This is a genomic window from Bradyrhizobium sp. SZCCHNS1022 (genome assembly GCF_032484835.1).
Lineage (GTDB): Bacteria > Pseudomonadota > Alphaproteobacteria > Rhizobiales > Xanthobacteraceae > Bradyrhizobium.
On record NZ_JAUETT010000001.1, the window covers coordinates 56,935 to 114,605 of the forward strand.

A 57,671-nucleotide genomic window follows, 5' to 3' on the forward strand; every position below is an offset into this window, starting at 1 on the left:
CGCCGGTGAAGCGATTGCCTTCGAATCCCTGGTCCGGCTGGCCAAGCGTGCGCGGAATGTCGGCCGCGGTCATGCCGATGCGCAGAACGGATTCCGCGCCAGCCCGCGCCGGCAACATGGCAAGCGAAACCGTCGCCAGCATCGCGGCCGCAAAGGCTGCACGACCGTTCGGGGAATTCACTAAGCGCAACAGCACGATATCAATCTCCAATTTGGCTGGCTAATTGTTGAGCACTGTATGCAACGCCTGTGCCAAGGAGGACATTTTCGGGGCAGCTGCGGCGTTTGATCACACTCGTTTGTACTCAAACGAATTCGGCCACCGCTTGGCATCGGGCTTGCAGCTTTGGGCCGGTCAAATTCGAGCGTTTCTCGCTGATATCACCCCATTCCGATCGGAGTTTCCTGCATGCGTCACCGACTCTCGCTGCTTGCCGCCGCATTGGCGATCAGCCTATCCCCGCTTTCAGCAAGCGCCGAGACCGTCGTGCGCTACGGCATGTCGATGGCCGACATTCCCCTGACCACCGGCCAGCCCGACCGTGGCGCCGGGGCCTATCAGTTTACCGGCTATACGATCTACGATCCGCTGGTGGCGTGGGACATGAGCACCGGCGACAAGCCCGGCAAGCTGATTCCCGGACTCGCCACGGAGTGGAAGGTCAGCGATGCCGATAAGACCAAATGGCGCTTCACGTTGCGCAAGGGCGTCAAGTTCCATGATGGGAGCGACTTCAATGCCGACGCCGTAATCTGGAATCTGGACAAGGTGCTCAATGATAAGGCACCGCAGTTCGACAAGCGGCAGAGCGCCCAGGTGAAGACCCGCCTGCCTTCAGTCGCCAGCTACGCCAAGGTCGATGATTATACGGTGGAGATCACGACCAAGACGGTCGACTCCTTCTTCCCCTACCAGATGCTCTGGTTCCTGATTTCGAGCCCGGCGCAATACGAGAAACTCGGCAAGGATTGGGACAAGTTCGCCAGCCAGCCCTCCGGTACCGGCCCGTTCAAGCTGACCAAGCTGGTGCCGCGCGAGCTCGCCGAGCTCAGCAAAAACCCCGACTATTGGGACAAGAACAGGATTCCGAAAGTCGACAAGCTGGTGCTGGTGCCGATGCCGGAAGCGCTGACCCGCACCAACGCGCTGCTCGCCGGTCAGGTCGACCTGATCGAGACGCCGGCACCGGATGCCGTGCCGCAGCTCAAGGCCGCCGGCATGAAGATCGTCGACAACATCACGCCGCACGTCTGGAACTATCACCTGAGTGTGCTGCCGGGTTCGCCCTGGACCGACATCCGGCTGCGCAAGGCGCTCAATCTCGCGATCGACCGCGACGCGGTGGTCGGGCTGATGAACGGCCTCGCCAAGCCCGCCAAGGGCCAGGTCGACCCGTCGAGCCCGTGGTTCGGAAAGCCAACCTTCGACCTCAAATATGATCTTGCCGCAGCGAAGAAGCTGGTCGAGGAAGCCGGCTACTCCAAGAACAAGCCGCTGAAGACGACTTTCATCATCGCACAGGGCGGCACCGGACAGATGCTGTCACTGCCGATGAACGAATTCCTGCAGCAGAGCTTCAAGGAGATCGGCATCGACATCGACTTCAAGGTGGTCGAGCTCGAAACCCTCTATACGCATTGGCGCAAGGGTGCGGCCGACGAGATGAACGCCGGCATCACTGCCAACAACATTGCCTACGTCACCTCTGATCCGCTCTACGCGATCGTGCGCTTCTTCGCCTCGGACCAGATCGCGCCGGTCGGCGTCAACTGGGGCGGCTACAAGAATCCCAAAGTGGATGCGCTGATCAACGAGGCCAAGCAGACCTTCGATCCGACCAAGCAGGACGAGCTGATCGCCCAGGCGCATGCGCTGGTCGTGGACGATGCCGTTCTGGTGTGGGTCGTGCACGACACCAACCCGCATGCGCTGTCGCCGAAGATCAAGAAGTTCGTGCAGGCGCAGCACTGGTTCCAGGACCTGACGACGATCGGCGTGGAGTAACTGTCCGCGCCGACGGCCGTCGCACGCGCAAAGAAGCCCGGCCATCTGCCGGGCTTCTTCAGCACGACAGCCAATATTTCATTTGCCGGCGACCAACGCGCCCGAGTCGAACTTGTACGACGCTTGGAGAAAGCCGCCGTACCGCTCGTAGCTGAATGTCGTGGGCGATCCCGGGACTCCTGGGAATTGCGTGGTCCCGCTGGTCGTCCGGGCGTACCAATAGCGGCCACCGACGCCGACGCTGAAATTTCGCGTCACGTCGTATGACACGATGCCCTCGAGCTGATAGCCCCAGCCATTTCCGGACTGCGGAAGCGGGTTGATGTCGGGCCGCAGCCAGTGATTATCGAAGCCGGTCAGACGGACGTAGGGCAGAACAGCGCCATCGAGAGTGACGTTCCAGTTCTGGCCGAGCTTGAAGACGCCGTTCAACCCCACGCGAAGCGAGTCCCAGTGCTCGGTCTTGCTGAGCACCAGCACGCCTCCGGCAACAGGATCGAAACCGCAGATGAACGGATTGGTCGCAACCTGAACGCATCCGTATGCGTTGACAGTTTCGTAGAAATGGTTGTAGCCGACGAAGCCGCCGACCTTGAACGCCGGCCCTCTCCAGAAGTTATAACCGGCGTCGATCGTGCCGTACCAAAGCCTGCCGCTGTTCACGTCGCTGACAGTGTTCGAGTATGGAATGACCGCCGGCGGATAGTCTTCGTCGTTGAGCGTACCGTTGAAGATGTTTCCGCCGCCTGCAAAGCCCTTAGCGAAGAAGCCGATATTGTGATCGACCCTGGCGAAGCCCTCACCGGCATGGCTGTTGAGATTCTTGTAGGTCAGCTGGGAATTGATCTGACCAGCGACGAAAGGATCGCCCAGCGTGTAGCGGGTGCGGCCCGAGCTGTAGAAATAGCGAGCACCGACCTCGAACTCCCACAGCGAAACCGGCGGAGGCGGCGCCTTGACCGGAAGATCCGCGGCCGAGACCGCGCCGACCCCGAGCACAGAGGCCGCAGCCGCGATGAGGCCGCTCGTGACCGGTAGAGAGAAATGCTTGATCGACCCCCATGCCGACCTTCTTTGCATCAGAGCAGCCGCACTCTTGTCCTCGGAACACTGCATCGATGCCCCCATCTGCAGCAATTTCTATCATGAGTAGAGTTATGCTATGAATTCGCCCGGATTCGCACAACCCGACCTCACATGATGCAAGATGCTTCTTGTCCCGCTGTTGCAGCCAGGCAACAAACGCGAAGTGCTAGACATCTGTTCGATCGCGTTATCCCTGTACCGATCCTGCAGCGCAGCACGCATTATCGTGCCGTCAAGCTCACGGTCGTCGTGCTCGCGCTCATCAGCAAGCTCGTGGCCGTGGACGCCCAGACATCATCCAACGGACCTGCAGGTGTGATCGCCCCATCGTCATCGAAACACGATCCGGGCAAGCTGCCGCGCGCCAAGCGAAGCCTCCCGCCGCCGCACTCCACTCGCCACGCCCCGGCAGAAGGGCGCAGCACGCGCTGCCCACCCTACTCGGCTTACGTTGTCTGCAAATGATTGTCATCGCGCGGCAGCTAACAAGCGCCGCTAGGTCCGGCTTTCGAAGTTCGGCTGCGCATTGATACCGAAAATCGCCAACGAGATCCGCCGCGACCGCTGCGACATCGGAATCGGAGCACCTGTTATTTCGTCAGCAATGCGTAGGCGCCGTTCCAATCTTCCGGCGGCGGATTGATCTGGTAGTTGCGGATTCGCACTTCGTAAAGGTCGTAAAGCTTCGCCAGTTCGTCGCCATGGCTGGTCTTGCGACCGCGCGCGATCGCCGCCAGCGCCTCCTCCCAATCGCGGCTGCGATAGGCTGCCAGCGTCTCGATGGTGAGATTGCGCAGCTGCTGGAAACGTTCGGAATACATCACATCCTCGCGGCCGGTGATGGCGTAGATCACCTCCGGCTCCTTCTTGCCCTTGACCATGATGAAGTCGAGTTCGAGGATCGCGAGCCTGTCCTTGACCGCGAGTGCGGTCTTCGAGCCGACGATGATCGGAAAGCCGTATTCCTTCGACTGGCCTTCGAGGCGCGACGCCAGGTTGACGCTGTCGCCCAGCACTGAATAGTCGAAGCGGAGGTCGGAGCCGAGATTGCCGACCACGCAGGTGCCGGTATTCAGGCCGACGCCGACATTGAGTGGGATGTAGACGTGGCCGCCATGCTCGGCCTCGCTTTCACGCTCCTTGTTCAGCGCATCGACCCGCTCCAGCATGTCGAGCGCCGCTTCGCAGGCATTCAGCTGATGCTGGGGATCATCGAGCGGCGCGTTCCAGAACGCCATGATGGCATCGCCCATATATTTGTCGATCGTGCCCTTGCGGAGCAGGATCGCATTGGTGAGCGGTGTCAGGAAGCGGTTCATCAGCCGCGTCAATCCTTGCGGATCGTGCTTGTAGCTCTCCGAGATCGTGGTGAAGCCACGCACGTCGGAGAACATGATGGTCATCTCGCGCTCCTCCCCGCCGAGCACGAGCTTCTCCGGCGAATGCGCGAGCTGCTCGACCAATGCCGGCGACAGATATTGCCCGAACGCCGAACGGATCTGCCGCCGCTGGCTCTGCTCGCGCACGAAGCTCGCGAAGATCAGCGTCAGGTAGATCGCCGTGGTCGAGAACATCGGATAGGTGAAATCGATCAAGAGCCGATACTGCGTGTAGCAGTACCAGGAGATGCCGATCAGCAATGTCGCGAACACGCCGCCCGCGACGACCAGCGTGACCGCCCCGAGCTGCGGCGCGAAGCCGATGACCAGCAGCCCCAACGTCACCGCAACGAAGAACTCCGCCGCGAAGCCCCAGTTCGGCTGCCGGACGATGCCGCCGGTCAATGCGCTTTCCAGGACTTGCGCATGCACCTCCACTCCGGGCATGGCGGGCGACACCGGCGTGGTCTTGATGTCGTTGAGGCCGGTGGCGGAGGTGCCGATCAAGACCAGCTTGCCCTGGATCTTCTCCGGTGGGACGCGGCCTTCCAGCACATCGATCGCCGACACATAGATCGAGGGATCGTGCGGCGCATAATGCAGCCAGAGCTGGCCATTGGCGTCGGTTGGGATCACCAGGCCCGGGAACGACAGGCTGATAATGCCACCCTCATCCGCCTTGGTCAGGATCGTATCGGAACGGCCCGCGACCCGCAGCATCTCGAAGCTCAAGGACAGCATGACCACGCCTTGGGCCACCATGATCATCGGCACCCTGCGGATGATGCCGTCGCGCTCCGGCTTGATGGTAAACAGGCCGCGGCCGGCAGCCGCGTGCTCGATCACCGGCAGGTTGCGCAACAGCCCGGGAAAATTCCACATGAACGGCTGCGGCTCCGCGCCGCGAACCGCAAGACCGGTGACCGGCAGCGTCTTGTCGAGATTGCTCTGCACTATGGGACCGCCGGATTCGCCGAGCACGACGAGCGACTTGCGCAAGGCATCCGCGAACACCTGGTCATTCGACGGCAAGGCTCGCAGCTTGTCGCGCGTCGCTTCATCGAGATCCTGAAAGGTATCGGCAGCGATATCGGGGTTGAGCCGGTCCGGCTCGGCGAATACAGCGTCGAAAGCGATCACGACGGCACCCAGCCGCGTCAGATCGGTAACGATCTCCGCAAGCCGCGTTCGCGGCCACGGCCACTGCCCAAGCTTCGGGCTGGCAAGGCTGGCCTCATCGATATCGACGATCGTGACCGGCCTCATCGTCTTCACACGCGGCCGAAGCGCCTGGAAATTGTCAAAGGTGCGCACGCGCACTTCCTGGACCGGCGCAGGATCGGCGAGCCGCAGGGCCGCACACCCCGTCAGCAGCACGAGGCAGACCAGCCGCGCATAGCCGAACCTGCGCGCGAACCAGCGTGGCACTGCTTTCAACCGCTTCATGGGACTCCGCTGCTACGCCGCGAGGCGGCCGTGCGATCGCAAAACGACCGGCTCTTTATCCCGAAGCCGATCGCACTTGGCAACGTCTCCGGCTACGCAGGCCCGCGGAACGCTCTAGCTCCGCTAGACGATGTGGAAATCGTTCTGATGCGCCTGTAGCTGCGCCAGCGTCACGCCCTTCAGCGTGATCGTATCATGGGCCGCATCGGTGATGACGGTATCATGGCCGGAATTGGCGGAATGGGCGCCGTTCAGAACGGCCTGAACGGAGTTGAATACCGAGTGATCGAACTCGATGGTGTCGTTCCGGACGTCGAAGTCGGCGATGGTCGCGCTGCCGAAATGTGAATTGAACACGAAACTGTCGTTACCGCCTTTGCCGAAGATCGTGACCCCGCCACCAACGTCTTGGAACGTGTCGTTCTGCGCCGTACCGTAGACCGTCGACGACCCATTGCCGCTGATGGTCACCGTCAACGGCTGCAAGCCGAAGGTACCGTGCCCATCGCTGATTTTCGCGAGGTAAGTCAGCGTCAGCGTATCGCCGGGCTTCAGGAAGTCGAGATTGGCGCCACTCGGATGGTAGCTCCAATGCAGCACGTCCGATTTGCCGTCGGACACGGCACTGTCGAAGCTGACAGCGTGGGAATCGGTCAGCGCGTCGATATCGAAATCGTCCGGCAGGTGGCACGAACCATTATACTTCACGACGGCATCTCCGATCACGGAGGCCGTCAAGGTGTCGCCGACATCCTTGTCGATCACGGTGAGCGTCCCGGTGATCGCGCCGGCGAGCTTGACATGTGCATCGTGGACATAACCGGCCGATACATTGTCGAGCTCGAACGCGTCGCTGCTGCTGGTCAGCACCACCTTGTCGAAGGGCACAAGATCGTGGAACTCGACATAGCCGTTCGACGTCAAAGAGCCCTGGTTGCCATTGGCAAGCAGCGGGCTGATATCGTCGCCGGAATAGGAGGCGACCAGCTTGTTGCCGTCATAGAACGAAATGCTGTTGTAGCTATCGACCGAGCCCCAATACAGGCCGAACGTGTTCTTCGGGCTGTCGAAAGTGATGGTTTCGGCGGCGTGAGCGCCAACGCTCAGATAGTTCGTGCCGTCCTGATGGCCATCGCCGAGATAAGGCGGCACCGAGCCGGACGAGCCGCCATGAACCACTCCGGCATCGCCATAGGCCGAGAACCATGCATGCAGCGCCTCACTGTAGAAATTGCCATGACCATGCCCGTTGTTGCTCGGCGAGCCGGCCCAAACATGATCGAACGTCTCGGTTCGCAACCCATCTGTATTGGTCGTCGTACCAGTGGCAAGCACGACCGGCGAGTTGGTAAGAACGACGGTCTGAACCGGCGGATTGGTTTCGCCGACGGGCTGAGGCGCATCCTCGGAGCCGGTGATCGTGATCGTCACCGGCGTGTCGACGACACCGCCATGCCCGTCAGCGATCTCGACGGTATAGGTCAGCGTCACCGATTGACCGGCACTCAGATAGTCGAACGCCTTGTCCTGGGCCGAGAAGCTCCAGGCCTGCGATCCCGGCGCACCGTCCTTTGAATCGATCAGAGTGCCGAGCGACAGCCAGCTCGTCAGAGCAAGCTGGTCCGGCAGTCCGCTCTTGTCACCGGAAACGCTGATGCCAGTCACCTTCGCGACATGCGTATCGCTCACATCGGCATCGGTGAAGGTGATGACCCCGCTCGCCGTATCCGGCAGATCAGACCCGGTTGTACAGGCGCGTTCGGTGATGCTGCCGAGCTGTGCATCGCTGGTGATCACCGGCACATGGTCCAGCGTGATCAGCGTGCCATTATCACCATCGTTGGAGATCGCGAAGTGGACGTCGCTATAGTCTCCACCGCTCAGCGTCAGGCTTGCCTTATGGCCGTCACTGTCACTGACGGTGAGGATGCCGGTCTTTGAATCATAGGTCGCCGTGGGATTGTCATCGAACTCGATGCCCGTGAGATCGATCTTGTCGGATACGGCGAGACTTTCGATCTTGCCGTCGAAGCTGGTGCCGCCGAGCACGAGCATGCCGCCCGGCTCACCGAACGTGATCGCCTGCGTGCTCGAACCGTCGAGCGCGAGCGTCGCTCCGGCGTCGACGATGACGTGACCCGTTCCCGAGATCGAGCCGGTAACCTCGAACGTGCCGCCCGTGATCTCGATCGTGCCATAGTTGATGACCGTGCCGCTGAAGCTGCTGTGCCCGCTCACATCCACGGTCCCCGACACCTGGAAGATGCCGTCGCCGTTGATGTCTGTGCCGATCAGTTTGAAGGTTGCTCCCTCGTCGACCGTGAGAGCGCCGAAATTGCCCACATGAACGCCTGCGAGGGTCGCTCCGGCTCCCGCGATCTCGAGCGTGCCCACGATGCCGACGGTAACGAGTCCGCCCGTGATGGTCGTATTGCCATCAAGAACGAGAGTCGATGGTACCGGCGCATTACCCTCGTCGTCGACGATGATCGTGCCTTGGCTGTTGTCGAGGCTGACATTGTCGAAGGTCGTGGCGGCATCGGTCTCGATATGGACCGTGCCCGCATTGACAAGGTGTCCACCCGCAACGGTGCTGTGCTCCAGCACCAGCAGTGCGGCATGTTCGACTCTTACAGCGCCGGCATTGTCGACCCCGACGTGCGAGAGCGTGGCGCCGGCAGCGGCAATATCGAGCACATCGCCATGACCGATCGCGATGTCAGTGCCGGCGACGATCGCACCGCCCTGAAGCGTCAGGCTGACCGGCGACCACGGCCCCTCAGACGAGCTTTGTTGCGCCTGACTGACGAGTTCGGTCTGGCCAGACTGGCCATAGGACGTGGCCACCATACCGACCAGGAGGTCGCCACCGTCGAGCGTAGCGCCATCGATCGTGCTGTCGCCAGTCACGGAAATGACGCCGTTATTGTGCACTGTGCCGCTGGCGATCGCCGTATCGGCAAGCGCCAGTGCGCCAAAAACAGCGATGGTGAGGCCCGCAGCTTCATCGTTGCTGACGGTCTCACCCGCCAGCAGATTGCCCCAACCGGCGACGGTCACCGCGCCATGATTTTCTAATGTACCGCCGATCAGGGCGGCGTAGCCGGTGAGAGCGACGGTCCCGGCGTTCGTAAGTTGGCCGCCGGTGATACCGGCATGGTTCAGCGCGAGCTTTGCCGATTGATCGACCGCGATGGCTCCGCCGCGATTGTCGATCGACGTGCCCTGATCGAGGATCAGTCCACCGCCGATCAAGAGCTCGAGCTTGCCGCTGCTCGTGACGACTTCGCCATGGAGCATATTGCCGAAGCCGGAGACCACAATGCTGCCCGAGCTATCCAGCTCACCATCAGACAGGACCGCGCCGTCTTGCAACTTCAGCACGCCGTCACTGGGCTGATCTGACGATGCAACGCCGAAGTTTCGGACCGCGCCGACGCCATCGATCGCGATGGTGCCACCCGCGATGCTTCCACCGTTGAGCGCAAGCATGCCGCCGAGATCGACCTGGATCAGCCCGGCGCCAGTCTCGTTCGCATTCACGAGATCGCCCAGAACCGTCAGAGCGCCGGAGACCAGTTCGATCGTGCCGGTATTGGCGATGCTGGCATCGGCGCCGAATGCACCGCCGTCGGCGAGCCGCAGGGTGCCTGCATTGTTCAGCACGCTCTGGTCCGAAAATTCGGCTTGGCCGCTGACGCTGATCGTGGCGCCCACGAAGTTGGTGACGCGTGCATCAGCCTTGACGGTGAGGGTCCCGCCGATCGTGAGCGTGCTGAGATTAACGAGCTCCGGCGTGCTGCCGCCGCCGTAATCGTTCATCGTCACCGACTTGGCAAAAGCTGCCGTGTCGATGGTGACCGGGAAGGCCGGAGTGAGGCCACGCAGCTGATCGGTCACGATAACAACGTCATCGTTGGCGGTCGGCGCGTGCCCGGTCTCCCAGTTTGCACCGTCGCGCCACAACAAAAGCGGCGCCGCTCTGCTCTCCCCGTTGCCTCCGCTCGTCGTTGCGATCCAGACCACGGCCGGCTCGTCGGTGCCGGTGATAGTCACCGTCACAGCCTGCTGTGTGGTCGCACCCTGCGAATCCGTGATCGCCACGGTGTAAGTCAGCGTCACCTTCTGGCCGGCCGGGATGAAATCGGCGGCGTAGGCAGGGAGATTCGCCAGACTCCAGTTCACGGTTCCGCTGCTGGTCCCCGTGCTGTCGGTCGCAACCGACGCCGTGAGCGCTTTGTTGAACAGGTCCCAGAGCGCTTGCGGAATACTGCCCTGTTGCGGAGACGTCAGCGCGACGGAAACGGTGTGGGTATCGGTGAGATCCACATCCGTGAAGCTGAGAACTCCCGATGTCGGATCGCTCGAGGTCAGCGGACCACCGGGCACGCTGGTCCCGCCGGAAAACGCAATGCTCTGCGCACCGGTGGTAATGACGGGCTTGTCGTTGGTCCCGGTCACCGTGATGGTGATGGGGATCTCGGCATATTCGTTGCTTGGCGCGAAATTGTTGTCGACGCGCACCATGTAAGTGAGCGTCAGGGTCTCTCCGGCCGCGAGGAAGTCGAACGCGTTGTCGGCAACGCTGTAAGTCCACGTGGCGGTCCCATAATTCTTGTGATTGGGATCCTGCGCGACGGTGATGTCGATCGCAGTCGCGGCAATGTCCCGAAGCTGCAACGCATTCAGGGAGAGATTGGCGTGCTGCGCATTCTGATAGCTGAAAGACTTGAAGCTCACCGAGACGGACGGCCGGTCGCCCGCGTTGACGTCGGCATAGTTGACCGCACCCTTGACGGTGTCGAATTCGGCGCCGTCTGACGTCTTCCCCGGACGTTCGGTCAGCGCGAAGGTGGCGGCTGGCCTCCCCGCGTCGTCGAGCACCACCGCGTTCGGCTTGCCCGGCATGTGAGACGGGGGGTTAAAGTTGGAGAACGTTTCGAATTGCGACGTGCTGCTGCCGGCATTCGTAACGTAGTAGGTCGGGACCGCCGTTGATCCGTCAGCCAACTTCAGCGGGGTCGTGCTCTCCAACACGCCGACGTCAGTGAAATGCGTAGTCGATTTCGGATTGCTGTTATCGGAGAACTTCAGCGAGAAGACGTCCGTGATCAGCTTCTGGACGTCCGGCGGCAGCCCCGAATCTGTCTGCGTGACGATACCGTTGCTGATATTGATTTGATGTCCGGCCTGATTGACCACCGCAATCGGCTGCAGCGTGACCTTGTCGAACAGAACGTACGAGCCGGTCGTGCCGTCCGGCTCGACAAGCACCTGGAACTTGGCGTCCGGCGTTCCGCTCTGACCGGGCACCGTGAAATCGATCTGGACCAGGACGGCCGTGCCGCGAATGCCCATGGTGGCGACGGGCGTATCGACCTTCATGTCGCCGTGCTTCGCAGTGGCGCCCGCGACGAAGGAAATCGTCCCCGCGACCAGACTCATCAGCGAGGAATTGTTCGACCCGTTTGGGTCGTAGACCATCTCGTTGAGCACCATGCGCGCGTTGGACGCGAGGCCGAACACGGTGCCATCGATGAAGGTGATGCCGAGGGTAGAATCCGAGCCCGATTGGACGACGTCGCCTTTTTCGACGTTATCGCCCTGGTGCAGGATGATGGAGACGCCGTTGCGGATGGCTGTAGCAGTGCCCTGCAATTTGGTGACATGACCGATCACTTGACCGGTCACTTGGCCGGCTGCCGGCGTGCCGCCGGCCTGACTGACCTGGACCGAGCCGGTCAACGTGCTGACGAGATCACCGCTGAGGTGGGCACCGTCGGGCGAGGCCAGGGGTGCGCGCTTTTCTCCCTTGAAATAGTCATGCAGCACCAGCTCCCGCCCGTCGCCGGAAAGGATCAGGTCGGCGCCCGAACGCTTGAAATCAGCATTGAACAGGAAGTGGGCGTCAGGAACGACGATCGCATCGGACGGGGCGTGCGCGGGCGGTGCATCGAGACGCACGCTTTCCCTGGTGTGTTCGCCAAGGCCTTTGGAAAAATGCGTGGCGTCGGACGTGCCGGCGTAATTCACGGGGCCACCAGAAATGGTTAATAATTACATGACAATCAAAGCTCAAAGCTGCATATCACCAGCGTTTGGCTCGCGGAACCATCTTCAGCTTGTGCCGCATCGGACCAGCAACGCCGCCATAGCCGTACTTTGTCCGTATTTCGCTAGAGTAACTCACTATTCCTTCCACTTACGCGACGTTGGCGCTGAATATTTTCAGGTAACGATTTGAAATCGACCAGCACTCGCCAATATTTTGACCGATCAAAATACTTGAAACGACTTCATCTTGCGAATTTCTGCATTCTTATGAGTGATTTTCCGCCGCAAAACTGTGAACTGGCTTACAGTTAATAAAACTGATCAAGTTAGCTATTTCTGCAAAATGCCGCGCCGTTACAACCACCAGACGAGCAACAGCCTGCATGCGTCGGTATAAGGAGGTGGCTCATTGCTGATCCGCCGCATTCTGTGGACTGTGGCAACCGGCGATTCAGCTTGATCGCAGCTTTCCGTCTTCGAAAGGCCAGCCTTTAAGCGGGCCAAAATTGCCGCCCGTCATCATCGCTCCCCGAAATGAACCGGTCAGGTCCCGCGTAACCGAGCGCGCACCGCGGCCGGATATGGGGGTGTCGGATGACTGTTCTGGCTCGCGTCCGCGCGCCGATCGCGGTGCTTGTGGGCGTCGTGTTGTGGGCCTGCGGAACGGCGAACCTGTTCGCCGGCCCGATCGGACAACCGGGTGGGCTCGCCGATGTCGCTCCTTTTCCATTGGAGCCCTTCGGCCTCGACAAGGCTGAAATCCTCGACGGACCGCTGCAGGACAAATGGCTGAAGCTGATGCGTCAGCTCGCCGACGAACAGGTGCAGCTTGCACTTTGCGATGGCGACCGCGATCGCTGCGTCTCGCCTGCCGCCCTGCGCTTCCTTGCCATTGTCGACCAGGGCCGCATCCGCGAAGGGCGCGCCCGCTTCGGCGAAATCAACCGTGCCATCAATCTCGCGATCAAGCCGGCGAGCGACTTGGCCGAATATGGCGAAGAGGACGTCTGGAGCCCTCCGATCGAGACTTTCGTTCACGGTGCCGGCGATTGCGAAGACTATGCGATCGCCAAATATGCCGCTCTGCGCTTGGCTGGGATAGAGTCGGATGACCTCCGGATCGTCATCATGCGGGACACCCTCAGTGGCGAAGATCATGCGATCGCCGCGGCACGGTTGGACGGCCACTGGCTGATGCTCGACAACCAGCGCATGGCGATGGTCGAGGACGCCGATGCCAGGAATGTCCGTCCGCTGTTCGTGATCGACGATGGCGGCATTGCGAAATACACAGACATGCCGCTGGTCGCACAGGCCGAATTGCCCGATGGCGCAGCATCGATCGCCCTGCCCCTCAGACTGGCCGTGCTGGATTAGTCCGACGTGTTTCCTCCGCAGGAGGCCAGGGTACCGGCCTTCTCGCAGCCTGACTTGGACGCGAGGATATCCGCCGAAACGTCTTCGGTCCGAGCCTACCGATGCGAACTCAATGGGATCGCCTGCCATCATGACATCGGACTCCGCAGCCCTCGCGGTGCGAGGATTGACCAAATGCTTTGACCGCCCGGCAGTGGACGGGCTCGATCTTTCGGTACGAGGTGGCGAGTTCTATGCGCTCGTCGGCCCGAACGGCGCCGGCAAGACCACTACCTTGCGCATGGTGGCCGGGCTGCTGCGGCCCGATTCCGGGGAGGTCGAGATTTTCGGCATCGACGCGCTCCGCGATCCCATCGCGGCCAAGCAGGTGATGGCGTGGGTCTCCGACGAGCCGATGATCTACGACAAGCTGACGCCGCTGGAATATCTCGAATTCGTCGCCGGACTCTGGGGCATCGACCCCACGACCGCGGGCCCGAGGGCGCATGAGCTTCTGGTCTCGCTGGGCCTGGAACGGCACCTGCACGAGCGTTGCGAAGGCTTTTCAAAGGGCATGCGCCAGAAGGTGGCGCTTGCCGGCGCCCTGGTCCACGATCCCCGCCTGATTATTCTGGACGAGCCGCTCACCGGACTGGACGCCGTGTCCGCCCGTCATGTGAAGGGGCTGCTGGCCGAGCGCGTGCGCCGGGGCGGGACCGTGATCATGACTACGCATATCCTCGAGGTCGCTGAGCGGATGGCCGACCGGATTGGGGTGATCGCGGCCGGACGCCTGGTTGCCGAAGGGACGCTGACCGAGTTGCGTCAGCAGAACGGCCGCACCGATACCAGCCTCGAAGAGCTGTTCATCGCCCTGGTCGACGTCGAGGCGGCTGCATGACACGGGCGACAACGCTCGCCTGGTTCGCCCGCCACGAGCTACGGCTGGCCTGGCGCGAATGGCTCGCCATGATCACCGCCGGCCGCCAGCGGCGGGCGCGTGTTGCCCTGATCGCCCTGCTGTTCTTCGGCATCATCCTGCACCTGCCGGCCTGGGCCGTGGTCGGCCGCTATGCGGATCTGAAGCCGCCGCTCGACAAGACCGCACTGATCGTGATCACGGCCACCGTGCTGCTGTCCTGGGCCTTGATGCTCTCGCAGGCGATCGAGTCCGTCACCCGCGTGTTTTACGCCCGCGCGGACCTCGATCTCATCATGTCCTCGCCGGTTCGCCTGCCCGAGATATTTTCGGTGCGGATCGCCGCGATCGCTCTATCAGTCACCAGCATGGCCCTGTTGCTGGCGACTCCGTTCGTCGATGTGCTGCTGCTCGAGGGCGGCATGCGCTGGCTTTCTGCCTTCGTCGTCGTGGCCGCGGTCGGCCTCTCTGCCGCCGCACTGGCGATCGCGATCACGATCCTGCTGTTCCGCCTGATCGGCCCGGCGCGCACACGCCTGGTGGCGCAGATTCTGGCTGCCGTGATCGGCGCGGGCTTCGTCATCCTGCTGCAGATCGCCGCCATCGTCTCCTATGGCACACTGTCCCGCTTTGCCATCCTGACCTCCGACGCCGCAGCCGCGATCGCTCCGGATCCCGGCAGCTTCATCTGGCTGCCGGCGCGCGCGGTGGCCGGCGACGTCGGCGCCCTTCTGTGGCTGCTCGCGGCGAGCCTGCTTCTGCTCGGCATCGTGATGGCGATCCTCTCGCCGCGCTTTGCCGACACTGCGATCAGCGCAGCCGCGCAAGGGGTCGCAAGCCGGGCGGGCGCGCGGGTCCGGACCTTTCGCGGCGGCTCGCGTCAGCAGGCGCTGCGTCGCAAGGAATTCATGCTGCTCAAGCGCGACCCATGGCTGATCTCGCAGACATTGATGCAGCTGCTCTATCTGGTGCCGCCGGCACTGCTGTTGTGGCGCAGCTATTCCGACAGCTCCACCGCGATCGTTCTGATCACGCCCGTCATCGTGATGGCGGCAGGCCAACTCGCCGGCGGGCTTGCCTGGCTGACCATCTCCGGCGAGGACGCGCCGGAGTTCGTCGCCACCGCCCCGTTAGCAGCCGCGCGCGTCGTTCGCGCCAAGATCGAGGTGGTGCTGATCGCGATCGCCGTCATCTTTGCCCCGTTGCTGGCGGCCTTGGCCTGGCTCGCGCCCTGGCAGGCCACGGTGACCGGCTGCGGCGTGCTCGCTGCAACCATCTCCTCGACCGCAATCCAGCTCTGGTTCAGGGTGCAGGCACGGCGCAGCCAATTCCGCCGCCGCCAGACCTCGTCGCGTCTCGCCACCTTCGCCGAAGCCTTTTCCTCGATCGGCTGGGCCGCGACCGCAGCGTTGATACTGATTCTTCCTGGAGCCGGGCTGATTTGCGGCGCGATGACCGCAGGGTTGCTGGGAGCGACCTGGAAGCTCAGCCCAAAGCCGACCTGACCAGAACGAGACTGATCAAGGCGAGATCGATCGAGGCGACCAGATCATCCCTTGGCCAGTTCGAGCACGGCTGCCGCAAACGCCTCAGGCTCCTCCTGCGGAAGATTATGACCGGCGCGCGGGATCACGCGATGGGCGCGGCGGTCGGCAAAGCGCGCCGCCTGCGCCGTTCCATCCGTTGCCGGAGACACGCCGTCGCCGGCGGGATCGAGCGTGATCGTCGGTACTTCGATGACCGGTTGTGCCGCCAGTCTGCGCTCGATCTCGGCATAACGCGGATCGCCTGCAGCCAAGCCGTAGCGATGGCGATAGCTGTGGATCACGATATCGACGTAGTCGGGATTGTCGAACGCCACCGCCGTGCGATCGAAGGTCTCGTCGTCGAAGGCCCAGTTGGGCGACCACAGCGCCCACAGGGTGCGCGCGATCTCGCGCCGATTGGCCGCAAGCCCGGCGCGGCCGCGTTCGATCTGGAAGTACCATTGGTACCAATAACCGACCTCGCGCGCGACGGGCGCGGGGCGCATCGCTCTTGCGATATCCTGGATCAAATAGCCGTTGACCGAGACCAGCCCGGTGCAGCGCTCCGGCCACAGCGCAGCGCCCACGCAGGCCGCGCGGCCGCCCCAATCGTAGCCCGCAAACACCGCGCGCGGAATCGCCAGCGCATCCATCAGCGCGATCAGGTCGGCACCGATGGCCGCCTGTTCGCCGGAGCGTGGCGCAGCCGCCTCCCGGAAGCGGGTCGGACCGTAGCCGCGGAGATAGGGCACGACGACGCGGCATCCCTCAGCAGCCAACAGGGGCGCGACATCGACATAGGAGTGGATGTCATAGGGGAAGCCGTGCAGCAGCAGCACGGCGGGACCGTCAGCAGGGCCAGCCTCATGATACGCAACGCTGAGCACACCGGCGTCGATCTGCCGGATCGGCCCCAATCGCGTAGACGACGACGCCCGCCCCATCCCCGGCTGACCGCTCATCCGATGCTCCTATTGCCTTCGTTGCCTACGCCTCTGACAAGCTCTTGATGTCATCAGCGTAGTGCGTTCCTGCAAGGAGCGCTACAGTGCATCGTTCGTCCGAGAGGATCGCTATGCTGCGCGCGCTGTCGGCCCTGCTTTCACTGCTCATGATGGGTGCTGCCGCCTTCGCCCAGCAGGCGCCGCGCAGCAGCGAGTGTCTGGCGATGGCGGGCGGACCGCGCGCGGTGCCCGTCAGCCTGCGGCGCGCGGCGGCGGACACGGGCGAGGTGACGATCACCTATGCCGGCCACTCGACCTATTTCATCGACACGCCCGGCGGCGTCCGCATCGCGACCGATTATAGCGGTGCCTATCAGGTCGGCCGCCTGCCCGACGTCGTCACGATGAATCGGGCGCACTCCACACACTATACGCTAGCACCGGATCCGCGCATCCCGCATGTGCTGCACGGCTGGGGCGAAGACGGCAAGAAGGCGGAGATCTTCGAGCGCATCGGTGATGTCCTGATCCGCAACGTCACGACGGACATCCGCCGCTATTATGGCGACACGAGCGGTCTCGACATGATCAAGGACGGCAACTCGATCTTCATCTTCGAGGTTGCCGGCCTCTGCATCGGCCATCTCGGCCACCTCCACGTCAAGCTCGACGAGACGCATTTCGCTGCGATCGGCCGCCTCGACATCGTGATGGTGCCGATCGACGGCACCTATACGATGTCGCTCGACGGCATCTCGGAGATCACCAAGCGGCTGCGCGCCTCCGTCGTGCTGCCGATGCACCGGTTCGCGACACCGCTCGACGACTTCATGCGCAGGATCGGCCAGGAGTTCGAGATCGACCGCCGCAGCGAGCGGACGTTGAAGATCTCCCGCGAGTCGCTGCCCGCAACGCCGACCGTGATCATCCTCGACGGGGTGTGAACCGGCGCGCCGTCCGCTGCCTGCAGGCCTAGGCTTCGGCCAGGCTCGAGCCGCGGCGGCCGTTCGGCGCGGTGAGCATGCGCTTCAGCTTGTTGATCGCGCGCCCGGCGAGGCCCACCAGATAAGGCTGCGTCTTCTGGCAGTAGGCGAGCTTCTTGACATGGCCTTCGACATGCCATCTGGCATGTGCGCCGTCCCTGAAGAAGATCACATCGCCCGGGCCATAGCGCTTCGGCGCCATATCCGCACTCTCCAGCACGATCGAGCCTTCCAGGATCAGGATGGTCTCGTCGAAATCATAATGCCAATTGAACTTGCCCTCGGTGCAGTGCCAGACGATGGCGCAGCCGATGCCATCGGAGCTGTATGCCACCGTGCAGGAGGTCGCCTGCGGGTTGCCTTCGATGATCCAGGAGGGCTCGATCGGCGCAGGCTTCAGATCGACGTTCAGATTGGCGGTTTCAATGAAAGGGCGCATCAAGACCTCAAAGGACAATGGGAATGAAATGACCGGCCGGAGAATGCGGCCGGATCAGCAACAATTAGACACATGCGATTAAGGCCGGCTTACGTCATCGGCTAAAATGCGGCGCATTGGCCGCGACCAGCCGCCGCATCACGCAATCTCAATTTCGACACGGCCGCGCAGCCGCCACAATTTATCCGTGACTACGCCGCACCAAGCCGTCCTACTCCATGCTGCGGCGCGAGCGATGGTCGGCACGGGATCATGGCTGCGTCACGGATCTCGCTTAATGATTTGCTTTCCATTCGCCAATGAAGGACTCGCGCAATGCGACGAATGACACTCGCGCTCGCCATGGTGCTCTCGACCGCCACGATTGCCAGTGCCGGTGAGACGCCGGCGCCCGAGGGAGCCAAGGCTTATTTCATCAATCTGAAGGACGGCGACACGGTGACCTCGCCGGTCCTGATCCGGTTCGGCCTGTCGGCGATGGGCATCGCGCCGGCCGGCACCGAGGCGCCGAATACCGGCCACCATCACCTCTTCATCGATGCGCCGCCGCTCGAAGGCGACGCGCTCAATGAAGCCATTCCGATGGACGAGCATCATGTGCACTTCGGCAAAGGCCAGACCGAAGCCTCGGTCAAGCTGTCACCGGGCAAGCATACTTTGCAGCTCGTGCTCGGCGACTGGAGCCACATTGCGCACAAGACGCCGGTGATGTCCGAGCGGATCACAGTCACGGTCGAAGGCACCGAGGCTGCCAGCGCCAAGCCGACCGAAGCGGCGAGCACCAAGCAATAAGGCCGCGTCGCGCGATCCTGCTTGTGCGGAACCATTTCAGCCGCAGTGCAGGGCCGGACTGAGGTTCAATCCGGCCCTGATCACCGTCAGGCCCACTCGCCTTTACGGAACACCGGCACCCGACTGCCATCGGCACGGATGCCGTCGATGTCGGTGTCGGCCGAGCCGATCATCCAGTCGATATGGATCAGGCTCTGATTGCCGCCTTGCGCTGCGATCTGCTGTTGGCTGAGCTTAGTGCCGTCGATGAAACACTTCGAGTAGCACTGGCCAAGCGCAATGTGCGAAGCAGCGTTCTCGTCGAACAGCGTGTTGTAGAACAGAAGCCCGCTCTTCGAGATCGGCGAGGAATGCGGCACCAGAGCCACTTCGCCGAGCCGGCGCGCGCCCTCGTCGGTGTCGAGCACCTTGTTCAGCACCTCTTCGCCCCGCGACGCCTTGGCTTCGACGATGCGGCCGTCCTCGAACTTGACCTGGATATTGTCGATCAGCGTGCCCTGATAGGACAGCGGCTTGGAGCTGACGACATGGCCTGAGACGCGGCGGCAATGCGGCGTCGTGAACACCTCTTCCGTCGGAATGTTGGCGTTGCAGGTAATGCCGTTCTTCGCCGTCGAGGCCCCGCCTTCCCATTCATGACCGTCGGCCAGTCCGATCGTCAGATCCATGCCGGGACCGGTATAATGCAAGGCGTGGAAGCGCTGCCCGTTCAGCCAGTCGGTGCGCTCGCGCAGCACCGCATTGTGCCGCTCCCAGGCGACAACCGCGCCGTCGTGATCGACGCGGGAGGCTGAGAAGATCGCATCGGCAAGCTTTGCCACCGCGACCTCCTCCGGCACATCAGGGAACACCAGCTTGGCCCAGGAGGCACTCGGATAGGCGATGATGTTCCAGTTGGTCTCGAAATTGGTGATCTTCTCCAACGCGGGCTGGTACGCCTTGGAATTGGCTTTGCTGGCGCGCGCCACCTTGGCCGGATCCTGACCGGACAGCAGCATCGGATTGTCGCCGACGATCGCCAGTCGCGCGGTGTTTTCCGAGAATGCTTTGGCCATGCCCTGATAGAGCCAGTCGGCGGCACGATCGAAACTGGCGTCCTGGCCGAAGCGATAGCGCGCCAACGTCAGCTCCTCGTCGGAGAAAAACGAGGTCACGATGCCGGCACCGGCCTTGTAGGCATGTTCCGCGACTTTGCGCACCAGCGGCAGCGCGACCGAGGGCGCCGTCAGCAACAGATCCTGCCCCGGCTGCAGCCGCAGGCCAACCTTCACCGCCACCTCCGCGAGGCGGTCGAGCTTGACGGGATCGATGGCGGCTTCAAGGTTGCGCTGGTGTGCGGTCATGAGAGGTCCGATCAGTGGGTGGTGCGATGCCACAGAGATAGGCCAATTGCGGTGGCGGTCAATGCCGAAGGCATGACGGCATGGCCCCCCTACCTGCCGCACCCCATATGCCAGGACGCCGGTCACCGGCGAACCGCCGCGCAAATCGCGCAGCAACGCCTGAGTTATGGATCCACACTTGTGCGGAAATAATCGCCGAGTTGCGGGCAGGCCCCCGCGAGGGCAATCAGCGCGTCCGCTCGTTCGAGCGGTCAGGCTCGCCACATGCATCAATGTCGTCCCGGCCCTTGAGCCGGGACCCATATTCCAGAGACGCCGATCATCGACGATACCGTCGCACCAGCTTGCGTGACAACAACGGCCTGTGCTTATGGATCCCCGCTTGCGCGGGGATGACGATTGAACTTAGGTCGCCGACCTCGGGCAATGGCGAAATTTCTCATCGACTGAAAGCGGCTTATTTCTGCGGCTCCGTCGTCGACCACAACAGCGTGGTTGCGCTCTTCTCGTAGGCCATGCCCTTGGGATAGCTGATCAGCTCCATCTGCAGGCCCCACGGCGTGAAGAAATACAGGATCGATTGGCCGGCCGCCGGTCCCTCGCTGATCGGAATCGGCCCCTGCAGCGTCCTCACGCCCTTGGACTTCAGATAGGTGGCAGCAGCGCCGATGTCGTCGACATAGAGCGCGATGTGATGGCCGCCGATGTCGCTGTTCTTGGGAAGCACCTTGGCCTGGTCGGGTGCCTCGTACTGGAACAGCTCGATGTTCGAACCATAGCCACAGCGGACCATGCTGATCTCGTCGATCTTGGCGCGCGGATGCACGTTGACGACGTCCTGCATGAACGTGCCCTTGTCGTCCGAGAACGGCCCGAAGGACATCGCGTGCTTGCAGCCGATCACGTCGGTGAAGAAGGCCGTGGCTGCCTTCACGTCGGGCACCGTGATGCCGGTGTGGTCATGGCCCCGGAGGCCGGGGATCGAGTCGGCGAAGGCGGAGGTGGATGAGAGCGCGAGAGCAACGAGAGCGGTTCGTACAATTCCGAATGTCTTCATGATCGACTCCTACTCCAATGAGATCCGGTACCCGCTGCCTAAGCCGGAGATGCCAATTGCCGCTCCACCGCCTTGTGATCCCGCGCGAGGCCGGCGGCGAGGCCTTTCGCCATCTCGCCGACATAGATGTCCTCCTCGCCGGCTTCGAAGCCGTCGAGGATCTCGCGCGCGGCTTCCTCGGTCGTCATCTTTGGAATGGGCAGGCCTGCGGTCATGCGCGTATCGACCGCGCCGGGCAGCGCGGCGACGACGCGGACGCCCTTGGGCGCAAGCTCGCCGCGCAAACCCTGCGTCAGGCTGAGCGCCGCCGCTTTCGAAGCGCAATAGGAGCCCATGAACGGCAGATTGACTCGGGCGAGAATGGTGAGGATGTTGAGCATGGCGCCGCTGTTCTTGATCAGTGCCGGTGCAAAGGCGCGGGCAAGGCGCAGCGGTGCGAGATAGTTGATCTCGATCTCCTCGCGCGCAATCGCAAGATCCGGCGCGAGCAGCAACGCCGTGTTGTGGTTGACGCCGGCATTGTTGATCAGCAAGGTCACGTCGGTCGCGAGCGCTGCGGCGGCAGTGACATCCGTGTCGCTGGCGACGTCGAGCTTAACGGGCACGACCCGCTCGGACGCCGTAACGCGCGTGACGTCGCGTGCGGCCGCGTAGACCTTGGCGGCGCCGCGCGCGAGCAAGCCGGCGATGAGGGCCTGCGCGATCGCGCCGGTGGCGCCGGTGATGAAGACGACAGAATCCTTGATGGTCGCTGTCATGCGGCTGATCCTTGCTGCTGGAGGAGCGCGGTGGAGGTCGGATCATCGAGCCAGCCGGGCTCGACATCCGGCAAGGGAATGGCTGCGAGCAGCTGACGCGTGTAGGCGTGCTGCGGATGGCTGAAGATGCGCGCCACAGGTCCCTGCTCGACCACTTCGCCTGCCTGCAGGATCGCGACATCGTCGCAGAGCACGCGGATGACGGAAAGATCGTGGCTGATGAAGACGACGGTCAGCCCGAGCTTGGCACGGAGCTCCTTCAACAGCAGCAGGATATGGGCCTGGGTCGAGACGTCGAGCCCGGAGACGATCTCGTCGGCGACGATGAAATCGGGCTCGAGCGCCAGCGCCCGCGCGATACCAGCGCGCTGGCGCTGGCCGCCGGACAATTCGTGCGGATAACGGTCGACGAAGGAGGTCGGCAAGCCCACCAGATCGAGCAACGCGGCAGCACGATCACGCCTGGCACGCCGTCCCTTCAGCCGGCCATAGATTTCGAGCTGCCGGGTCAGGGTCACCGCGAGCGGCAGCCGTGGATTGAGCGAGGACTGAGGATCCTGAAAGATCATCTGGATCCGCATCCGCAGCGGCCGCAACGCTGCTTCCGTGAGATGGCTGAGTTCGATGCCGTCGAACTGGATGCCGCCGGAGGTCGGCTCCAGCAGCCGCACCAAAAGCCGGCCTAGCGTGGTCTTGCCCGAGCCGGATTCGCCCACGAGCCCGAGCACCGTGCCGCGTGGCACTGCCAGATCGACGCGCCTGATCACCTCACGCATGGGCGCCTTGCGAAACAGCGACGCGCCCCGCTCCGGATAGGCGAAGCCGAGCTGGCCGGTGCGGAGCAGGACGTCGCTCATGCCGGCCTCGCCGCCATCTGCTGGTCGAGCCTATAAGCCTCGGCCCACAGGCTCTCGATCAAGGACGGCGGCACCGGCTTCAACGCCTCAGCGGGCCGGTCGGCCCGCGGCGTCGCTGCCAGCAGCGCCCGGGTATAGGCATGGCGAGGCCTGGCCAGCACATCGGCAGTCGCGCCGTCTTCGAGCACGCGGCCCGCATGCAGCACGGTCATGCTGCGGCAGATCTTCGCGACGACGCCGAGATCATGGGTCACGAACAGGATCGCAGCGCCATGGCGCAGCCGCAGCCGCTCGACGAGCTGCAGCACCTGGCGCTGCACCGTAACGTCGAGTGCGGTGGTCGGCTCATCGGCAATCACCAGCGCGGGATCGCAGGCGAACGCCATCGCAATCAGGACGCGCTGGCGCATGCCGCCCGACAGCTCATGCGGATAGAGCTCGAGCACCCGGGAGGGATCGCGGATCGCGACTTCGGCCAGCAACGCAGCGGCGCGATCGTGCGCGGCGCGCTTGGACAGATTGAGGTGATGCTGCAGGATCGCGCCCATTTGTGCACCGATCCGCTTGACCGGATTGAGCGAGGTCATCGGATCCTGCGGGATCAGCGCGATGCGGCGACCGAGCAGGCTGCGGCGCTCCCGCTCCGGCATGGTAAGGAGATCACGGCCTTCGAAGGTGATGCCGCCCGCCGCAACCGCGGCCTTCGCCGGCAACAGACCGAAGATGCTGCGGCCGACCATCGATTTACCGGCACCGGACTCGCCAACCAGTCCCCTCACCTCGCCGGCTTCGACGCTCAAACTGACGCCGCGCAGGACATTGCTGCTGCCGATCGCGACATGAAGATTGTCGATGGTGAGAATGGCGGTCATCGGCGCTGCACCGGATCGAGCGCAGCGCGCAGGCCGTCCCCGAGGAGGTTGAAGCCGATTACGCTGGCGATGACGCAGGCGATTGGAAACATCATGATCCAAGGCGCCTGATAAATGATCTGCCGGCCCTCCGTGATCATGCCACCCCAGCTCGGGGTATCACCGGCGACGGAGATGCCGACGAAGGAAAGAATGACTTCGACCAGGATCGCGATCCCCATTTCCACCGACAGCAGGGTCACGATCAGCGGCACGAGATTGGGTAGGATCTCCAGCCGCAACAGTTGACCGCGGGAAAGACCGAGCACCCGCGCGGCCGCGGCATAGTCGCGCCGCAGCTGTGCCATCGTCTCGGCGCGAACGACCCGGGCAAAGCGCGTCCAGTCGACCACGACGATGGCTGCGATCACCGAGGTGAGACCGGCGCCGATCACGGCGGCAAGCACGATCGACAGCAGCACCGGCGGAAATGCCATCCAGACATCGACCAGCCGCGAGACGAGCTGATCGAGCACCCCACCGAAGGCGCCGGCAACAAGCCCCAGAACGATGCCGATGATGGCCGCAAGGAGGGCCGCGACGAGCGCCACCACGAGCGCCGTGCGGGCTGAGAATATCAGCCGGGACAACACGCAGCGACCGAGACTGTCGGTGCCGAGCGGATAGGACGCGTCGCCTCCGTGCATGAAAGCAGGCGGCAGCTGGGCCGACAACAAGTCCTGCTCGATCGGATCATGCGGCGCGAGCAGCGGCGCCAACAATGCGATCAGCACCAACAACGCAATGATCGCGCCGCCGCACCGGAGCCGCGCCCCGCCTCGCACGAACGCACCGCGCCAGCGTGCGGTTGGCGCCGTCATTGGACCGCTGATTGCGAGATCAGCCATTGCAATCATCCATGGCGCAGCCTCGGATCAAGCAGCGCGACCACAAGATCGACCGCGAGATTGAGCGCGATGAACAGCACGGCGAAGGTCAGGATCAGCCCCTGGATCAGCGGAAAGTCGCGGTTGACGACGGCGTCGATCGCCATGTTGCCGATCCCTTCGTACGAGAAGATCCGCTCGACCAGCACAGTGCCGCCGAGCAGCAAGGTGACCTGCACGCCCGAGAACGCCACGGTCGGGATCAGCGCGTTCGGCAGCACCTCGCTGCGCAGGATCGTGCCACGCGAGAAGCCGCGGGTTCGCGCGATCTGTGCGTAGTCCTGGTCCTCAGCCTCGGCAAGCTGCGCCTTCAACAGCCGCGCCACCAAAGCCGCGAACGGCAGCGCGAGCGCGAGCGCCGGCAGCAGCATATGCCGCAGCAGATCGGCGGCGATATCGAAGCGAAAGGTCGCAAGGCTTTCGAGCAGATAGAAATGGGTGGAGAAATCGATTTCGCGCTGCGGATCGAGCCGACCGGAGATCGGCAGCAGCGGCACCAGCACGCCGAACACGAGCAACAGGATCAAGGCCCAGAGGAAATCCGGGATGGCAAGGAAGAATCCGATGCCGCTGTCGACCAGCCATTCGGCGGCGCGGCCGCGGAAAGTTACACCGAGGAGCGCAACGATGCCGCCGAGCAGCAGCGCCATGACGACGGCGAGCGAACACAGTTCGAGCGTCGCCGGCAACCGCGCGATCACCAGCTCGAACACGCGCTGATGCAGGCTGATCGAGCGGCCGAAATCGCCCGACAGCACCTGGCCGAACCAGGTGATGAACTGCGTCACGATCGGCTGGTCGAGCCCATACAGCGCACGGAGCCTCGCGATGTCCGCACTCGATGCGCCCGGCGGAATCATCATGGCGATGGGATCGCCCGGGACCACGCGCAACAGCACGAAGACGATGATGCCGACGCCGAGCAGCGTCGGCGGAACGAGGGCGGCACGCTTGAGAACAGTGCTCCAACGCATCGCCGCCCCCAATTCTCGGTCAGCCCTGGCTGACCAGTTGCGGCAGGATCATGCCGTTCGCCTGCGCCACGACCTTGAGTCCCTTCTTGTGGATGATCGGCTGCACATATTGCAGCAGCGGGATCACCTCGCCCTCCTCCGCAATATATTTGTCGACCGCCTTCCAGCCGGCGATGCGCTTGGTCTCGTCCTTCTCGCCCCAGAGCGGACCGATACGCTCGATCAGATCCTTGCCTTTCCAGGCCGAATGCGGCGACGGGCCGAACATGGCAAAGCCGGTCGAGGTGGTGGGATCGCCGATCGCATTACCCCAATTGTAGAATGCCGCCGGCGCCAGCGCGTGACGCGCGCGCAGCTCGTAATGCTGGGCGATCTCATAGATCTCGATGTTGGCTTCGATGCCGACCTTGCGCCACATGCCGGCGATCGCCTGGACCATCTCGTAGTCTTTCGGCTTGAAGCCGCGCGTGGTCTGGATGGTGAACTTGACCGGTTTCTGCGGCGAGTAGCCGCTCTTGGCGAGCAGGCTCTTGGCCAGCTCCGGATCGTAGGCGGTCTTGATCGTGGGATCGAAGGCGGCATAGCCCGGGGCTTCCAGCGTGTCGATCGGCACGCCATAGCCGCGCAGCAGCTTGTCGACGATCGCCTTCTTGTCGATGGCGTGATTGGCGGCGAGCCGCACATTGCGGTCGAGCATCGGATCGATGTCGGTCAGGAAGATCATGCCGATATCGGAGACCGGCTGGGTGAGACCCACCAGATTCGGCTTGCCCTTCAGCCGGTCGAACTCCTCATACGGAATCTCGAAGGTGACGTCGGAGCCGCCGGATTCGAGTTCGGCAACACGGCTGGTCGGATCGGTGACGAACTTGAACACCACGGTTTCGAACGCCGGCTTCGGTCCCCAATAGGTGGGATGCGCCTTCAACCGCAGGAACGCGTTGCGCTCGAACGCATCGACCTTGTACGGCCCCGAGCCGATCGGCGCCTTCTCGAAACCTTCCGCGCCGACCTTTTCATAGTAGGCCTTCGGCAGCACATAGCCGGTCAGGAACGCCATCCATTTGAATAGCACCGGCTCGAATTCGACGACATCGGCCGTGATGGTGTGGCCATCGATCTTGAAATTGTTGATCTTGGACCAGACGAACTGGATCGGGTTGCCGCCCTTCGGATCGGCCGCGCGGGTGAGCGACCACACGACATCCTCCGGCGTCACCGGCGAGCCGTCATGCCAGGTCGCGCCCTGACGCAGCTCCATCGTGATCTTGGTGCGATCCTCGTTCCAGCCCCATTTGGTGAGCAGGCCGGGCTTGAAGGAAAGATCCGGCGCCTGGCCGATATAGGGATCGAAGATCGCCTGGTAGATCGACTGGATCGTCGGATTGACCGCTGACGCTCCGACGGTCGGATCGAAGGAGGGCAGGTTGACATTATAGGCGATGGTCAAGGTGCTCCCGGCGGCTTGCGCAGATTGAAGCGAGAGCCCGGACGTGAGCGGGAGGGCGGCTGCACCTGCGAGCTGCAGCAGCGTCCGACGGGAGATCGAAATGTCACGCATGGTGATGCGACTCCAGATAAAGGAATGGCGCCCCTTGCGAGCGCCACCGATGAAGAACGACTATTTCGGCGCGCTTTCGGACCAGCGCGCCATCAATGTGTTCGACGGCAGGGCTTCGTCGACCAGCTTCTTGGCCGTCTCTATTCCGGCTACGGGAAGCTTCGATGGGTCGAGCAGCCCGATCTGCACCAGCACCGAGGCCTGATCCCAATAGATGTGCTCGTTATAGAGCTTGTCGCCGCGGAAGCGCACGATCGCCACCAGCGGGATCTCGACATATTTGCCGGTGGGCGGGATGCCGGGCAGCATCCAGTCGATCTCGATGTCATGGGTGAAGCAGAACAGCATCTCGTCGACGACACGGTCGGCGCCGATGGTGCGCGAGATCGGCACCAGCTTGGTGTCGACGGGCGTCTTCGGGCTGAAATGGTTGGCGTAGAAGCGCAGGAGATTCGCGTAGCCGACGCCGCCGGTCATGGTCGGGATGTGGTTGACATAGGGCTCGGCGACCATCGTCTTCATGGTCTCCTCCGCCGAGCGGGTCGCGAACTCGAGCTCGGTATGGCGATCCCACAGCGACGACAAGTCGTAATGCGGCCCGAGCACCTTGCGGAACAGCGCGATCGACCGCGAATGCGCCATCAGCGTCGCCGGCTTGTCGAAGCTGGGGCGCTCCGGCGCGGCGAAGGCGTGGTCGCAGCCGGGATAGAGATAGAACTCGACGTCGTTGCGCCCGGCGAATCCGACCTTGATGATCTCGCGCGCCTCGGCATTGGCAAATTTGTCGAGCTCGGCAAAGTGAAACACCATCGGGCATTTGATGGCCTTGGCTTCGCCGATGTCGGCATCGATGCCGACGCCGTAATAGGAGACTGCACAATCAATGTCGGTGCGCGCGGCCGTGAGATAAGCGAGCTTGCCACCGAGGCAGAAGCCGAGCGCACCGACCTTGCCTTTGCACTCGGGACGCGCGCGCAGCACCTTCAACGCGTCGGCCGTGTCCTTGATCGCCAGATTGGCATCGAAGCGCTGATAGTAGCCGAACGCCCTGGCGAAATCCGCTTCGCCATAGCCGAGCTCGATGCCCGGCTCGAAGCGCCAGAACAGGTCCGGCGCCAGCACCACGTAGCCTTCCTCGGCGTAGTAGTCGGCGACCGCGCGCATCGAGGCGTTGACGCCGAAGATCTCCTGCAGGAGCACGATGCCCGGACCCGAGCCGGAAGCCGGAACGGCGAGATAACCCTTGAACGTACCGCCGTCCTGCGCGGCGATCTCGATCCATTGTCCGGCCACGGCCCTGCTCCCCTGCTGCAATGTGTCCAGCGCAGACGTCCACAGCGATGTCGCGCTTCGTGTTTTCTTCATTGAATTTTTAATGTAAAAATATCGGATGTAAACAGCAGAGATTGAGCATGCGCTGCACATCCATTGTGCGAAGCGGCATGCGGGAGACAGGTTTTGAAACGGGCGACGAACTCGGCGGCCAAGCGCGCCGCAGCCGCGGCAAAGACGAAATCCCGCAGGATGGGCTCCACGGCACAGTCGAGGACTGAGCAGGCGCAGGGGCGGTCGGCTGCTGAAGCCGGCACCTGGCATCTGGCGCGCACCGACGCCGAACGGCGGGTCTCGGATTTCGAGTTCGCATTGGAGCGGCTGGCGCAGTCCTACTACCGCTGGAAGGCCTCATGCCTTGCCGCGGTCTGCGAAGTGCCGCTGACCGGAGACGACGTCGCGGTTCTCAACGTGGTGCGGATGGGCGATGAGCCGAAGCGTCTGGCCGAGGTCGGACAGCTGCTCAACCGGGTCGACGTGCCGAATCTGCAATATGCCACGCGCAAGCTCACGCGCGCCGGATTGATCGAGACCGAGGGTGGCTCGTCGCGCAAGGAGACGCGCTACCGCGCCACCGCGAAGGGCCGCGCAGTGACGGAAGACTATGCGAAGCTGCGCGCCGAGACCTTGCCGCCGATGTTCGAGGGTCTCGCCGGCTGGGTCGAGAGCTGCGCTGCCGTGACGGCACAGCTCGACCAGATGTCGGGGCTTTACGCCCAGGCCACGCGGGTCGCGATCACCCGGCGACATCAATCCTAACAGCGTCGTGTCGCCGCCGCGCGTCAGCTCGCGCGCAAGCGTCGTCCTCGCACCCACACGACGAACGCGATCACCAGCGCGGCAGCCAGCGCGAACCAGGTGATCGCATATTGCATGTGCTCGTCGCGCAGATGCGGCGTGAGCGGCCCGGGTTTGGGGATGCCGTTCGCAGGGACAGGCGCTTCCAGATCGACATAGAACGGCGCGACCTCACCCCAGCCGAGCGTCCTTGCCATCGCCAGATGATCGCGGGTGAACCACAATCGCTTCTCACGATTCTCCGCCGGCGTCAGCCAGCCGGCGCTTTCCGGGAAACGCAGATATCCGGTGAGGGTGACGGGCTCGCCGGTGATGAGCTTCCCCACCGCGCGATCCTCCACGCCACGCTCCTGCATGGTGTTGGCGACGAAGCCGGCATCGATCACCACCGTTTCGCCTGAGGGCAGGCGGGCCGGCAAGAGCGCCCAGGTCCCGGAGCCGGAGACATCCTCGCGCACGGCCGAGCCCGCGCTATAGACCATCGCATCCGGCAGTTTCGCATAAGTCGCAGTGAAGGTGACCCGGCGGAATTCGTCGTTCGCGGCGCTGAGCGCACGCCACGCCGAAGATGGCGGCAACGCGATCGGCGCCGCCGCGACGCGCTCGGTGAGTGCCGCGATCAGCGCATGCTTCTCGGCCCTGCGCTGCAGTTGCCAGACACCGAGGCCGGCGAACAGCGCGACCATCACGATCGTGAAGATCGCGAAGGCGCGGATGCGGGCGTCAAAGCTATGGGTCACGGGCGACGCTCATGCGGCTTGTCTTCACCTCCGCTGACAGGAGGCGGAAGTCCCGGTGCCGTTGCGGCATGGTGGGAACTTCCGACACCCACTCACGGCCGCCGGGAGCGATCATCGCGGCGTGCGATCGACCAGCTTGCCCGGCGCAGCCTTGTGGTGGAATTGCAGCGCGATCAGAAGCGACTTCATCGCCCGCAGCGGCAACAGCGTCACCACCAGGATCAATGGCAGCCACAGCGCCGCGTGGACCCAGAACGGCGGCTGGTATTTCACCTCGACGATCAACGCGGCGCCGACCACGATCGCGCCGGCGATCATCATGATGAAGATCGCCGGCCCGTCGCCGGTGTCGATGAAGGCGTAATCGAGCTCGCACACTTCGCAGCGCCCGCGAAGGTTGAGGAAACCGGAAAACAGCTTGCCCCGGCCGCAGCGCGGACACCGGCAAGCGAGCCCGCGCAGGACGGTTTGGGAGAGGGAGACGGGTTGAGCGTTCAATCTAACCTCCTTGCCCGTGCTGCCGGGACACAGGGCGGACCAGTCAAACGGAAAAGGGCGGCCCTGCGGCCGCCCTTTTTAGCACCGGTACAATCAATGCACGAGCGACAGGGCGTGAATATGCACCTCAATGCGCGCCGTGAGCCATGGCTTCGGCGCCGTGACCCCAGACATAGATGCAGACGAACAGGAACAACCAGACCACGTCGACGAAGTGCCAGTACCAGGCGGCGAATTCGAAGCCGAGGTGCTGTTTCGGCGTGAAGTGGCCTGCATAGGCGCGAATCAGGCAGACGATCAGGAAGATAGTGCCGACCAGCACGTGGAAGCCGTGGAAGCCGGTCGCCATGAAGAAGGTCGAGCCGTAGACGTGGCCGCCGAAGGAGAAGGCGGCATGGCTGTACTCATAGCCCTGCACGCAGGTGAAGGTCGCGCCCAGGAGAACCGTGAGGATCAGGCCATACTTCAGACCCTGGCGATTGCCCTCCAACAACGCATGGTGCGCCCAGGTCACGGTGGTGCCGGAGGTCAAGAGGATCAGCGTGTTGAGGAGCGGCAGGTGCCAGGGATCGAACGTCTCGATGCCCTTGGGCGGCCAGACGCCGGGGACCGCACAGGCGCCCATCTGGGTGCCCGGGCCGCAGCCGAACACGGCATCGCGGGTCGCCTGCACGGCATCGGCCGGGAACAGCGCCGCGTTGAAATACGCCCAGAACCAGGCGACGAAGAACATCACCTCGGAGGCGATGAACAGGATCATGCCGTAGCGGTGGCTGATCTGCACGACGCGGGTGTGGTCGCCCCGGTACTGGGCCTCACGGATGACATCGCCCCACCAGCTCGCCATCGTATAGAGCACGCCGATGGCGCCGACGCCGAAAATGATCGGCGCGGCCGAAAACAGGTGGTGCATCCAGGTGACCGCGCCGACCGCCATGATGAAGGCCGACACCGAGCCGACGAACGGCCACGGACTCGGATCGACCAGATGGTAGTCGTGATGCTTTGCGTGGGCGGTTGCCATTTCGAGTCTCTCCCCAGCTCTATGCCGATCAGATCGGCACCTGTTCGTTCAGAAGTTCATTTCCCCGGATTGTCGGACGTCCGCCATTAGAGATTGCCCCGCGGTTTGTCCGGCTCGCCCGCAGCCACCGGCTTGGGAGCCGGATCGCGCACGGGATAGAAGGTGTAGGACAAGGTGATCGTGTTGAGACTGTCGTTGTCGTGATCGCCAACGAGTGCCGGATCGACATAGAACACCACCGGCATCTCGCGCTTCTCGCCGGGCGCCATGGTCTGCTCGGTGAAGCAGAAGCAGTTGATCTTGTTGAAGTAGGCCCCGACCGTCAGCGGCGCGACATTGTAGGCGGCCTGGCCGGTGGTGGTCCGCGCGGACTGGTTGGTGACGGTGTAGTAGACGGTGACGACCTGGCCGATCGCGACCTCGATTTCCGTCTTCTCAGGCTCGAACTTCCAGGGCAGCCCGCCGGCCACATTGGAATCGAAGCGGACCGCGATCTTGCGGGCGAGCGGCCCGGTCGTGGGGCCTGCGGTCGCCACTTGCGTGGTGCCGTTGAAACCGGTGGCCCGGCAGAACCAGTTGTAGAACGGCACGGCCGCATAGGACGCGCCGACCATCAGCACCACTACGGCGCCGCAAATGGTCCCCACCAAGGCGTCGCGGCTAAGACCTCGACGTTTGGCGGCTGCGGCCGGAACGGCCGGTTCGCGCGGAGCGCTATGATCGAAGCTTTCCATCAGATCGGCCGCCTCAACACTGCGGGCCCTTTGACCAGGGTGACCGCGAAGAACAGCACCACCAGCACGCCGAGCGCCAGCGCAATGGCGATCGAGCGCCGGCGCCGCGCGCGCAGCTGCGCCTCGGTCAGCACGATCCCCTCTGGCTCGTTCGGCTCGGCCATGTCAGCGTCATCCGCCCCCTGTCAGGTGCCCAATCCGATCATGCGCACGACCGCCTCGACCCCCAAGGTCAGAAAAAGCGCGAACAGATAAAGGATCGAGAAGGCGAACATTTTGCGGGTGGCGCGCAAGGACGCGCTGCGCTCACGCTTGCGGTAGATCTCGATCGCCAACCAGAGCATGCCGGCGCCGAGCACGAGCGAGATCAGGCCATAGACGGCGTCGAAATAGCCGAGCGCCCAGGGGGCGACCGCGATAGCGACCAGGACGATCGTGTAGAGCAGGATCTGCAGCCGCGTCGCATCGGGACCGGCGACGACCGGCAGCATCGGAATGCCGGCGCGAGCGTAATCGTCGCTGCGGAACAGGGCGAGCGCCCAGAAATGCGGCGGGGTCCAGAAGAAGATGATCAGGAACAGCCATAGCGGCTCCGGCGCGATGGTGCCGGTGGCCGCGACCCAGGCCACCACCGGCGGCAGCGCGCCGGCGGCGCCGCCGATCACGATATTCTGCGCGGTCCAGCGCTTCAGCCACAGCGTGTAGATCACGACATAGAAGAAGATCGTGAACGCCAGCAACGCGCCAGCATACCAGTTGACGAGGATGCCGAGCGTCAGCACTGCAAAGAAAGCAAGCGTGCTGCCGAAGGCCAGCGCTTCGGCACGGGTGACGCGGCCGCGCGGGATCGGACGGTTGGCGGTGCGCGACATCTTGGCGTCGATGTCGCCTTCCAGCGCCATGTTGAGCGCACCGGAGGCGCCGGCGCCGACCGCGATGCAGAGCAGCGCGGTGATCGCGAGCACCGGGTGGAAATGTCCCGGCGCGATCAAAAGCCCGACCAGCGCGGTGAAGATCACGAGCGACATCACCCGCGGTTTCAGCAGCGCGAGATAATCGGCGACGTCGGCCTCGGAGATCCGGGGACCGACGGCAAGAGCGTTCTGATCGATGACCGACACGACTGATCCAGGCCTTCCGCTTCATTTGCCGCATCGCCGGCCAGGTGGCGGGCGATGCGGCTGGACGTCAGCGCGGCGCCTGAAGCGGTGCCACGCATCGTTGGTTCGAGAGTTACTGCACCCGCGGCAGCACTTCGAATTGATGGAACGGCGGCGGCGAGGACAAGGTCCATTCCAGCGTCGTCGCACCCGGCCCCCACGGATTGTCCGCGGCCTGCTGCTTGCGCACGAAGGCGTCCACCACGCCATAGACGAAGATCAGGACGCCGACGCCGGAGATGTAGGAACCGATCGAGGACACGAGGTTCCAACCGGCAAACGCATCCGGATAGTCGATGTAGCGGCGCGGCATGCCGGACAGGCCCAGGAAATGCTGCGGGAAGAACACGAGGTTCACGCCGATGAACATCACCCAGAAGTGGGCCTTCGCGATGGTCTCCGAATACATGTAGCCGAACATCTTCGGGAACCAGTAGTACCAGCCCGCGAAGATCGCGAACACGGCGCCGAGCGACAGCACGTAGTGGAAGTGCGCCACGACGTAATAGGTGTCCTGCAGCACGCGGTCGACGCCGGCATTGGCCAGCACCACACCGGTGACGCCACCGACCGTGAACAGGAAGATGAAGCCGACGGCCCACAGCATCGGCGCCCGGAACTCGATCGAGCCGCCCCACATCGTGGCAATCCAGGAGAAGATCTTCACGCCGGTCGGCACCGCGATCACCATGGTGGCGGCGACGAAATAGGCCTGCGTCGCCGAGGACATGCCGACCGTGTACATGTGGTGGGCCCACACGACGAAGCCGATGCCGCCGATCGCGACCATCGCATAGGCCATCCCGAGATAACCGAACACGGGCCTACGCGAGAAGGTCGAGACGATCTGGCTGATCATACCGAAGCCCGGCAGGATCAGAATGTACACTTCCGGGTGACCGAAGAACCAGAACAGGTGCTGGAACAGCACCGGGTCACCGCCGCCCTCGGCCGCGAAGAAGGTCGTGCCGAAATTGCGATCCGTGAGCAACATGGTGATCGCGCCCGCAAGCACCGGAAGCGACAGCAAGAGCAGGAACACCGTCACCAGGATCGACCACACGAACAGCGGCATCTTGTGCAGGGTCATGCCCGGTGCGCGCATGTTGAAGATCGTGGTGATGAAGTTGATCGAGCCGAGGATCGACGACGCGCCGGCGATATGGAGCGACAGGATCGCGAAATCGACCGCGGGGCCAGGATGTCCCGACGTCGAGAGCGGCGCGTACATGGTCCAGCCGGCACCGACGCCGTTGGAGCCCGGCTCGCCCTCGACGAAGGTCGAGAGCAGGAGCAGCGCGAAGGACGCCGGCAGCAGCCAGAACGAGATGTTGTTCATGCGCGGGAACGCCATGTCGGGCGCGCCGATCATGAGCGGCACCATCCAGTTGCCGAAGCCGCCGATCATCGCCGGCATGACCATGAAGAAGATCATGATCAGGCCGTGAGAGGTGACGAACACATTGTAGGTGTGGTTCTCGTGAAAGAGCTGCACGCCCGGATACATCAGCTCGATCCGGATCGCGATCGACATCGCCGCACCGATGAGGCCGGCGCAGACCGCGAAGATCAGATACATCGTGCCGATGTCTTTGTGATTGGTCGAATAGACCCAGCGCCGCCATCCGGTCGGATGGTCGTGGGCGTGATCGTCATGGCCGATGTGGGCCGTTGCGCTCGTCGCCATTGTCAATCCTCGTGTGCCCTAGATGTCCCCTCAGGACCGCGAACGGGTCCATGAAAAAGTCGTCGCTTGCGCCTTACTGCGACACGCCCGCCGCGGAGGCGTAGGTGTTGCCCGGTGCGCTCGCGAATTTCTTCTTGGCGTCCTCGACCCAGGCTGCGAAATCCTGCTCGCTCACGACGCGCACCGCGATCGGCATATAGGCGTGGTCCTTGCCGCAGAGCTCGGAGCACTGGCCGTAATACATGCCGACCTTGGTGGCCTTGAACCAGGTTTCGTTCAAACGGCCGGGGATGGCGTCGATCTTGACGCCGAACGACGGGATCGCCCACGAGTGGATCACGTCGGCACCGGTGGTCTGGACCCGGATCACCTTGTTGACCGGCACCACCATCTCATTGTCGACGCCGAGCAGACGCGGCTGCTTGTCCTGCGCGAGCAACGAATCGAATTCGAACTTGCCGTTATCGGGATAGGCGTAGCTCCAATACCACTGCTTACCGGTCGCCTTGACGGTAAGATCAGCCTTCGGCACATCGAGTTCGAGGAAGAGCAGCCGGAACGAGGGCACCGCGATGGTGACCAAGATCAGCACCGGGATCAGCGTCCAGGCCACTTCGAGCAGAGTGTTGTGGGTGGTGCGCGAGGGCACCGGATTGGCGCGAGCGTTGAACTTGACCACAACGGTCACGAGCAGCGCCAGCACGAACAGCGTGATGCAAGTGATAATGGTAAGCAGGAGGCCATGAAACCAGGTGATGTTGTCCATCACCGGCGAGCCGGATTCCTGCAGCTTGTATTCCCACGGCGCGGGCTGGCCGAGCTCCGCAAACGCCGATCCACCCGACACCAGCGCCACCGCCATCCCCAGCAGGCAGGCGCCCAATTGGCCCTTCGACATCTTCATGCCGTTCGCGCTCCCTTCAGAACTTTTCCCCCTCAGCGAACCGCCGCTTGTCTCACGGTGCGCTGTTATGATCCGCTCCCCGGACAAACGGCCATGGCGGACTCATAGGAAAGCACCTGGGCCAGTTCACTGGAATGACGAAATCTTTCTTCTCAAACCACAATTCTTGATCTATCGCAATGCAGCTCTTAAGCCGGCTCCGAACTGCCGTCGCATCGTTCCAATTTGGCGGAATTTGCCCGGGAAATTGCCATGCGACGAGGTTTCGCGGGCCACGGCCGCTTGACAGGCGTCCCGTGCGATGTACGCAACGATCGCAGGCCGTATTTTGCAGCTGATTCGGCGGCATCGGTCGCACAGTCGTCTTGCCGGAGACACGCCGTGAAGACGCCATGATTGCCGGCTGATGCCGTGGTGCCGACAGACCACCCACAGGAAAGTGTCATGGGATCGACCCGGATAGGGCCTTCAACGGAGAGCACAGCGCTCAAGCCTCTCCGAGATGCGAATGAGTCGCGATGGCGATCCCGCCGCGTGCGCGGTGGCATCGCCGCGCTCGCGCTTGCGACCGCGATGGCCGCGATCAGCATGCCGGCAGCACTCCGCGCGCAGGGCGCGGTGCGTTCGGTGCATGGCGACTGGCAGATCCGCTGCGACACTCCGCCGGGTGCCCAGAGCGAGCAATGCGCCCTGATTCAGAGCGTGGTGGCAGAGGACCGCTCCAATGCCGGGCTCACGGTCATCGTGCTCAAGACCGCCGACCAGAAGAGCCGGCTGATGCGGGTGGTGGCGCCGCTCGGTGTCCTATTGCCCTCCGGTCTCGGACTGAAGCTCGATAACCAGGATGTCGGCCGCGCCGGCTTCGTGCGCTGTCTGCCGAACGGCTGCGTCGCCGAGGTGGTGATGGACGACAAGCTGCTCAACCAGCTCAAGACCGCCAAGACCGCAACCTTCATCATCTTCGAAACGCCGGAGGAAGGCATCGGCTTCCCGTTGAGCCTCAACGGGCTCGCCGAGGGGTTCGACAAGCTGCCGTGAAGGCCCGATCATCAGACACATTGCCGTGATCGCTCAGTTTGCTGGAGTGGTGCCCGGCCCCTCCAACGAGAGCGCCATGACCAAGCGTGTCTTGTCGATTTCCTCAGTGCAGGTCTCGGGCGGCTCGACCGCCTTGATCACGAACCCCGTCTTTTCGTACAGCCGGATCGCATTGGTGTTGCTGCGGTAGACGGTCAGCTCCACCCGGGAGTAGCCGTAAGCGCGCGCGGCGCCGAGCACCCGCGCGATTAGCCGGGTTCCGATGCCCTGGCGCCGGAACTGCGGCAAAAGGCCCATGCCGAGCACGCCGATTCGGGCATCGATCGGCCCCGATTTCGGGGTTACATCACACCAGCCGACCACCTCGCCGGCCGAAAGGGCCACGAACTGCGGATAGCCCTGGGCGATACTGTTCAGAATGAAGGCGCGGGTGGAGTCCAGCGGCGGCGCTGCCACGAAGGACAGATAGCGCCGCTCCCGCGCGACCAGGTCTAGCGTGCGGTGAAAGCTCTCGATGTGCCCTGCGGCGATGGGAACGATCTCAACCATGTCAGTTCGGTAATCATCCTGCCCCTCGCACCCCGACCCGGAAAGAACTATCTTGGATCGTATCTTCCGACAACGGACCAGCCGATGACAAATCCATCAACCTCCTCCCTGCTCGACCGCGCCCAGCTCGACCGTGACGCCGTCCGTCACGAGATCGCGCGCGGGCTTGCCGGTGCGGACGACGGCGAATTGTTTCTGGAATATAGCCAGAGCGAAGCGCTGACCTTCGACAACGGCCGGCTCAAACAAGCGACCTATGACACGAGCCAGGGCTTCGGCCTGCGCGCCGTGAAAGACGATGCGGTCGGCTACGCTCACTCCTCCGACGTCTCCCTGCCGGCCTTGATGCGCGCGGCCGACACGGTGAGCGCCGTGCGGGGCGGTTATTCTGGCAACTTCGCGAGCCCGCCGCCGCACACCAATGTGCGGCTTTACGGCGACGACAATCCGCTCGATGCCCCCGGCTTCGAAAGCAAGGTGAAGCTGCTCGGCGAGATCGATGCCTATCTGCGCGACAAGGACCCGCGTGTACGGCAAGTCACCGTGAGCCTGGGTGCGACCTGGCAGGTCGTGGAAATCCTGCGGCCCGACGGCGAAAGCTATCGCGACATCCGCCCGCTGGTGCGCGTCAACGTCTCCGTGGTTGCGGGCCAAGGCGACCGGCAGGAGAGCGGAAGCAAGGGCTATGGCGGGCGCGAGGCCTATTCGCGCTTCATCGAAACCAAGGCCTGGCGCGAGGCCGCCGATGACGCGCTGCGCGAAGCGCTGGTCAATCTGGAATCGGTACCGGCGCCGGCTGGCGAGATGGACGTCGTGCTCGGGGCTGGCTGGCCCGGCGTGATGCTGCATGAGGCGGTCGGCCACGGGCTCGAAGGTGATTTCAACCGCAAGAAGACCTCGGCCTTCGCCGGACTGATGGGCCAGCAGGTGGCAGCCAAGGGGGTCACTGTGGTCGACGACGGCACGATGGCCTCGCGCCGCGGCTCGCTGTCGATCGACGACGAGGGCACGCCGACCAGCCGCACCTTGCTGATCGAGGACGGCATCCTGGTCGGCTATATGCAGGATCGGCAGAACGCACGGCTGATGAACATGAAGCCGACCGGCAACGGCCGCCGGCAGAGCTATTCGCACGTGCCGATGCCGCGCATGACCAATACCTACATGCTGGCGGGCGCGCACGACCCCGCCGAGATCATCGCCTCCGTGAAGAACGGCATCTATGCCGTGAATTTCGGCGGCGGCCAGGTCGACATCACCTCGGGCAAATATGTGTTCCAGTGCACCGAGGCCTACAGGATCGAGAACGGCAAAGTCGGCGCACCGGTCAAGGGCGCGATGCTGATCGGCAACGGCCCGACCGATCTGAACCGGATCAGCATGATCGGCAACGATCTGTCGCTCGACACCGGGATCGGTACCTGTGGCAAGAACGGGCAGGGCGTACCGGTCGGCGTCGGCCAGCCGACCCTGCGTATGGACCGCATCACGGTCGGAGGTACGGGTCGATGAGCGTCGAGAAGGTTTCAACAGTCAAGGACGGCAAGGCGGAAGCGAGCGGCACCACCTGGCGCGGCCAGATGGCGCAGCTTGCCGCGGTCGTACTGGCCGTGTTCGTCGCCAAGGGTGCGATCGCCGAGCCGTTCTACGTGCCGTCGGGCTCAATGGAGCCGACCTTGATGATCGGCGACGCGCTGCTCGCTTCGAAATTCCCCTACGGCTATGGCACCTCGTCGCTGCCGATGCAGATCACCCTGCCGGAAACCGGCCGCCTGTTCGGCGAGACGCCGAAGCGTGGCGACGTCGTCGTGTTCCGTTGGCCGGGCGACACCTCGCAGGCCTGGGTCAAGCGCGTCGTCGGCCTGCCCGGTGACCGCATCCAGATGCGGCAAGGACAGCTCTTCATCAACGACCAGCCGGCGAACTTGAAACCCGACGGCATCGGCGAGGCCGAGGACGACAGCGGCCGCACCGAGTCGGCCTACCGTTATGTCGAGACGCTCCCGAACGGTGTTTCGCACCTGATCTTCAAGCTGCGCGACAACGGCCGGCTCGACAATACGCCGGAGGTCACCGTGCCGCCTGGCAAGCTGTTCGTGCTCGGAGACAACAGGGACAATTCCGCCGACAGCCGCGTATCGCTCCGCGACGGCGGCGTCGGCCTGCTGCCGATCGACAATCTGGTCGGCCGTGCCGACGCCGTGGTCGGCTCCTGGGATCTCGGCGTCCGTCGCCAGCCGGTGTGGGCTTGGCTCTCCGGCTTCCGGCTCGACCGCTTCTTCACCGCGGTGCGGTGAGCCACAAGCGCTCATCGTCGCCGTCAAGAACCATCAACTCCCCGCGGTCATTCCGGGGCGTCCGCAGGGCGAACCCGGAATGACGCCCTCACGAGCAGTGCGGAGCCGAGAGTCGCGCAATCATGAACAGCGACGACTTCCTCGCCCTCGCGCTGCGCAATCCGGTCAACGACCGAATTGCACAAGAGCTCTCCGCTCTCGCCTTGCCTGACGCCTGGATCGTCGCGGGCTGCCTGACGCAGACGGTGTGGAATACGCTGACCGGACGGCCGCTCGGTCACGGCATCAGCGATTACGACATCTTCTACTTCGATCCCGACACCTCGTGGGAGACCGAGGATGCCGTGATCCGGAAGGTGCAGGCGCGATTGTGCGGGCTTGATTCCAGGATCGAGATCCGCAATCAGGCGCGCGTGCACCTGTGGTATCCCGACAAGCACGGCCAGCCCTATCCCGCGCTGACGCGCTCGCGCGAGGGCATCGACCGGTTTCTCACCGTCAACACACAAGTCGGCATTCGTCCAAGCGGCAACGGTCACGAGATCTATGCGCCGAAAGGCTTCGACGACATCGCTGCGATGATCGTACGGCCGAACCGCACCGCGAATTTTTCCGCCGCCAACTACACGGCCAAGGCGGCGCGCTGGAAAGCGCTGTGGCCTGAGATCACAGTGATCGCGGCGGAGGAATAACCTGCCGCGATGTAGCGCGGTAGGGTGGGCAAAGCGTAGTGTGGCTACCATTCACGACCCGAATGAAGTCGGTGGGCACGGCCTCCCCTCCCCCTACGGGTCAGGACGATCGCATATGGCTGGAAATAGCTTTGGGCAGTCTTCTCTGCGGCCATCCTTCGAAACGCCCGCCTAAGGCGGGCTCCTCAGGATGAGGCCTTTTTCGTGGTGGAATCGTTGACCCTCATGGTGAGGGCGCGGCAAAGCCGCGCGTCTCGAACCATGAGGCCCGCCCCTGCTTGACGCCATCTGCGATCGCCCTGCCCTGCGGGTGGCGGATGCAACGTCGAACGCGCCTTTGCCCACCCTACTGGCGCCAAATTCCCAGGCGTCATCGTCCGCGAAGGCGGACGAGCCACTGTGCTGCGGCTTTTGCAAACGCTGCGGTCGCTGAACACTGGATCCCCCGGTCAAGCCGGGCGATGACAGCGAGAATGGGATGCGGCGAGCCGGTCGAGTCCCAATCGCGCACCTACCGCACCACGCCGGACGTGAAGCCAGCCTTGCGGCGTGGTGGCTTGATTTCTTTCTTCAGGAAGCAATGGGCGTCCTTGCCGGCATAGCCGGGACGCGCGAAAGTCCAGACGCGGCACTTGTTGTCGCCAGTGCAGGCGGCCTTGCAGATGTCCTCCGCGTCAGCCGCCTTTTCGACCTTCTTGTCTTTTTCCTTGTCTTTATCGGCGGTCTTTTCGGCGCCTTTGGGCTCGGTGGTCTTGATCTCGAAGCTGCGATAGTCGCCGCCGGGACGGTCGATCGAGGTCTCGACCGCATCGTTCCTGATCTCAACCACGCCGGCGCCGCGCACGCCCGAGACGCAGCAATTGTCCGGTACACGCGGCGGCACGCTGTTCTTCAGCCAGCACACCGCCCCCGCTTCCATCACCGTCGGGTAGGTGAAGCTCCAGGCGCGGCAACGCCGGTCATGCTCGCACAGCAACGCGCAATCCGCGGGGTCGCCGGAGGAAATCGGCGCGCTCATATAGTCGCCGCCGGGCCGGTCGGAATAGGTTTGCGACAACGCCGAAGATGTGGGCGCGACAAAGAGCAGGCACGCCAGGAGCTTCAGGCATGCCGTGATGAAGCGCCCTGCGCCACTCCGCTGATGTGTCCGGCCCATTGCTTACGCTTGAGTTTCTCGAGCAGCCATTTGATCGCCACGAACCTGTATGGCGGATGAACGGGGCTGACACGTTTAGACACGTGCGGCGATCAGCACGGCAAGCCAGACTGCCGGTCAGGATGTTTATCTCCCCCTGGAATGGGCGGGCCAGCACGAGCGCCGGCAGGGCGATCAATGATCGATCTTGCTGAAGATGGCCCCCAGCCCTTCCCCTTTCAGAAGAAGGGAGCCGCAGCCGTTGTACAGCCCAGCATTGTCCTCAGCGTCAGAATGCGTACTCGGCATAGGCGGGCTCGACCGAACCCTGCCAGGAGCCGTTGAACTTCTCGAGCATCTCTTCGGCGGGCGAACGGCCGCAATCGATGATCTGGTCGAGCGGCTCAAGATAGCGGCTTTCGTCGCGGCCGAGATGGTCGATGCGGCCGCGCCGGCGCAGGCCGAGATGCGCCAGGGTCAGGCATTCCCTCGCGATCTCGAACACGTAGCGGTCGCGGATGCGCGCCTTGAAGCCGAGCCGTGGGACGTCATCGCGAAGGTGCTGGCGCTCGAACGCGCTCCAATCCTTGACGATGTCCCAGGCCGCATCGAGGCTCACATCATCATAGAGCAGCCCGACCCAGAAGGCCGGCAGCGCCGGCAGCCGTCCCCACGGCACGCCATCCGCCCCGCGCATCTCGAGGTACCGCTTGAGCCGCACCTCGGGAAAGATCGTCGAGAGATGATTGGCCCAATCCGACAAGGTCGGGCGCTCGCCCGGCATGGCCGGGTTCTTGCCCGCGAAGAAGTCGCGGAACGAGGTGCCGGAAACGTCGATGTAATCTTCCTCGCGTTTGACGAAATACATCGGCACGTCGAGTGCATAATCGACCCAGCGCTCGAAGCCCATGCCGTCCTCGAACGCCCAGGGGATCATGCCGGCGCGGGCGTTGTCGGTGTCGCGCCAGATCTCGGAGCGGAACGACAGAAAGCCGTTCGGCTTGCCTTCGGTGAACGGCGAGTTGGCGAACAGCGCGGTCGCAATCGGCTGCAGGGCGACCGAGACCCGCAGCTTCTTGACCATGTCGGCTTCCGAGGAAAAGTCGAGATTGGTCTGCACCGTGCAGGTCCGGTACATCATGTCGATGCCGTAGCGGCCGACCTTCGGCATGTAGCCGGTCATGATCTTGTAGCGGCCCTTGGGCATCACCGGGATCTCGGCGCGCGACCAGGACGGCGTCATGCCGAGACCGAGAAAGCCGATGCCGAGCGGCGTTGCGACCTCCCGCACTTGTGCGAGATGCGCCATCAGCTCCGCTTGCGTCTGGTGCACGTTCTCGACCGGTGCGCCGGAGAGCTCGAACTGGCCGCCAGGTTCGAGCGAGATCGCGCCGCCGCCGGTCACGTCATAGAGGCCGATGATATTGCCGCGCTCCATGATCGGCTCCCAGCCGAGCAGGAGCTTCATGCCTTCGAGCAGCGCGCTGATGCCGCGTGCGCCCTCGTAAGGCACCGGGCGATGGCCGTCGAGCGTGAACGGCGTCTTCTCGTGCTCAGTCCCGATCCGGAATGCGGATGGAGGTTTCACGCCGGCTTCCAGCCACGCGACGAGCTCGTCGCGGGATTGCAGTGGGGTCATATCGATCTGGTCACGCGCCATGCGGGTCCCGGTTCAGAAAAGCGCATCGATGATCGCGCGCGGTGACAGGAAAATCCGCGGCCCCCGCGGGGACCACGGACGTGGAGAACAATGGAGAGCTCATCGGGCCGACGCGCTTTCTCCGGCAGACAATTGTGGAGCCTGGCCGCAGGAGCAGCCGAGGCGGTCGAGCAGCGCACAGAGCTTGACGGCGTCCGCATCCGACAATTTCGAGCCGACATGCTTCTCGATCGCCGCCGAATACGCTGCCCACATCCGCTTCTGCAGCTCGCGCCCGGCCTCGGTAATCTCGATGAACTGGCCACGCTTGTCGATCTTGCATTCGCGCCGCACCGCTAGCCCCTCATCGACCAGCCGGTCAATCAGCCGCGAGGTCGAATATTGCGGGATCAGCATCTGCCGCTCCAGCTCCACCGGGCGCAGCTCGCCGGACGGTGCCCGCGACAATTCCAACAGCGCGTCATACCAGGCGAGCGGCGGAAAGCCCGCCTTTTTCAGGTCCTGCTCGACCGCGGCCAGCACCCGGCTCTGGACCCGCATCAGGCGGATCCAGGCGCCGGTCGCCTCGGTCGATGGTTTGCGTTTCATGGTCGGGCTCGCATCCTATCCCCACACCTTACCGCACTGAATGCAGCTGCATCAATCTTGACTATTCCATGCACTTGCATTTAATTCCGGCGCCTCGCTTATCAACCAAAATCGTGAACACGGTTCTCACGGAGGAATCGCCGATGAAACTCTACTACTCCCCGGGCGCCTGCTCGCTGTCCCCCCATATCGCACTGCTTGAAGCAGGCCTTCCTTACGAACTGGTCAAGGTCGATCTTCGCGCCAAGAAACTGGAAAATGGCGACGATTACTGGAAGGTCAATCCGAAGGGCCAGGTCCCGGCGCTCGCGCTCGATAGCGGCGAGCTGGTCACCGAAGGGCCGGTGATCGTGCAGACGATCGCGGACCGCGCCAAGGACAGGGCGCTTGCGCCCGCCCCGGGCAGCGCCGAGCGTTACAAGCTCTTGGAATGGCTGAACTTCATCACCTCCGAGCTGCACAAGAATTTCAGCCCGCTATTCCAGCCGGCCTTTTCCGACGAGGTCAAGGCGTTCTTCAGGGACCGGCTGATGGGCAAGTTCAAATATGTCGACAGCCAGCTTGCCGGCCACGACTACCTCATGGGTAAGGACTTCACCGTCGCCGACGGCTATCTGTTCACGATGCTGGCTTGGGCGGAACGGATGAATTTCGACCTCACCGGCCTGCCCAATCTTACCGCCTACAAGGCCCGCGTTGGCGCGCGGCCGAAGGTGCAGGAGGCGCTGGCCAAGGGAAGGACTGCTGAAGGTCGCGTGAGTTCTGCGGACTCCCGCTTCTTACAAGCCGACGGCGGTAGGTTCCCCTCCCGCCTTGCGGGCGATCGGGAAAAGCGCGACCGACGATCCCTCCCGCGGCCGTCCTTCGAGACTCTCGCCTCCGGCGAGCTCCTCGGGGACGACGCCTTATTTTGTCACAAAATAGCAGACCCTCATGGTGAGGGCGCGGCGAAGCCGCGCGTCTCGAACCATGAGGCCATGCCCCTGCTTGACGCCATAGGCGATAGCCCTCCCCGCAACGGGGAGGGGAGTTCGCGGTCATGCGGTGCTATCGAGCTCGCCTCACGCGCGCCGCGTCAAGCCGCCGCCTTCTTCGGCGGGAAGCGGCCATAGAAGGTCTCGCCCTTCTCTGCCATCTCCTCCAGCAACTTCGGGGGCGTGAAGCGCGGGCCGTATTTGGCTGCGAATTTGTGGCACAGCGCGACGAAGGTCTTGGTTCCCATGAAGTCGATATACGACAGCGTGCCGCCGGTGAACGGCGCGAAGCCGAACCCTAAGATCGAGCCGACATCCGCTTCGCGCATATCGGTGATGACATGGTCCTCGACCGTGCGCGCAGCTTCGACCGCCTGCACCACCAGGAAGCGCTGCTTCAGTTCCTCGACATCGAGCGTATCGGGATCGAGGTGCTTGGGCTGCAGCTTCGGCAGCTCCGGCCACAGGCTCTTCTGGCCCTTGCCCTTCTCGGGATAGTCGTAAAAGCCCTTGCCGTTCTTGCGGCCGAAGCGGCCCAGCTTCTCGACCAGCTCGACCATCAGCTTCTTGTGGTCCTGGTTGATCGCGTTCGCGCCGAGATCAGCCTCGGTCGCCTTCATGATCTTCAGGCCGAGATCGAGCGCGACCTCGTCCGACAGTGACAGCGGACCAACCGGCATGCCCGCCATCTTGGCGGCGTTCTCGATCATGGCCGGCGGCACGCCCTCCAGGAACATCTCGTTGCCTTCGGCGATGTAGCGCATCACGCAGCGGTTGGCGAAGAAGCCGCGGGAGTCGTTGACCACGATCGGCGTCTTGCCGATGACGCGGACATAATCCAGCGCGGTCGCCAGCGCGACGTCGCCGGTATTCTTGCCTACGATGATCTCGACCAGCATCATCTTCTCGACCGGCGAGAAGAAGTGAATGCCGATGAAGCGGCCCTGGTCCTTGAACTCCTCGGCCAGCGAGTTGATCGGCAGGGTCGAGGTGTTGGAAGCGAAGATCGCGCCTTCTTTCAGCAGCGGCTGCGCCTTGGCGTAGGTCTCGGCCTTGACCTTGCGGTCCTCGAACACGGCCTCGATCACGAGATCGCAATCCTTCAGCACCGCGTAATCGGCCGTCGCTGTGATCCGGCCCAGGATGGCCTCGGCCTCGCCCGGCTTGGCGCGGCCCTTCTTGACGAGATCATCGATAACGCTCTTCGCATGCGCCTTGCCCTTGTCGGCGCTCTCCTGGTCGCGATCGATCAGCACGACCTCAAGCCCGGCGCGGGCCGAGACATAGCCGACGGAGGCGCCCATGAATCCGGCGCCGATCACGGCGAGCTTCTTGATCTTGGTCGGCGCCACGCCTGCCGGCCGGCGCGCGCCCTTGTTCAATTCCTGCATCGACAGGAACAGGCTGCGGATCATTGCCGCCGCTTCCTTCGAACGCAGGATGTGGGCGAAGTAACGCGACTCGACGCGCAGTGCGGCGTCGATGGGCAGCTGCAGGCCTTCATACACGCAGCTCATGATCGCGCGCGCGGCCGGATAGTTGTCGTAGGTCTCGCGGCGATAGATCGCGTTGCCGGCCGGGAACATCATCATGCCCGCCTTGGAGAACACGGGACCGCCGGGCAGCTTAAAGCCCTTTTCGTCCCAGGGCTGAACAGCCTTGCCGCCACCCTTGATCCAATCCTTCGCCGCCTTGATGAGATCGGCGGCCGGCACGACCGCGTCGACCAGCTTCAGGGCCTTGGCCTTGTCGAGCGTGAGCGCCTCGCCTTTCAGAAGCAGGTTCATCGCGTCCTGCGGCTGCACGATGCGCGGCACGCGCTGGGTGCCGCCGGCGCCCGGAAACAGGCCGACCTTGATCTCGGGCAGGCCGAGCCGGGTCTTCGGGTTCTCAGCCGCAACGCGATAATGGCATGACAGGGTCAGCTCGAAGCCGCCGCCAAGCGCAAGCCCGTTGATCGCGGCGACCCACGGCTTACCCGAAGTTTCCATGGCGCGATAGATCAGCGAAAAGCGGCGGCTGTTATCGAACAGCATCTGGTTGGCCGCTTCCTCGCCCTTGCTCTTCAGCAGATCGACATAGGCGCGGTTCATGCCTTCCAGCATCGACAGATCGGCGCCGGCGCAGAACGCCTCCTTGGCCGAGGTGATGACGACGCCCTTGATCGCCGCGTCCGCGGTGGTGTCCTTGACGATGGTCTCGAGCTCGATCGCCGAGGTCTCGTCCAGCACGTTCATCGAACGTCCGGGAATATCCCAGGTGACGAGCGCAATGCCGTCGGCGTCGGTCTCGACTTTGAAATTCTTGAAGGCCATTTGGTGCTCCCAGATATGAGAAGGGCGCGCTGGTACAGCATCAGCCCGGGGGGAAATTCCTCTCCCCTCCCCCTTGCGGGGAGGGGTTGGGGGTGGGGGTCCTCACGGGCAGAGGAGCGCTTGGCACCCCCCTCCCCGACCCTCCCCCGCAAGGGGGAGGGAGCCCACCGTCACACCCGCTCGATGATGGTCGCGGTGCCCATGCCGCCGCCGATGCACAGCGTGACCAGCGCGGTTGCCTTGTTGGTGCGCTCCAATTCGTCGAGTACGGTACCGAGGATCATCGCGCCGGTCGCGCCGAGCGGATGGCCGAGCGCGATGGCGCCGCCGTTGACGTTGATCTTCGAATTGTCGATCTCGAACGCCTGGATGTAGCGCAGCACCACTGAAGCAAAGGCCTCGTTGAGCTCGAACAGGTCGATGTCCGACGTCTTCATGCCGGACCGCTCGAACAGCTTGTTGGTGACGTCGACCGGGCCGGTCAGCATCATCGCCGGCTCCGAGCCGATATTGGCGAAGGCACGGATCTTGGCGCGCGCCTTCAGGCCATATTTCGCCCCCGCCTCCTTGCTGCCGAGCAGCACGGCGCCGGCGCCGTCGACGATGCCCGATGAGTTGCCGGCATGATGCACGTAGTTGACGCGCTCGATCTCCGGATGGGACTGGATCGCGACCGCGTCGAAGCCGCCCATCTGCGCCATCTGCACGAATGACGGCTGCAGCTGCGCCAAGGTCTGCATCGTGGTCGAGGGGCGCATGTGCTCGTCCTTGGCGAGGATCGTGAGCCCGTTGATATCCTTCACCGGCACCACTGACTTGTCGAACCGGCCCTCATCCCAGGCCTTGGCCGCGCGCTGCTGGCTCTGCACCGCATAGGCATCCACGTCGTCGCGCGAGAAGCCGTATTTGGTGGCGATCAGGTCGGCCGAGACGCCCTGCGGCATGAAATAGGCGGGCACCGCGATGGAGGGGTCCATTGGCCAGGCGCCGCCGGAGGCGCCGATGCCGACGCGGCTCATGGATTCGGCGCCGCCGCCGATCACGAGATCATGCTGGCCACTCATGATCTGCGCGGCGGCGAAGTTCACGGCATCGAGGCCGGAGGCACAGAAGCGGCTGATCTGCACGCCCGGCACTGCGTCGCCGAGCCCTGCGTTGAGCGCGGCGAAACGAGCGATGTCGGAGCCGGCCTCGCCCACCGGGTCCACGACGCCGAGCACGACGTCATCGACACAATCCTCCGGCAGGTTGTTGCGCTCCTTCAATGCCTTCAGCGGCACGCTGGCGAGCCCCAGCGCCGTGACCTCATGCAACGCGCCGTCCGGCTTGCCACGGCCGCGCGGGGTGCGAACGTGGTCGTAGATATAGGCCTCAGGCATCACGCCCTCCTGATATTATGATGATCGTCATTTATAGCAGACTTTACGGCGGACTGGCTCCGGCAGACCGGCATGGCAGGCCAGCCAAACCGGCCCTCAGTCCGTCAGAACGCCTCCGCCGGAAGCTCCATGATGATCGCGCAGCCGGACTGAATCCGCGCCAGATGCGCTGCCGTTTCCGGCAGCACGCGCTCCATGAAGAAGCGGCCGGTGGTGAGCTTGGTGGACAGATATGCGGTCGTGCCCGAGGCCGCAATCTTGTCTTGCGCGACCTTGGCCATCTTCGCCCACATATAGGCGAAGGTGACGAGGCCGAAGAGATGAAGATAATCGGTGGCCGCCGCGCCTGCATTGTCCGGCTTGGTCATCGCGTTCTGCATCAGCCAGGTCGTCGCCTGCTGCAGATGCCCGAGCGCGGTCGAGAGCGGCGCGACGAACGGCTGCATCGCCTCGTCGGCGCCATGCTCCCTGGCGAAGGAGCCGACCTCGGCGAAGAACGCCATCACCGCGCGGCCGCCGTCGCGCGGCAACTTGCGGCCGACAAGATCGAGCGCCTGAATGCCGTTGGCGCCCTCGTAGATCATCGCGATGCGCGCATCACGGACGAACTGCTCCATGCCGTGCTCGGCGATGTAACCATGACCGCCGAACATCTGCTGCGCCTGCACCGCATTGGCAAAGCCCATGTCGGTCATGTAGCCCTTCATGACCGGGGTCATCAGGCCCATGTGGTCGTCGGCGGCCTGGCGGTCCTTCGGATCCTGCGAGCGATGCGCGACGTCGCTCTTCAGCGACGTCCAGATCACCATCGCACGTGCCGCCTCGTTGAAGGCGCGGATGGTCAGCAGCGTGCGGCGCACGTCCGGATGCACGATGATCGGATCCGCCGGCTTGTCGGCAGCTTTCGCGCCGGTGAGCGAGCGGCCCTGGATGCGTTCGCGCGCATAGGCCGCAGCGTTCTGATAGGCGACCTCCGACTGCGCAAGACCCTGGACGGCGACGCCGAGCCGGGCCTCGTTCATCATCACGAACATGCCCTGCATGCCCTTGTTCTCTTCACCGATCAGCCAGCCGGTGGCGTTGTCGTAGTTCATCACACAGGTCGAATTGCCGTGGATGCCCATCTTGTGCTCGATCGAGCCGCAGGCGACGCCGTTACGCGCGCCCACCGATCCATCGGGATTGACCAGGAATTTCGGCACGACGAACAGCGAGACGCCCTTGATGCCGGCGGGCGCGCCTTCGATGCGGGCGAGCACCAGATGGATGATGTTGTCCGCCAAGTCATGCTCACCGGCGGAGATGAAGATCTTGGTGCCCGTGATCTTGAAGCTGCCGTCGGCCTGGCGCACCGCCTTGGTGCGGAGCAGACCGAGATCGGTGCCGCAATGCGGCTCCGTCAGGTTCATGGTGCCGGTCCATTCGCCCGCCACCATCTTCGGCACATAGGTCTTCTTCTGCTCCTCGTTGCCATGCACGATCAGCGCTGCGGTCGCGCCCATGGTGAGGCCGCCATACATCGAGAAGGCCATGTTGGCGGAGCACTGGAATTCGTTGACGGCCTGGCTCAAGGTCACCGGCAGGCCCTGGCCGCCATACTCCGTCGGGGCGGAAAGCCCGAGCCAGCCGCCTTCGGCGACCTGCTTGTAGGCGTCCTTGAAGCCCTTCGGCGTGGTGACGCTGCCGTCGTCATGGCGCTTGCAGCCCTCGGTGTCGCCGCTGCGATTGAGCGGCTGCAGCACTTCTTCCGCGAGCTTGGCGGCCTCGCCGATGATCGCATCGCGGACGTCTGCCGAAGCGTCCGAGAAGCCGGGTAGATTGTCATAACGGTCGATCTGGAAAACGTCGTTGAGCAGGAAGCTCACATCGTCCACGGGGGCTTTGTAGATCGGCATCTCTGGGTCTCCGACAGGCGGGCTATGGCGGGCTTCAGTTGGTTTCGGATGCTGCGATTATGGATGGCCGGCAGCAGACTGTAGCGATTTCAGGCTGACAGCGGCAGCCGTTGCTTTGTGGTGCTTTGGCGCAGTCACGCCTTTTGCGCGTTCTGCAATTGCTCTCCCATCAGGCGGTGCAACAAGTTGATCGCCTTCAAGGGGCGGACCATCACCTTGAAATGGGTGATGCGATCATCGGCGTCGAAGGTGATGATGTCGACGCCGTTGAGTTTGACGCCCTCGATCTCATTCTCGAATTCGAGCACCGCTCCGGTCGCGCTGCGCCATTCGCCGACATAGGTGAAGCCGGGGCCGCCTAAGACTTTCTCAGCACTCGTCAGATATTTGAACGTGATGTCGCGTCCGCGCTGGGGCGTATGGACGACCGGACTCTCGAACACCGCGTCCGGATGCAGCAATTCCCACAGCGCGCTCGCGTCGTGAGACTTCATGTAGCCGTACCATTTCGCAAGGCCGGTCGTTGTCATGTGGCGTCTCCTCGAGACGGCGCGCGCCAAAAGCGCTGTCACCCCATATGCACATTGACGCATATGCGCCGTTGTGCATAATGTCAAGCGTGCAGCCGGGTAGGACGCGATCAGAAAAAAGGGAGCAGTTTCCGGCCATGGCTCTTGGCGACGCCATCCTCGCATGCCTGACCGAACATCCGATGACGGGCTATGAGCTCGCCAAGACGTTCGATTCCTCGATCGGATTTTTCTGGAAGACCGACCACCAGCAGATCTATCGCGAGCTCTCGCGCTTGCGCGACCGTGGTTACATCCAGGGCCGCGAGGTGGTGCAGACGGGAAAGCCGAACAAGCTGGTCTATACGCTTACCCCCGAGGGCCGCACCGCGTTCCGGCACTGGGCGGCGCGGCCGAGCACGCCGGCCTCGATCAAGGATGATCTCTTGATCCGGCTCTATGCACTCGGCGCCGCCGATGTCGAGCCGTTGCGCGCTGATCTGATGGCGCGCCTGGAGCACCATCGCGATCGCGCCGATCGCTACGACCGCATCCTGAAGAAGCGCTTTCCCGACGGCACGGCTGCGCCGTCCGATCTCGGCAAGCTTCTGAACCTTCGGCTCGGGCTGCGCCATGAGCGCATGGTCGCCGAGTGGTGCGAAGAGGCGATCACTGCCCTGTCTGCGATTGCGAGCGCCGTGGTGCCGCTCGATCCGGATGCGCGCAAAACCACGGGTTAAGCTATTTCCGCGTGCGGCTGCGAACTTTTAGCGAGGCAGGGCCGCCGGACTTAACGCGTTATTTACCGTAAAAGTCAAATGTCTGGAACTGGAGCAGACGACCTTCGTGGATTCCGATCATCTTGACGCCGGGACGCGTGGGGAGGCTGGAGGCGCTGGGTGGAGCGCCGGTAGCGGAACCGGACGAGAGCATGAATTCGCGCGTATCGTGGAGTAGTGAGGGCATCGACCCGTCCGTTCGTGAAAGGGCCGAAGCCGCGGCGCAACGCGCCGGCCTGTCGCTCAACGACTGGATCAACTCGACACTTGGTGCATCCGCACCGCCGGATTTCCGCCGCCCGCAGGACCCTCGCGCGATCGCAACGGCACGCGAAACCCGCGAGCGTGAGACCCGCGAGGTCGCCGACATCCACCAGCGGCTCGACTCGATCGCGCGGCAGATCGAGCAGATGTCACGTCCTGCCGCCCGCAAGGACAATCTGCGCGACGAGCAAGGGGTCGCACGACAGCTCAACGACGCGATCTCGCGGCTCGATGCGCGGCTGTCGCAGATTTCGACGCCGCTGCGCAAGCCGGCGACGGAGGAACATTATCAGGGCCCTGACGGCGTCGAGCGCGCGGCTGCGCAGCTCTATCGCCATCCGATGCCGCTGAGCCCGGCCTCGCTCGATATGGCGGTGGCCGAGATCAGCGCCCGGCAGAGCGAGCTCGATAATGCGTCGGCTTCGCCGCGCTCGCTCCCACCGCATCATGCGCCCCCCACCGCGCCGGTGATGGCTCCCGCTGCGGCCCCGGTGATGACGCCAGCTGTGGCCCCCTCGCCGGCCCCGGACTATTCCTCGCTCGAACGCCAGCTTCTGAAGATCACCAGCCAGATCGAGGCACTGCAGCGCCCCGACGATGGCCTCGAGCAATCGATCGCAGCGTTTCGCAACGAACTTTCCGAGATCCGCCATGCCATCACCGAGGCGATGCCGCGGCAGGCGATCGAGACCATCGAGAACGAGATCCGCTCGCTGTCGCGCCGCATCGATGAGAACCGGCAGAGCGGCGTCGACGGCCAGGCGCTTGCGGGCATCGAACGGACGCTCAAGGACATCCGCGAGGTGGTCGGCTCGCTCACGCCGGCCGAGCAGCTGACCGGCTATGCCGAGGCGATCCACAATCTCGGCGCCAAGCTCGATCTGATCCTGCGCACCAATGACGATCCCGCGACCGTGCAGCAGCTGGAGAGCGCGATCGCCGCTCTGCGCGCCATCGTCGCCAATATCGCCTCCAATGATGCACTGGAGCGTCTGTCGGAAGATCTGAGGCTGTTGTCCTCCAAGGTCGATCAGGTGACCGAGGCGCGCGACAACCGCGATTCCTTTGCCGCGCTTGAACAACGCATCGCAGCCCTTACCGCGACCCTCGAAAGCCGCGAGCGGACAGCGGCTCCCGCGGAGAACACGGCACAGATCGAAGAAGCGTTGCGCGGGCTGTCCGACCGGATCGACCGCCTGCAGGTCGGCAGCGACAGCGCATCGGCCCTTACGCATCTCGAACAGCGCATCTCGTATCTCTTGGAGCGCCTGGAGGCCGCGAACGATCCGCGCAGCGGCAACATGTCCCGCGTCGAGAACGGGCTCCAGGACATCCTGCGCTATCTCGAGCGCCAGCAGGCGACGTTTGCGGCCCTTTCCGAAGCAAGGTCGCAGCGCAGCGAGGCTGCATCGGACAATGGACTGATCGACCTGGTCAAGCGCGAGCTGTCCGATCTCCGCTTCAGCCAGACCGAGACCGACCGCCACACCCAGGGTTCGTTGGAAGCGGTTCACAACACGCTCGGTCATGTGGTGGATCGGCTGGCGACGATCGAAGGCGATCTGCGCAACGTGCGTGCGGCTCCCGCGCAACCAGCATCGCCGCCGCTGGTGCCGCAAATGGCGGCGCCCGAGCCGCAGGCGGATGGGTACAAGCCGGCGTCCTTCGAACGCGGCAAACCGGAGTCCTACCGGCCGGAACTGCCAAACCCGGCGGCGCAGACCGGTGCGCTGGATGCGAACGAGACTGCGCGGCAGGGTGCAAACCAAGCGATCTTTGCCGCGGCGCCGCGCGATTTCCACGCGGCCGCTGCGCCCGCCTCCGCCCTCACGCCGCCGATTCCGCCCAAGGCGATCGCCGATATCCTGGAGCCGCATACGGCGCAGGCGCCGCGTCCTGCGGCCATGCTGCCCGAACTGCCGCCGGATCATCCCCTGGAGCCGGGCACGCGGCCTCCCGGTCGGACATCACCAGCCGAACGCATTGCGGCCTCGGAAAGCGCGCTCGGCGATCTTCCGGTCGGCAAGCGCGAACCGGTCTCGACCTCGAGCTTCATCGCTGCGGCGCGCCGCGCAGCGCAAGCCGCTGCCGCTCAGCCGGCCGAGAGCAAAAAGCCCGCCGAGAAGAAGAAAAAGGACAAGGTCAAGGAGGCCGCCAAGCCGGCGCCGAAGGCGAAGGAGCAGGCGGCCGTCATCGTCGGCCCGGAGGTCGAGGAGGAAGCCTCCACGCTCGGCGCCAAGATCCGCTCGCTCCTCGTCGGGGCCAGCGTCGTCGTGATCGTGCTCGGCACCTTCAAGCTCGCCATGTCGCTGCTCGACAGCGGCAGCACACCGCCGCCGGCTCCCCCGATCGAAAGCCAAACCCAGAGCCAGAACGAGGCACAGCCGCCGCGGATGCCGCCAGCCGCGCTGGCGAGGCCTGCCGCGCCGGACCAAACGACCCCGTCGCTGACGTCACCCACTCCCATCGACCGGCAGTCCTATAATCGCGCAATGCCGAGCGAGGCAGAGACGATCGCGATGCTGGCGATCCCGCAGGATCAGGACAAATCCGCGGCCCCGCCGCCCGCGGCAAGCGACATCACCGGCACGATCCCGACGGCCGGCAATGGCCAGGGCCTCGGCACGATCCAGGTGCCGCCGACCGAGCGGCTGCCGGACACGATCGGCGGTCCCGTGCTGCGCAACGCCGCCCTGAAGGGCGATCCGGCCGCGGCCTACGAGGTCGCCGTGCGGTTTGCCGAAGGCAAGGGCGTGCCGTCGAATTTCGACGAGTCCGCGAAGTGGTATGACCGCGCAGCGCAGGCCGGACTGATCCCGGCGGTCTTCCGGCTCGGCACCCTCTACGAGAAGGGCCTTGGCGTGAAGAAGGATGTCGACATCGCGCGCCGCTATTACGTGGTTGCTGCCGAGCGCGGCAACGCCAAGGCGATGCACAATCTTGCGGTGCTGGACGCCGATGGCGGCGGCAAGGGCGCAAACTACAAGAGTGCCTCGCAATGGTTCCGGAAAGCCGCCGAGCGTGGCGTCGCCGACAGCCAGTTCAATCTCGGTATCCTCTATGCCCGCGGCATCGGCGTGGAGCAGAACCTCGCCGAATCCTACAAATGGTTCAGCCTGGCGGCCGCACAGGGCGATGCCGATGCCGGCCGCAAACGCGACGATGTCGCAAAGCGCCTCGACCCGCAGTCGCTGGCTGCCGCAAAGCTGGCCATCCAGACCTTCACCGCCGAGCCGCAGCCGGATGATGCAGTCAATGTGCCTGCACCTGCCGGCGGCTGGGATGCCCCGCCTGCGCAGACGACCACCAAGCCTGCGGCCAAGGCAGCCCCCGCCAAGCATGTGACGACGACGGCAGCCGCTTCGCGTTGATTTCCGGCGTGAGCACAAAGCCGGCGATGTCATCCATTGTCCTCGCCCGGAGACAATCCGGGCTGGGGCTTGTTCGTACGTGAGACCATCCGCGCCTGCCCTTGCACATGCGCGAAGCGCGAGCGCTGGATGAACCTCGCGCTGCGGCCGGCGTCACAAATGTGATGGCCGCCGCCGTACGTCTCTCCATCTTTGATTAGGCCGGAAGAGGAATCCCCGACCTCGCGGCAAAAAAGCCGCAAGGGGGGGATTTCATGTCCCGCCGCCTGCGCATTTCGGCTATTCAAGGAGCACAAGAGTCACGCGCGTGAGCGGCGGGCTGCTCGCGCGAAAAGAGCCACGAGTCCCGACCACGAGCTGACGCGCGTGCAGATCTATCTCCCGATCGCCGATATCCCGGTCAACATCTTCCTGCTGCTCGCCATGGGCGCGGCGGTCGGCTTCGTCTCCGGCATGTTCGGCATCGGCGGCGGCTTCCTGATGACCCCGCTCTTGATCTTCGTCGGCATCACACCGGGCGTTGCCGTCGCCTCGGTGTCCAGCCACATCGCCGCATCATCCTTTTCCGGCGCGCTCTCCTATTGGCGGCGGCGGGCGATCGATCCGTCACTGGCCTCGGTGCTCCTGGTCGGCGGCGCGATCGGCACAGCGCTCGGGGTCTCCACCTTCACGCTGTTGCGCGCCCTCGGCCAACTCGACCTGATGATCGCGCTTTCCTATGTCGCTCTGCTCACATCGGTCGGCGGGGTGATGGTCTGGGAGGGCGTGCGTGCCTTGCTGCGCACGCGCCGCGGCGAGTTCGTCGCGGTACGACGGCCGGGCAGCCATGTCTGGATCCACGGGCTGCCCCTGAAGATGCGGTTCAAGCGCTCCAAGATCTATGTCTCGGTCATTCCCGTCATCGTCATCGGCGTCATCATCGGCTTTCTCGGCGCGGTAATGGGCATCGGCGGCGGCTTCATCCTGGTGCCGCTCCTGATCTATCTGCTGCGGGTGCCGACCTCGACCGTGATCGGCACCTCGATGGTGCTCACGCTCGCGACCATGCTCATCGCAACCATGCTGCACGCAATCAGCAATCATCTGGTCGATGCCGTGCTGGCCCTGATCCTGATGGTCGGCGGCGTCACCGGCGCGCAATTCGGAGCCCGCGCCGGCCAGATGATCCGCAGCGAGCAACTGCGTCTGCTGCTCGGGCTGTTGATTCTCGCGGTCGGTATCCGCTTTGCCGTCGAACTCGTGATCCGGCCCGAAGACCTGTTCACGATCCGCGAGACGGGAGTGAGCGAATGAGCGCGCGCCGGCTCATTGCAGGCATGGCACTGGCCCTTGCGCTCAGTGCCACTGCTCCTGCACGAGCCGAGCGACTGATCGTCTCGGTGTCGAATCACCGGGTCACCGTGACGCCGAACTACGCCGGCGAGGAGCTGGTGCTGTTCGGCTCGGTCGAAAAGGATGCGCAGACGCCGTCGATGCGGGCGAGCTACGATCTGGTCGTGACCGTGCTCGGACCGCGCGCCGACATGGTGACGCGGCGCAAGGAACGCAAATTCGGCATCTGGATCAACACCGACTCGCGGCAGTTTCTGAAAGTCCCCGGCTATCTCGCGCTGTTCGCCAACCGGTCTTTCGAGGCGATCGCGCCGCCCGAGGTGCAGCGCCGGCAGCAGCTTGGACTCAACAATGTGCTGCTGACCCAGCGGGTGGGTCCGGATTATGCCGACGTGGTACCGAACGATGCCTTCCGCAGCGCTTTCGTGCGGCTGCAGTCGCAGCATGGCCTCTATCGCGAGGATACTTCGGCCGTTACCTTCCTGACGCCGACCTTGTTCCGAACCGGCATTCCGCTGCCGGCCGCCGTGCCGATCGGCACCTATGAGGTGGAGATCAAGCTGTTCGCCAACGGCACTTTCATCAGCAAGACCGAAACCGCGTTCGAAATCGTCAAGATCGGCTTCGAACAGTTCGTGGCGACCACGGCGCGGCAAAATGGCTTGATTTATGGCCTCGTCACGACAGCCATGGCGCTGATGACCGGATGGATGGCGTCGATCGTATTCAGGCGCGATTGA

At 63.8% G+C, this 57,671-nt stretch carries 46 protein-coding genes and 1 pseudogene (1 of these 47 running past the window's edge); 16 read left to right on the forward strand and 31 right to left on the reverse strand.

What is annotated here, in order from left to right:
- Positions 1-142, reverse strand: the start of a protein-coding gene (locus QX071_RS00270) for an ABC transporter substrate-binding protein (RefSeq protein ID WP_315703184.1). The gene continues 1,475 nt to the left of window position 1, outside the view; the window shows 142 of its 1,617 coding nt (coding positions 1-142); its start codon is at positions 140-142; the stop codon falls past the left edge of the window.
- 267 nt (positions 143-409) lie between these two features.
- Between QX071_RS00270 and QX071_RS00275 the strand changes: the two genes are divergently transcribed.
- Positions 410-2,005, forward strand: a complete 1,596-nt coding sequence (locus QX071_RS00275) for an ABC transporter substrate-binding protein (protein WP_315702835.1) — start codon at positions 410-412, stop codon at positions 2,003-2,005.
- 78 nt (positions 2,006-2,083) lie between these two features.
- Here QX071_RS00275 and QX071_RS00280 read toward each other — a convergent pair whose 3' ends face one another.
- From QX071_RS00280 to QX071_RS00290, 3 genes are all read right to left on the reverse strand, one after another.
- Positions 2,084-3,085, reverse strand: coding sequence for a hypothetical protein (locus QX071_RS00280; RefSeq protein ID WP_315702834.1), 1,002 nt, complete (start codon positions 3,083-3,085; stop codon positions 2,084-2,086).
- 596 nt (positions 3,086-3,681) lie between these two features.
- A complete protein-coding gene (locus tag QX071_RS00285) occupies positions 3,682-5,916 on the reverse strand; it encodes an adenylate/guanylate cyclase domain-containing protein (protein ID WP_315702833.1) in 2,235 nt (744 codons plus the stop codon).
- A gap of 123 nt (positions 5,917-6,039) precedes the next feature.
- The gene (locus tag QX071_RS00290) at positions 6,040-11,949 is read right to left on the reverse strand and encodes a VCBS domain-containing protein (protein ID WP_315702832.1); all 5,910 of its coding nucleotides are present in this window, start codon (positions 11,947-11,949) and stop codon (positions 6,040-6,042) included.
- Between the two features lie 615 nt (positions 11,950-12,564).
- Here QX071_RS00290 and QX071_RS00295 point away from each other — a divergent pair.
- The 3 genes from QX071_RS00295 (at position 12,565) to QX071_RS00305 (ending at position 15,750) form a co-directional block, all read left to right on the forward strand.
- Positions 12,565-13,347 carry a transglutaminase-like cysteine peptidase gene (locus QX071_RS00295; RefSeq protein ID WP_315702831.1) on the forward strand — a complete coding sequence of 261 codons (783 nt, stop codon included), beginning with the start codon at positions 12,565-12,567 and terminating at the stop codon, positions 13,345-13,347.
- 130 nt (positions 13,348-13,477) lie between these two features.
- The gene (locus tag QX071_RS00300; RefSeq protein WP_315702830.1) at positions 13,478-14,227 is read left to right on the forward strand and encodes an ABC transporter ATP-binding protein; all 750 of its coding nucleotides are present in this window, start codon (positions 13,478-13,480) and stop codon (positions 14,225-14,227) included.
- Positions 14,224-15,750, forward strand: coding sequence for a permease (locus QX071_RS00305; protein ID WP_315702829.1), 1,527 nt, complete (start codon positions 14,224-14,226; stop codon positions 15,748-15,750). Before QX071_RS00300 ends, QX071_RS00305 begins: the two co-directional genes overlap by 4 nt.
- Before the next feature lie 44 nt (positions 15,751-15,794).
- Here the strand turns inward: QX071_RS00305 and QX071_RS00310 are convergent, their stop codons facing one another.
- Positions 15,795-16,733, reverse strand: a complete 939-nt coding sequence (locus tag QX071_RS00310; protein ID WP_315702828.1) for an alpha/beta hydrolase — start codon at positions 16,731-16,733, stop codon at positions 15,795-15,797.
- A 113-nt stretch (positions 16,734-16,846) separates the two neighbouring features.
- On the opposite strand from QX071_RS00310, the gene QX071_RS00315 reads away from it, so the two are divergent.
- Complete coding sequence (locus QX071_RS00315) at positions 16,847-17,659, forward strand: MBL fold metallo-hydrolase (RefSeq protein ID WP_315703183.1); 813 nt, start codon at positions 16,847-16,849, stop codon at positions 17,657-17,659.
- A 28-nt stretch (positions 17,660-17,687) separates the two neighbouring features.
- Here the strand turns inward: QX071_RS00315 and QX071_RS00320 are convergent, their stop codons facing one another.
- Entirely contained in the window at positions 17,688-18,137 is a 450-nt protein-coding gene (locus QX071_RS00320) for a cupin domain-containing protein (RefSeq protein ID WP_315702827.1), read from the reverse strand.
- 315 nt (positions 18,138-18,452) lie between these two features.
- Here QX071_RS00320 and QX071_RS00325 point away from each other — a divergent pair, with 315 nt between their 5' ends.
- Positions 18,453-18,929, forward strand: coding sequence for a DUF4399 domain-containing protein (locus QX071_RS00325; RefSeq protein ID WP_315702826.1), 477 nt, complete (start codon positions 18,453-18,455; stop codon positions 18,927-18,929).
- 86 nt (positions 18,930-19,015) lie between these two features.
- Here the strand turns inward: QX071_RS00325 and QX071_RS00330 are convergent, their stop codons facing one another.
- From QX071_RS00330 to QX071_RS00370, 9 genes are all read right to left on the reverse strand, one after another.
- Positions 19,016-20,272 carry an aminopeptidase gene (locus tag QX071_RS00330; RefSeq protein WP_315702825.1) on the reverse strand — a complete coding sequence of 419 codons (1,257 nt, stop codon included), beginning with the start codon at positions 20,270-20,272 and terminating at the stop codon, positions 19,016-19,018.
- Positions 20,273-20,729: 457 nt separating this feature from the next.
- On the reverse strand, positions 20,730-21,329 hold the full coding sequence (locus QX071_RS00335) for a VOC family protein (protein ID WP_315702824.1): 600 nt from the start codon (positions 21,327-21,329) through the stop codon (positions 20,730-20,732).
- Between the two features lie 38 nt (positions 21,330-21,367).
- A complete protein-coding gene (locus QX071_RS00340; RefSeq protein WP_315702823.1) occupies positions 21,368-22,087 on the reverse strand; it encodes an SDR family oxidoreductase in 720 nt (239 codons plus the stop codon).
- Positions 22,084-22,944 carry an ATP-binding cassette domain-containing protein gene (locus QX071_RS00345; RefSeq protein WP_315702822.1) on the reverse strand — a complete coding sequence of 287 codons (861 nt, stop codon included), beginning with the start codon at positions 22,942-22,944 and terminating at the stop codon, positions 22,084-22,086. Before QX071_RS00345 ends, QX071_RS00340 begins: the two co-directional genes overlap by 4 nt.
- The gene (locus QX071_RS00350; RefSeq protein WP_315702821.1) at positions 22,941-23,816 is read right to left on the reverse strand and encodes an ABC transporter ATP-binding protein; all 876 of its coding nucleotides are present in this window, start codon (positions 23,814-23,816) and stop codon (positions 22,941-22,943) included. Before QX071_RS00350 ends, QX071_RS00345 begins: the two co-directional genes overlap by 4 nt.
- Positions 23,813-24,703: an ABC transporter permease gene (locus QX071_RS00355; protein ID WP_315702820.1), complete on the reverse strand. Its 891-nt coding sequence runs from the start codon at positions 24,701-24,703 to the stop codon at positions 23,813-23,815. Before QX071_RS00355 ends, QX071_RS00350 begins: the two co-directional genes overlap by 4 nt.
- Before the next feature lie 5 nt (positions 24,704-24,708).
- Positions 24,709-25,716: an ABC transporter permease gene (locus tag QX071_RS00360; RefSeq protein WP_315702819.1), complete on the reverse strand. Its 1,008-nt coding sequence runs from the start codon at positions 25,714-25,716 to the stop codon at positions 24,709-24,711.
- Positions 25,717-25,735: 19 nt separating this feature from the next.
- A complete protein-coding gene (locus QX071_RS00365; protein ID WP_315702818.1) occupies positions 25,736-27,277 on the reverse strand; it encodes an ABC transporter substrate-binding protein in 1,542 nt (513 codons plus the stop codon).
- A 60-nt stretch (positions 27,278-27,337) separates the two neighbouring features.
- A complete protein-coding gene (locus tag QX071_RS00370; protein WP_316171156.1) occupies positions 27,338-28,570 on the reverse strand; it encodes a dienelactone hydrolase family protein in 1,233 nt (410 codons plus the stop codon).
- Between the two features lie 165 nt (positions 28,571-28,735).
- Between QX071_RS00370 and QX071_RS00375 the strand changes: the two genes are divergently transcribed.
- On the forward strand, positions 28,736-29,368 hold the full coding sequence (locus QX071_RS00375; RefSeq protein ID WP_315702816.1) for a MarR family transcriptional regulator: 633 nt from the start codon (positions 28,736-28,738) through the stop codon (positions 29,366-29,368).
- Between the two features lie 23 nt (positions 29,369-29,391).
- Here the strand turns inward: QX071_RS00375 and QX071_RS00380 are convergent, their stop codons facing one another.
- The 8 genes from QX071_RS00380 to coxB form a co-directional block, all read right to left on the reverse strand.
- On the reverse strand, positions 29,392-30,093 hold the full coding sequence (locus tag QX071_RS00380; RefSeq protein WP_315703182.1) for an SURF1 family protein: 702 nt from the start codon (positions 30,091-30,093) through the stop codon (positions 29,392-29,394).
- A 165-nt stretch (positions 30,094-30,258) separates the two neighbouring features.
- Complete coding sequence (locus QX071_RS00385; RefSeq protein WP_315702815.1) at positions 30,259-30,645, reverse strand: DUF983 domain-containing protein; 387 nt, start codon at positions 30,643-30,645, stop codon at positions 30,259-30,261.
- 127 nt (positions 30,646-30,772) lie between these two features.
- Positions 30,773-31,669: a cytochrome c oxidase subunit 3 gene (locus QX071_RS00390; RefSeq protein WP_315702814.1), complete on the reverse strand. Its 897-nt coding sequence runs from the start codon at positions 31,667-31,669 to the stop codon at positions 30,773-30,775.
- An 86-nt stretch (positions 31,670-31,755) separates the two neighbouring features.
- Entirely contained in the window at positions 31,756-32,403 is a 648-nt protein-coding gene (locus QX071_RS00395) for a cytochrome c oxidase assembly protein (RefSeq protein WP_315702813.1), read from the reverse strand.
- The gene (locus tag QX071_RS00400) at positions 32,403-32,567 is read right to left on the reverse strand and encodes a CoxF protein (protein WP_315702812.1); all 165 of its coding nucleotides are present in this window, start codon (positions 32,565-32,567) and stop codon (positions 32,403-32,405) included. Before QX071_RS00400 ends, QX071_RS00395 begins: the two co-directional genes overlap by 1 nt.
- A gap of 21 nt (positions 32,568-32,588) precedes the next feature.
- Positions 32,589-33,524 carry a heme o synthase gene (locus tag QX071_RS00405; RefSeq protein WP_315702811.1) on the reverse strand — a complete coding sequence of 312 codons (936 nt, stop codon included), beginning with the start codon at positions 33,522-33,524 and terminating at the stop codon, positions 32,589-32,591.
- 112 nt (positions 33,525-33,636) lie between these two features.
- Positions 33,637-35,250 (reverse strand): cytochrome c oxidase subunit I, encoded by a 1,614-nt coding sequence (gene ctaD / locus QX071_RS00410; protein ID WP_315702810.1) that lies wholly within the window; start codon positions 35,248-35,250, stop codon positions 33,637-33,639.
- A 73-nt stretch (positions 35,251-35,323) separates the two neighbouring features.
- Positions 35,324-36,154 carry a cytochrome c oxidase subunit II gene (coxB, locus tag QX071_RS00415; protein WP_315702809.1) on the reverse strand — a complete coding sequence of 277 codons (831 nt, stop codon included), beginning with the start codon at positions 36,152-36,154 and terminating at the stop codon, positions 35,324-35,326.
- 444 nt (positions 36,155-36,598) lie between these two features.
- On the opposite strand from coxB, the gene QX071_RS00420 reads away from it, so the two are divergent.
- Complete coding sequence (locus tag QX071_RS00420; protein ID WP_315702808.1) at positions 36,599-37,192, forward strand: invasion associated locus B family protein; 594 nt, start codon at positions 36,599-36,601, stop codon at positions 37,190-37,192.
- Positions 37,193-37,225: 33 nt separating this feature from the next.
- Here QX071_RS00420 and QX071_RS00425 read toward each other — a convergent pair whose 3' ends face one another.
- Positions 37,226-37,741, reverse strand: a complete 516-nt coding sequence (locus QX071_RS00425; RefSeq protein ID WP_315702807.1) for a GNAT family N-acetyltransferase — start codon at positions 37,739-37,741, stop codon at positions 37,226-37,228.
- An 84-nt stretch (positions 37,742-37,825) separates the two neighbouring features.
- Between QX071_RS00425 and tldD the strand changes: the two genes are divergently transcribed.
- From tldD to QX071_RS00440, 3 genes are all read left to right on the forward strand, one after another.
- The gene (gene tldD / locus QX071_RS00430) at positions 37,826-39,253 is read left to right on the forward strand and encodes a metalloprotease TldD (RefSeq protein WP_315702806.1); all 1,428 of its coding nucleotides are present in this window, start codon (positions 37,826-37,828) and stop codon (positions 39,251-39,253) included.
- Positions 39,250-40,038, forward strand: a complete 789-nt coding sequence (gene lepB, locus QX071_RS00435; RefSeq protein ID WP_315702805.1) for a signal peptidase I — start codon at positions 39,250-39,252, stop codon at positions 40,036-40,038. Before tldD ends, lepB begins: the two co-directional genes overlap by 4 nt.
- 122 nt (positions 40,039-40,160) lie before the next feature.
- Positions 40,161-40,730, forward strand: a complete 570-nt coding sequence (locus QX071_RS00440; RefSeq protein ID WP_315702804.1) for a nucleotidyltransferase family protein — start codon at positions 40,161-40,163, stop codon at positions 40,728-40,730.
- A 511-nt stretch (positions 40,731-41,241) separates the two neighbouring features.
- Here the strand turns inward: QX071_RS00440 and QX071_RS00445 are convergent.
- The 3 genes from QX071_RS00445 to QX071_RS00455 all read right to left on the reverse strand — a co-directional run bounded on the left by QX071_RS00445 (position 41,242) and on the right by QX071_RS00455 (position 44,113).
- Entirely contained in the window at positions 41,242-41,886 is a 645-nt protein-coding gene (locus QX071_RS00445) for a PAN domain-containing protein (RefSeq protein WP_315702803.1), read from the reverse strand.
- Positions 41,887-42,154: 268 nt separating this feature from the next.
- Entirely contained in the window at positions 42,155-43,525 is a 1,371-nt protein-coding gene (locus QX071_RS00450; RefSeq protein WP_315702802.1) for a glutamate--cysteine ligase, read from the reverse strand.
- Positions 43,526-43,624: 99 nt separating this feature from the next.
- A complete protein-coding gene (locus tag QX071_RS00455; protein WP_315702801.1) occupies positions 43,625-44,113 on the reverse strand; it encodes a MarR family winged helix-turn-helix transcriptional regulator in 489 nt (162 codons plus the stop codon).
- A gap of 143 nt (positions 44,114-44,256) precedes the next feature.
- On the opposite strand from QX071_RS00455, the pseudogene gstA reads away from it, so the two are divergent.
- Positions 44,257-44,868: pseudogene (gene gstA / locus QX071_RS00460) on the forward strand (glutathione transferase GstA); the annotation flags it as partial.
- Between the two features lie 320 nt (positions 44,869-45,188).
- Here gstA and QX071_RS00465 read toward each other — a convergent pair.
- The 4 genes from QX071_RS00465 to QX071_RS00480 form a co-directional block, all read right to left on the reverse strand.
- On the reverse strand, positions 45,189-47,402 hold the full coding sequence (locus QX071_RS00465) for a 3-hydroxyacyl-CoA dehydrogenase NAD-binding domain-containing protein (RefSeq protein WP_315702800.1): 2,214 nt from the start codon (positions 47,400-47,402) through the stop codon (positions 45,189-45,191).
- A 170-nt stretch (positions 47,403-47,572) separates the two neighbouring features.
- Positions 47,573-48,781, reverse strand: coding sequence for an acetyl-CoA C-acetyltransferase (locus QX071_RS00470; RefSeq protein WP_315702799.1), 1,209 nt, complete (start codon positions 48,779-48,781; stop codon positions 47,573-47,575).
- 104 nt (positions 48,782-48,885) lie between these two features.
- Entirely contained in the window at positions 48,886-50,676 is a 1,791-nt protein-coding gene (locus QX071_RS00475; RefSeq protein ID WP_315702798.1) for an acyl-CoA dehydrogenase C-terminal domain-containing protein, read from the reverse strand.
- 134 nt (positions 50,677-50,810) lie between these two features.
- The gene (locus QX071_RS00480) at positions 50,811-51,206 is read right to left on the reverse strand and encodes a nuclear transport factor 2 family protein (protein ID WP_315702797.1); all 396 of its coding nucleotides are present in this window, start codon (positions 51,204-51,206) and stop codon (positions 50,811-50,813) included.
- Between the two features lie 137 nt (positions 51,207-51,343).
- Here QX071_RS00480 and QX071_RS00485 point away from each other — a divergent pair, with 137 nt between their 5' ends.
- From QX071_RS00485 to QX071_RS00500, 4 genes are all read left to right on the forward strand, one after another.
- A complete protein-coding gene (locus tag QX071_RS00485) occupies positions 51,344-51,925 on the forward strand; it encodes a PadR family transcriptional regulator (RefSeq protein ID WP_315702796.1) in 582 nt (193 codons plus the stop codon).
- Between the two features lie 191 nt (positions 51,926-52,116).
- Positions 52,117-55,599, forward strand: a complete 3,483-nt coding sequence (locus tag QX071_RS00490) for a hypothetical protein (protein ID WP_315702795.1) — start codon at positions 52,117-52,119, stop codon at positions 55,597-55,599.
- A 366-nt stretch (positions 55,600-55,965) separates the two neighbouring features.
- Complete coding sequence (locus QX071_RS00495; protein ID WP_315702794.1) at positions 55,966-56,892, forward strand: sulfite exporter TauE/SafE family protein; 927 nt, start codon at positions 55,966-55,968, stop codon at positions 56,890-56,892.
- Positions 56,889-57,671 (forward strand): TIGR02186 family protein, encoded by a 783-nt coding sequence (locus QX071_RS00500; protein ID WP_409977458.1) that lies wholly within the window; start codon positions 56,889-56,891, stop codon positions 57,669-57,671. Before QX071_RS00495 ends, QX071_RS00500 begins: the two co-directional genes overlap by 4 nt.

Coding starts and splice junctions, on each gene's coding strand:
- QX071_RS00275 (WP_315702835.1), top strand. CDS start 410: ATGCGTCACCGACTCTCGCTGCTTGCCGCCGCATTGGCGATCAGCCTA.
- QX071_RS00280 (WP_315702834.1), bottom strand. CDS start 3,085: ATGCAAAGAAGGTCGGCATGGGGGTCGATCAAGCATTTCTCTCTACCG.
- QX071_RS00285 (WP_315702833.1), bottom strand. CDS start 5,916: ATGAAGCGGTTGAAAGCAGTGCCACGCTGGTTCGCGCGCAGGTTCGGC.
- QX071_RS00295 (WP_315702831.1), top strand. CDS start 12,565: ATGACTGTTCTGGCTCGCGTCCGCGCGCCGATCGCGGTGCTTGTGGGC.
- QX071_RS00300 (WP_315702830.1), top strand. CDS start 13,478: ATGACATCGGACTCCGCAGCCCTCGCGGTGCGAGGATTGACCAAATGC.
- QX071_RS00305 (WP_315702829.1), top strand. CDS start 14,224: ATGACACGGGCGACAACGCTCGCCTGGTTCGCCCGCCACGAGCTACGG.
- QX071_RS00310 (WP_315702828.1), bottom strand. CDS start 16,733: ATGAGCGGTCAGCCGGGGATGGGGCGGGCGTCGTCGTCTACGCGATTG.
- QX071_RS00315 (WP_315703183.1), top strand. CDS start 16,847: ATGCTGCGCGCGCTGTCGGCCCTGCTTTCACTGCTCATGATGGGTGCT.
- QX071_RS00320 (WP_315702827.1), bottom strand. CDS start 18,137: ATGCGCCCTTTCATTGAAACCGCCAATCTGAACGTCGATCTGAAGCCT.
- QX071_RS00325 (WP_315702826.1), top strand. CDS start 18,453: ATGCGACGAATGACACTCGCGCTCGCCATGGTGCTCTCGACCGCCACG.
- QX071_RS00330 (WP_315702825.1), bottom strand. CDS start 20,272: ATGACCGCACACCAGCGCAACCTTGAAGCCGCCATCGATCCCGTCAAG.
- QX071_RS00335 (WP_315702824.1), bottom strand. CDS start 21,329: ATGAAGACATTCGGAATTGTACGAACCGCTCTCGTTGCTCTCGCGCTC.
- QX071_RS00340 (WP_315702823.1), bottom strand. CDS start 22,087: ATGACAGCGACCATCAAGGATTCTGTCGTCTTCATCACCGGCGCCACC.
- QX071_RS00345 (WP_315702822.1), bottom strand. CDS start 22,944: ATGAGCGACGTCCTGCTCCGCACCGGCCAGCTCGGCTTCGCCTATCCG.
- QX071_RS00350 (WP_315702821.1), bottom strand. CDS start 23,816: ATGACCGCCATTCTCACCATCGACAATCTTCATGTCGCGATCGGCAGC.
- QX071_RS00355 (WP_315702820.1), bottom strand. CDS start 24,703: ATGGCTGATCTCGCAATCAGCGGTCCAATGACGGCGCCAACCGCACGC.
- QX071_RS00360 (WP_315702819.1), bottom strand. CDS start 25,716: ATGCGTTGGAGCACTGTTCTCAAGCGTGCCGCCCTCGTTCCGCCGACG.
- QX071_RS00365 (WP_315702818.1), bottom strand. CDS start 27,277: ATGCGTGACATTTCGATCTCCCGTCGGACGCTGCTGCAGCTCGCAGGT.
- QX071_RS00380 (WP_315703182.1), bottom strand. CDS start 30,093: ATGGTCGCGCTGTTCGCCGGCCTCGGTGTCTGGCAACTGCAGCGCAGG.
- QX071_RS00390 (WP_315702814.1), bottom strand. CDS start 31,669: ATGGCAACCGCCCACGCAAAGCATCACGACTACCATCTGGTCGATCCG.
- QX071_RS00395 (WP_315702813.1), bottom strand. CDS start 32,403: ATGGAAAGCTTCGATCATAGCGCTCCGCGCGAACCGGCCGTTCCGGCC.
- QX071_RS00400 (WP_315702812.1), bottom strand. CDS start 32,567: ATGGCCGAGCCGAACGAGCCAGAGGGGATCGTGCTGACCGAGGCGCAG.
- ctaD (WP_315702810.1), bottom strand. CDS start 35,250: ATGGCGACGAGCGCAACGGCCCACATCGGCCATGACGATCACGCCCAC.
- coxB (WP_315702809.1), bottom strand. CDS start 36,154: ATGAAGATGTCGAAGGGCCAATTGGGCGCCTGCCTGCTGGGGATGGCG.
- QX071_RS00420 (WP_315702808.1), top strand. CDS start 36,599: ATGGGATCGACCCGGATAGGGCCTTCAACGGAGAGCACAGCGCTCAAG.
- QX071_RS00425 (WP_315702807.1), bottom strand. CDS start 37,741: ATGGTTGAGATCGTTCCCATCGCCGCAGGGCACATCGAGAGCTTTCAC.
- tldD (WP_315702806.1), top strand. CDS start 37,826: ATGACAAATCCATCAACCTCCTCCCTGCTCGACCGCGCCCAGCTCGAC.
- lepB (WP_315702805.1), top strand. CDS start 39,250: ATGAGCGTCGAGAAGGTTTCAACAGTCAAGGACGGCAAGGCGGAAGCG.
- QX071_RS00440 (WP_315702804.1), top strand. CDS start 40,161: ATGAACAGCGACGACTTCCTCGCCCTCGCGCTGCGCAATCCGGTCAAC.
- QX071_RS00445 (WP_315702803.1), bottom strand. CDS start 41,886: ATGGGCCGGACACATCAGCGGAGTGGCGCAGGGCGCTTCATCACGGCA.
- QX071_RS00450 (WP_315702802.1), bottom strand. CDS start 43,525: ATGGCGCGTGACCAGATCGATATGACCCCACTGCAATCCCGCGACGAG.
- QX071_RS00455 (WP_315702801.1), bottom strand. CDS start 44,113: ATGAAACGCAAACCATCGACCGAGGCGACCGGCGCCTGGATCCGCCTG.
- QX071_RS00465 (WP_315702800.1), bottom strand. CDS start 47,402: ATGGCCTTCAAGAATTTCAAAGTCGAGACCGACGCCGACGGCATTGCG.
- QX071_RS00470 (WP_315702799.1), bottom strand. CDS start 48,781: ATGCCTGAGGCCTATATCTACGACCACGTTCGCACCCCGCGCGGCCGT.
- QX071_RS00475 (WP_315702798.1), bottom strand. CDS start 50,676: ATGCCGATCTACAAAGCCCCCGTGGACGATGTGAGCTTCCTGCTCAAC.
- QX071_RS00480 (WP_315702797.1), bottom strand. CDS start 51,206: ATGACAACGACCGGCCTTGCGAAATGGTACGGCTACATGAAGTCTCAC.
- QX071_RS00485 (WP_315702796.1), top strand. CDS start 51,344: ATGGCTCTTGGCGACGCCATCCTCGCATGCCTGACCGAACATCCGATG.
- QX071_RS00490 (WP_315702795.1), top strand. CDS start 52,117: ATGAATTCGCGCGTATCGTGGAGTAGTGAGGGCATCGACCCGTCCGTT.
- QX071_RS00500 (WP_409977458.1), top strand. CDS start 56,889: ATGAGCGCGCGCCGGCTCATTGCAGGCATGGCACTGGCCCTTGCGCTC.